Source organism: Corynebacterium sp. HMSC05E07 (assembly GCF_001807225.1).
In the GTDB taxonomy this organism is placed as follows: Bacteria; Actinomycetota; Actinomycetes; order Mycobacteriales; family Mycobacteriaceae; genus Corynebacterium; species Corynebacterium singulare.
This window is the reverse complement of sequence record NZ_KV788215.1, coordinates 57,229-112,840: the sequence shown is the minus strand read 5'-3', so window position 1 is coordinate 112,840 and position 55,612 is coordinate 57,229. Positions and strand designations below refer to the sequence as shown.

52 protein-coding genes (1 of these 52 cut by a window edge) are annotated in these 55,612 nt (G+C 60.2%); 20 read left to right on the top strand and 32 right to left on the bottom strand.

Going from position 1 to position 55,612, the window contains the following annotated elements:
- Positions 1-483 precede the first annotated feature (483 nt).
- Genes HMPREF3149_RS05060 through HMPREF3149_RS05050 form a run of 3 tightly spaced genes read right to left on the bottom strand, consistent with a single transcriptional unit; the run spans position 484 to position 2,641 of the window.
- Positions 484-1,470 carry a hypothetical protein gene (locus HMPREF3149_RS05060; RefSeq protein ID WP_070536981.1) on the bottom strand — a complete coding sequence of 329 codons (987 nt, stop codon included), beginning with the start codon at positions 1,468-1,470 and terminating at the stop codon, positions 484-486.
- Complete coding sequence (locus tag HMPREF3149_RS05055; protein WP_070536980.1) at positions 1,467-2,270, bottom strand: ATP-binding cassette domain-containing protein; 804 nt, start codon at positions 2,268-2,270, stop codon at positions 1,467-1,469. The genes HMPREF3149_RS05060 and HMPREF3149_RS05055 overlap by 4 nt, the downstream gene beginning before the upstream one ends.
- Positions 2,267-2,641 (bottom strand): GntR family transcriptional regulator, encoded by a 375-nt coding sequence (locus HMPREF3149_RS05050; RefSeq protein WP_042532761.1) that lies wholly within the window; start codon positions 2,639-2,641, stop codon positions 2,267-2,269. The genes HMPREF3149_RS05055 and HMPREF3149_RS05050 overlap by 4 nt, the downstream gene beginning before the upstream one ends.
- Before the next feature lie 226 nt (positions 2,642-2,867).
- Here HMPREF3149_RS05050 and HMPREF3149_RS05045 point away from each other — a divergent pair, with 226 nt between their 5' ends.
- Positions 2,868-4,181 (top strand): NYN domain-containing protein, encoded by a 1,314-nt coding sequence (locus tag HMPREF3149_RS05045; protein ID WP_070536979.1) that lies wholly within the window; start codon positions 2,868-2,870, stop codon positions 4,179-4,181.
- A 164-nt stretch (positions 4,182-4,345) separates the two neighbouring features.
- Here HMPREF3149_RS05045 and HMPREF3149_RS05040 read toward each other — a convergent pair whose 3' ends face one another.
- Together HMPREF3149_RS05040 and trxA are read right to left on the bottom strand one after the other, a co-directional pair.
- The gene (locus tag HMPREF3149_RS05040; RefSeq protein ID WP_070536978.1) at positions 4,346-5,176 is read right to left on the bottom strand and encodes a PspA/IM30 family protein; all 831 of its coding nucleotides are present in this window, start codon (positions 5,174-5,176) and stop codon (positions 4,346-4,348) included.
- Positions 5,177-5,331: 155 nt separating this feature from the next.
- A complete protein-coding gene (gene trxA / locus HMPREF3149_RS05035; RefSeq protein WP_070536977.1) occupies positions 5,332-5,706 on the bottom strand; it encodes a thioredoxin in 375 nt (124 codons plus the stop codon).
- Between the two features lie 142 nt (positions 5,707-5,848).
- On the opposite strand from trxA, the gene HMPREF3149_RS05030 reads away from it, so the two are divergent.
- From HMPREF3149_RS05030 to HMPREF3149_RS05015, 4 genes are read left to right on the top strand one after another with little or no spacing between them, the layout of a single operon-like run.
- Positions 5,849-6,049 carry a heavy-metal-associated domain-containing protein gene (locus HMPREF3149_RS05030; RefSeq protein WP_042532774.1) on the top strand — a complete coding sequence of 67 codons (201 nt, stop codon included), beginning with the start codon at positions 5,849-5,851 and terminating at the stop codon, positions 6,047-6,049.
- A 5-nt stretch (positions 6,050-6,054) separates the two neighbouring features.
- Positions 6,055-8,274, top strand: coding sequence for a heavy metal translocating P-type ATPase (locus tag HMPREF3149_RS05025; RefSeq protein ID WP_070536976.1), 2,220 nt, complete (start codon positions 6,055-6,057; stop codon positions 8,272-8,274).
- 11 nt (positions 8,275-8,285) lie between these two features.
- Positions 8,286-9,620, top strand: coding sequence for an MFS transporter (locus HMPREF3149_RS05020; RefSeq protein WP_070536975.1), 1,335 nt, complete (start codon positions 8,286-8,288; stop codon positions 9,618-9,620).
- A complete protein-coding gene (locus HMPREF3149_RS05015) occupies positions 9,610-10,113 on the top strand; it encodes a VanZ family protein (protein ID WP_371440953.1) in 504 nt (167 codons plus the stop codon). The genes HMPREF3149_RS05020 and HMPREF3149_RS05015 overlap by 11 nt, the downstream gene beginning before the upstream one ends.
- Before the next feature lie 27 nt (positions 10,114-10,140).
- Here HMPREF3149_RS05015 and dnaB read toward each other — a convergent pair whose 3' ends face one another.
- The 8 genes from dnaB to HMPREF3149_RS04975 form a co-directional block, all read right to left on the bottom strand.
- Positions 10,141-11,580 carry a replicative DNA helicase gene (dnaB, locus tag HMPREF3149_RS05010; RefSeq protein ID WP_070536973.1) on the bottom strand — a complete coding sequence of 480 codons (1,440 nt, stop codon included), beginning with the start codon at positions 11,578-11,580 and terminating at the stop codon, positions 10,141-10,143.
- Between the two features lie 639 nt (positions 11,581-12,219).
- Positions 12,220-12,672: a 50S ribosomal protein L9 gene (gene rplI / locus HMPREF3149_RS05005; protein ID WP_070536972.1), complete on the bottom strand. Its 453-nt coding sequence runs from the start codon at positions 12,670-12,672 to the stop codon at positions 12,220-12,222.
- A gap of 46 nt (positions 12,673-12,718) precedes the next feature.
- Complete coding sequence (locus tag HMPREF3149_RS05000) at positions 12,719-13,318, bottom strand: single-stranded DNA-binding protein (protein WP_070536971.1); 600 nt, start codon at positions 13,316-13,318, stop codon at positions 12,719-12,721.
- A gap of 62 nt (positions 13,319-13,380) precedes the next feature.
- Positions 13,381-13,671: a 30S ribosomal protein S6 gene (rpsF, locus tag HMPREF3149_RS04995; RefSeq protein WP_210385406.1), complete on the bottom strand. Its 291-nt coding sequence runs from the start codon at positions 13,669-13,671 to the stop codon at positions 13,381-13,383.
- A gap of 138 nt (positions 13,672-13,809) precedes the next feature.
- The gene (locus tag HMPREF3149_RS04990) at positions 13,810-14,001 is read right to left on the bottom strand and encodes a hypothetical protein (RefSeq protein ID WP_070536969.1); all 192 of its coding nucleotides are present in this window, start codon (positions 13,999-14,001) and stop codon (positions 13,810-13,812) included.
- Positions 13,998-15,401, bottom strand: coding sequence for a glycosyltransferase family 87 protein (locus tag HMPREF3149_RS04985; protein WP_070536968.1), 1,404 nt, complete (start codon positions 15,399-15,401; stop codon positions 13,998-14,000). Before HMPREF3149_RS04985 ends, HMPREF3149_RS04990 begins: the two co-directional genes overlap by 4 nt.
- Positions 15,402-15,416: 15 nt before the next feature.
- Complete coding sequence (locus tag HMPREF3149_RS04980) at positions 15,417-17,648, bottom strand: transglycosylase domain-containing protein (RefSeq protein ID WP_070536967.1); 2,232 nt, start codon at positions 17,646-17,648, stop codon at positions 15,417-15,419.
- A gap of 76 nt (positions 17,649-17,724) precedes the next feature.
- Positions 17,725-18,102 carry a DUF5318 family protein gene (locus tag HMPREF3149_RS04975; RefSeq protein WP_236683985.1) on the bottom strand — a complete coding sequence of 126 codons (378 nt, stop codon included), beginning with the start codon at positions 18,100-18,102 and terminating at the stop codon, positions 17,725-17,727.
- 197 nt (positions 18,103-18,299) lie between these two features.
- Here HMPREF3149_RS04975 and HMPREF3149_RS04970 point away from each other — a divergent pair, with 197 nt between their 5' ends.
- The 3 genes from HMPREF3149_RS04970 (at position 18,300) to HMPREF3149_RS04960 (ending at position 20,344) form a co-directional block, all read left to right on the top strand.
- Positions 18,300-18,779 carry a MarR family winged helix-turn-helix transcriptional regulator gene (locus HMPREF3149_RS04970; protein ID WP_042532799.1) on the top strand — a complete coding sequence of 160 codons (480 nt, stop codon included), beginning with the start codon at positions 18,300-18,302 and terminating at the stop codon, positions 18,777-18,779.
- Positions 18,780-18,864: 85 nt separating this feature from the next.
- Entirely contained in the window at positions 18,865-19,845 is a 981-nt protein-coding gene (locus tag HMPREF3149_RS04965) for a universal stress protein (RefSeq protein WP_070536966.1), read from the top strand.
- Positions 19,846-19,867: 22 nt separating this feature from the next.
- Positions 19,868-20,344, top strand: a complete 477-nt coding sequence (locus HMPREF3149_RS04960) for a membrane protein (protein ID WP_042532803.1) — start codon at positions 19,868-19,870, stop codon at positions 20,342-20,344.
- Here the strand turns inward: HMPREF3149_RS04960 and HMPREF3149_RS04955 are convergent.
- Positions 20,307-21,257 (bottom strand): oxygen-dependent tRNA uridine(34) hydroxylase TrhO, encoded by a 951-nt coding sequence (locus HMPREF3149_RS04955; RefSeq protein ID WP_070536965.1) that lies wholly within the window; start codon positions 21,255-21,257, stop codon positions 20,307-20,309. The genes HMPREF3149_RS04960 and HMPREF3149_RS04955 overlap by 38 nt on opposite strands.
- 304 nt (positions 21,258-21,561) lie before the next feature.
- On the bottom strand, positions 21,562-23,058 hold the full coding sequence (locus HMPREF3149_RS04950; RefSeq protein WP_070536964.1) for a DUF1846 domain-containing protein: 1,497 nt from the start codon (positions 23,056-23,058) through the stop codon (positions 21,562-21,564).
- 74 nt (positions 23,059-23,132) lie between these two features.
- On the opposite strand from HMPREF3149_RS04950, the gene HMPREF3149_RS04945 reads away from it, so the two are divergent.
- The 3 genes from HMPREF3149_RS04945 (at position 23,133) to HMPREF3149_RS04935 (ending at position 27,110) form a co-directional block, all read left to right on the top strand.
- Positions 23,133-23,948 (top strand): Fpg/Nei family DNA glycosylase, encoded by an 816-nt coding sequence (locus tag HMPREF3149_RS04945; protein WP_070536963.1) that lies wholly within the window; start codon positions 23,133-23,135, stop codon positions 23,946-23,948.
- 11 nt (positions 23,949-23,959) lie between these two features.
- On the top strand, positions 23,960-25,531 hold the full coding sequence (locus HMPREF3149_RS04940) for a bifunctional ADP-dependent NAD(P)H-hydrate dehydratase/NAD(P)H-hydrate epimerase (protein ID WP_070536962.1): 1,572 nt from the start codon (positions 23,960-23,962) through the stop codon (positions 25,529-25,531).
- Between the two features lie 94 nt (positions 25,532-25,625).
- Positions 25,626-27,110, top strand: a complete 1,485-nt coding sequence (locus HMPREF3149_RS04935; protein WP_070536961.1) for an IS30 family transposase — start codon at positions 25,626-25,628, stop codon at positions 27,108-27,110.
- Between the two features lie 122 nt (positions 27,111-27,232).
- On the opposite strand, the gene HMPREF3149_RS04930 is transcribed toward HMPREF3149_RS04935, so the two are convergent.
- The 3 genes from HMPREF3149_RS04930 to HMPREF3149_RS04920 form a co-directional block, all read right to left on the bottom strand.
- Complete coding sequence (locus HMPREF3149_RS04930) at positions 27,233-28,057, bottom strand: YwaF family protein (protein ID WP_070536960.1); 825 nt, start codon at positions 28,055-28,057, stop codon at positions 27,233-27,235.
- A 79-nt stretch (positions 28,058-28,136) separates the two neighbouring features.
- Positions 28,137-28,784 carry an ABC transporter ATP-binding protein gene (locus HMPREF3149_RS04925; RefSeq protein WP_070536959.1) on the bottom strand — a complete coding sequence of 216 codons (648 nt, stop codon included), beginning with the start codon at positions 28,782-28,784 and terminating at the stop codon, positions 28,137-28,139.
- Positions 28,784-29,779 (bottom strand): ABC transporter permease, encoded by a 996-nt coding sequence (locus tag HMPREF3149_RS04920; RefSeq protein ID WP_070536958.1) that lies wholly within the window; start codon positions 29,777-29,779, stop codon positions 28,784-28,786. Before HMPREF3149_RS04920 ends, HMPREF3149_RS04925 begins: the two co-directional genes overlap by 1 nt.
- Before the next feature lie 115 nt (positions 29,780-29,894).
- Between HMPREF3149_RS04920 and HMPREF3149_RS04915 the strand changes: the two genes are divergently transcribed.
- From HMPREF3149_RS04915 to HMPREF3149_RS04905, 3 genes are read left to right on the top strand one after another with little or no spacing between them, the layout of a single operon-like run.
- On the top strand, positions 29,895-31,043 hold the full coding sequence (locus HMPREF3149_RS04915; protein ID WP_070536983.1) for a sensor histidine kinase: 1,149 nt from the start codon (positions 29,895-29,897) through the stop codon (positions 31,041-31,043).
- On the top strand, positions 31,036-31,653 hold the full coding sequence (locus HMPREF3149_RS04910; protein ID WP_070536957.1) for a response regulator: 618 nt from the start codon (positions 31,036-31,038) through the stop codon (positions 31,651-31,653). The genes HMPREF3149_RS04915 and HMPREF3149_RS04910 overlap by 8 nt, the downstream gene beginning before the upstream one ends.
- 5 nt (positions 31,654-31,658) lie before the next feature.
- A complete protein-coding gene (locus HMPREF3149_RS04905; protein ID WP_070536956.1) occupies positions 31,659-32,678 on the top strand; it encodes an NAD(P)-binding domain-containing protein in 1,020 nt (339 codons plus the stop codon).
- Between the two features lie 4 nt (positions 32,679-32,682).
- Here HMPREF3149_RS04905 and HMPREF3149_RS04900 read toward each other — a convergent pair whose 3' ends face one another.
- Positions 32,683-33,255, bottom strand: a complete 573-nt coding sequence (locus HMPREF3149_RS04900) for a VanZ family protein (protein WP_070536955.1) — start codon at positions 33,253-33,255, stop codon at positions 32,683-32,685.
- 87 nt (positions 33,256-33,342) lie between these two features.
- Here HMPREF3149_RS04900 and HMPREF3149_RS04895 point away from each other — a divergent pair, with 87 nt between their 5' ends.
- Positions 33,343-34,308, top strand: coding sequence for an acrylyl-CoA reductase family protein (locus HMPREF3149_RS04895; RefSeq protein ID WP_042532828.1), 966 nt, complete (start codon positions 33,343-33,345; stop codon positions 34,306-34,308).
- A 6-nt stretch (positions 34,309-34,314) separates the two neighbouring features.
- Here HMPREF3149_RS04895 and metS read toward each other — a convergent pair whose 3' ends face one another.
- The 9 genes from metS to HMPREF3149_RS13545 form a co-directional block, all read right to left on the bottom strand.
- A complete protein-coding gene (gene metS / locus HMPREF3149_RS04890; protein WP_042532830.1) occupies positions 34,315-34,479 on the bottom strand; it encodes a methionine/alanine import NSS transporter subunit MetS in 165 nt (54 codons plus the stop codon).
- 25 nt (positions 34,480-34,504) lie between these two features.
- The gene (locus HMPREF3149_RS04885; RefSeq protein WP_070536954.1) at positions 34,505-36,157 is read right to left on the bottom strand and encodes a sodium-dependent transporter; all 1,653 of its coding nucleotides are present in this window, start codon (positions 36,155-36,157) and stop codon (positions 34,505-34,507) included.
- Positions 36,158-36,311: 154 nt separating this feature from the next.
- Positions 36,312-37,043: a response regulator gene (locus HMPREF3149_RS04880; protein WP_070536953.1), complete on the bottom strand. Its 732-nt coding sequence runs from the start codon at positions 37,041-37,043 to the stop codon at positions 36,312-36,314.
- Positions 37,040-39,637 (bottom strand): ATP-binding protein, encoded by a 2,598-nt coding sequence (locus HMPREF3149_RS04875; RefSeq protein WP_070536952.1) that lies wholly within the window; start codon positions 39,635-39,637, stop codon positions 37,040-37,042. Before HMPREF3149_RS04875 ends, HMPREF3149_RS04880 begins: the two co-directional genes overlap by 4 nt.
- 23 nt (positions 39,638-39,660) lie before the next feature.
- Positions 39,661-40,212, bottom strand: coding sequence for a potassium-transporting ATPase subunit C (locus tag HMPREF3149_RS04870; protein ID WP_070536951.1), 552 nt, complete (start codon positions 40,210-40,212; stop codon positions 39,661-39,663).
- A gap of 30 nt (positions 40,213-40,242) precedes the next feature.
- Positions 40,243-42,312 (bottom strand): potassium-transporting ATPase subunit KdpB, encoded by a 2,070-nt coding sequence (kdpB, locus tag HMPREF3149_RS04865; protein WP_070536950.1) that lies wholly within the window; start codon positions 42,310-42,312, stop codon positions 40,243-40,245.
- The gene (gene kdpA / locus HMPREF3149_RS04860) at positions 42,309-44,021 is read right to left on the bottom strand and encodes a potassium-transporting ATPase subunit KdpA (RefSeq protein ID WP_371440954.1); all 1,713 of its coding nucleotides are present in this window, start codon (positions 44,019-44,021) and stop codon (positions 42,309-42,311) included. Before kdpA ends, kdpB begins: the two co-directional genes overlap by 4 nt.
- Positions 44,021-44,116: a K(+)-transporting ATPase subunit F gene (gene kdpF, locus HMPREF3149_RS04855; protein WP_039672809.1), complete on the bottom strand. Its 96-nt coding sequence runs from the start codon at positions 44,114-44,116 to the stop codon at positions 44,021-44,023. Before kdpF ends, kdpA begins: the two co-directional genes overlap by 1 nt.
- 3 nt (positions 44,117-44,119) lie before the next feature.
- Positions 44,120-44,278, bottom strand: coding sequence for a hypothetical protein (locus HMPREF3149_RS13545; protein WP_168162180.1), 159 nt, complete (start codon positions 44,276-44,278; stop codon positions 44,120-44,122).
- A 221-nt stretch (positions 44,279-44,499) separates the two neighbouring features.
- Here HMPREF3149_RS13545 and HMPREF3149_RS04850 point away from each other — a divergent pair, with 221 nt between their 5' ends.
- Both HMPREF3149_RS04850 and HMPREF3149_RS04845 read left to right on the top strand, forming a co-directional pair.
- Positions 44,500-46,185 (top strand): FAD-binding dehydrogenase, encoded by a 1,686-nt coding sequence (locus tag HMPREF3149_RS04850; protein ID WP_070536948.1) that lies wholly within the window; start codon positions 44,500-44,502, stop codon positions 46,183-46,185.
- A gap of 49 nt (positions 46,186-46,234) precedes the next feature.
- A complete protein-coding gene (locus HMPREF3149_RS04845) occupies positions 46,235-47,539 on the top strand; it encodes a hypothetical protein (protein ID WP_070536947.1) in 1,305 nt (434 codons plus the stop codon).
- On the opposite strand, the gene HMPREF3149_RS04840 is transcribed toward HMPREF3149_RS04845, so the two are convergent.
- Entirely contained in the window at positions 47,536-49,221 is a 1,686-nt protein-coding gene (locus tag HMPREF3149_RS04840; protein WP_168162179.1) for a DUF2339 domain-containing protein, read from the bottom strand. The genes HMPREF3149_RS04845 and HMPREF3149_RS04840 overlap by 4 nt on opposite strands.
- Here HMPREF3149_RS04840 and HMPREF3149_RS13540 point away from each other — a divergent pair, their 5' ends adjacent.
- Positions 49,222-49,494 (top strand): hypothetical protein, encoded by a 273-nt coding sequence (locus HMPREF3149_RS13540; RefSeq protein ID WP_070536945.1) that lies wholly within the window; start codon positions 49,222-49,224, stop codon positions 49,492-49,494.
- A gap of 274 nt (positions 49,495-49,768) precedes the next feature.
- On the opposite strand, the gene leuS is transcribed toward HMPREF3149_RS13540, so the two are convergent.
- From leuS to HMPREF3149_RS04820, 3 genes are all read right to left on the bottom strand, one after another.
- Positions 49,769-52,633: a leucine--tRNA ligase gene (leuS, locus tag HMPREF3149_RS04830; RefSeq protein ID WP_070536944.1), complete on the bottom strand. Its 2,865-nt coding sequence runs from the start codon at positions 52,631-52,633 to the stop codon at positions 49,769-49,771.
- A gap of 484 nt (positions 52,634-53,117) precedes the next feature.
- Positions 53,118-53,465, bottom strand: a complete 348-nt coding sequence (locus tag HMPREF3149_RS04825; RefSeq protein ID WP_083280777.1) for an excisionase family DNA-binding protein — start codon at positions 53,463-53,465, stop codon at positions 53,118-53,120.
- A 40-nt stretch (positions 53,466-53,505) separates the two neighbouring features.
- Positions 53,506-53,886 (bottom strand): zinc ribbon domain-containing protein YjdM, encoded by a 381-nt coding sequence (locus tag HMPREF3149_RS04820; RefSeq protein WP_070536943.1) that lies wholly within the window; start codon positions 53,884-53,886, stop codon positions 53,506-53,508.
- 116 nt (positions 53,887-54,002) lie between these two features.
- On the opposite strand from HMPREF3149_RS04820, the gene HMPREF3149_RS04815 reads away from it, so the two are divergent.
- Entirely contained in the window at positions 54,003-54,611 is a 609-nt protein-coding gene (locus HMPREF3149_RS04815; RefSeq protein ID WP_070536942.1) for a CueP family metal-binding protein, read from the top strand.
- A gap of 70 nt (positions 54,612-54,681) precedes the next feature.
- Positions 54,682-55,612, top strand: the 5' portion of a protein-coding gene (locus tag HMPREF3149_RS04810; protein ID WP_083280776.1) for an alkaline phosphatase. 800 nt of this gene lie beyond the right edge of the window; 931 of the gene's 1,731 nt are visible here — the first part of the coding sequence; it begins with the start codon at positions 54,682-54,684; the stop codon falls past the right edge of the window.

Below are 55,612 nucleotides of genomic sequence, written 5' to 3'. Positions count from 1 at the left end.
AATCAACAACCAACCCCCAACCCGACGGGGATACAGGAGGCTGGCCACGTTAGAAGATTTAAATCAATACGCCCAAACAACTTACTGTTATTTACAATGACGCCGCTTGAAAAAGCGCCATCCGGCATACACCAACCATGCCGCACACACAGCACAACACAGCCAGAACAATAAAAACCAACCAACACAAAAAAGTACATTGGCACACTATTGAGTTCTCACACATCATCACCACACAGCCATACGGAACATCTTTCGATGAAACGCAGTACTGCGAGTAAAGAAAATTTTTGTTTGTCAGGGCCTGTTTTCCTACCGCCACTCTTCAAGAACTTTCGTTCCTGTGGGGCGCTGTCGGTCGCGCTGACTCATATAAAGATACACACGGCCTCAATAAAACACAAACATGCACTTCATTGGAGGTTTTTAACCCCTCAAGAAGTGCACGTCATTGGCTCTATAGTGCTTGTCTACGAGCAGCTTCTAGCTCGCCCCAAACCATCCCATGACACCCGAGCTGAAGACGTTGGCACGCTTTGCCATTCGGGGATAGGTCAGTGCCCACGCAAGGTAGATGATCACCATTCCGGCGACCGCCCACTCCATTGGAATCGTGGAATTGATGAGCAAGGTGAGAAATATGCCCGCAATGAGTGCTGCAAGGACAACCGTGTAGTGCCAGGTCTGTTTATCGGTAATGGCAAGACTCAGGAGGAGTGAGGTTGTCGCGAGAAGCACGACGGTGAATCCTGCAAGATTTCCAGTCACTACAGCGGTTATCAGGTCAGCCACCGCCGCTAAGCCCACTGGAATCACAGTGCAGAGCAGGGTGGTTTTCGCCCAGGCAGCGCGGGGCAGCCCGAAGGTCACTGCATCTTTCAAGGAACTTCGCACTGAGTCCATTAGGATCGGTACGACAATCAAGGTGACGATGGTACCCACGATTCCCACGTTTTTGCCCCACAGTTGGATAATCGCAACAGTCGCCGCAATAGCGAGGAAGGCGCCGAACGCCACCCACATCCATGCGCGGGCTTGCGGGCGCAGAATGATCTGAGAGACCGGGGAAGCGGCAAATAAGCCGGTTGAAGAATCACCATCGCTGCCAGCGATGAGTGATTTCGCCGTCAAACGCGATGGTTCAAACTGCTTCACCATGCAGACTATCCATGCCAACACCGGGGCAATGAGTACCCACCAGGGAAACGCAAAAGGTGCACTGACAAGAATGAGCACAAGCGCTAAAGAAGCATTGATTCTCCGATGCCCATTCCACACGCGTGTACTGAGACCAAAAGTGAGGTAACGCGAGAAGTCAGGTTGGGAAAGGTAAAGCATGAGGGGCATAAAGAGTGAATAGCCGATGGCCCAGCCAGTTCCGCGGTCCTGCCCCAGAAACGGCAAGACGATAATCCATATTGCGTAGATTGCACTGAATGTCGAGAGCGCCATGTGTCTATAGAGCTTCATCGCGTCTCCCCCAATGCCAGTACTGCCTGTTCAAGGGAAACCTCAGAAGCACGCAGGCCCATCTCCTGTGCCATGTCGAAGACGTTGGCGGAGTGGTTGGGTCGGGCGTCGACAAGCGCGCGGTCCGCTACCGCAGAGCTTTCGCGCTCGAGCACCGGGAGTTGCAGGCGCCCCAAGGCGCGATCGAGGTTCTCGGCGGGGCCGGTGAGCTGGACGACGCCCTCGATGAACTCATCAATCGGACCAGACAAAGGGCTCTCCCCCATCAGGGCCACCGTGTCGAGCAGACCGGACAATTCGTTGAGGTGGTGGGTGGAGACAATAATGGTGCGCCCGTGCTCTTCGCGCAGCACGTCGTAGAAGACTTCCCGTTTAGCGGCATCGAGGCCGAGGTAGGGTTCATCAAGAAGCATGATAGGCACCCCCGATGCCACCGCAACGATGAAGCTAGCCGCCGACTTCTGCCCCCGGGACAGGCCCGAGTAGTTCTTCATGGGCAGCTCAAAGCGCTCGACCAGCTCTTCGGCGCGCTCTTTATTCCAGGTGGACCAACGCAGACTGGATACAGTGAAGACCTTCTTCATGTTCCAGCCTTCGGGCAGGGGGTTATCAATGCCCATGAGCACAATGTGGTTGAGCACCTTCTCATTGTCGAAGGGCTTCTCACCGTTAACCGTGATACCGGAACCACCCAGTTGACCGGCAATTTTGCGCAACAGAGTGGTCTTACCAATGCCATTGGGGCCGACAAGCCCGTGGGTGAGGCCGTCGCTGAATGTGAAATCTGGGGTCTTAATCATGAGTAGAGTCCTCGGCTTTCTGCGACTAAGTCGATGAGGTCATGGAGTTGCTGGCGGGTATAGCCCAGGTGCACGGCTTCGTCGATAAGCGGGGCGGCGTATTCGGCCGCAAAGTCCTGGCGGCGGCGTGCACGAATAAGTTCGGCCGCGCCAAAGGTGACGAACATTCCGATGCCTCGGCGTTTTTCGAGGATCCCGAGATCCGCGAGGAGGGTGAGGCCCTTGCGGGCGGTGGCTGGGTTGATGCTGTGGAAAGCGGCGAGCTCATTCGTGGACGGCGCCTGGGCACCTTCAGCGAGAGTGCCGTCAATGATGGCGTCCTCGATAAGCACCGCTATCTGGCGAAAGAGGGGCTGCGCGGAATTGTCCATGCACGCCTCCTAGTTGGTTGGTTACTCATGTAACTAACCATATAACCGACCCTATACCGCCCGCAAGAGTTCCTCTTAACACCCTCTTGACCTGCGAATTTCCTTAAGGTTATCGACGTTTTGTGACCAATGGGGCACACTGGAACCCACTAGCCTTAGGCTGGGGACCACACGAATGTGACCATAGAAAAATTAGTTAGAAACAATAGAACGGAATTTAGGAGCCATGCTTGAACGAACACTTGTTTTCGTTGACACGTCATACCTACTCGCTAGTTTTTATAACTCCTGGGAGACCGGCGCTCGGGCCCAGCTAGAGATTGATTTGCCCGAGGTTGTTAGTTCCCTCGGCTGCATGATTGAAAACCAGGTGGGCAACCGTATTCACCGTCAGTACTGGTACGACGGAATCCCCGATACCGGCCCCCACCGCTACCAGCGCGCGCTACGCGTGTGCGATGGTGTGCAACTGCGCACCGGCCAGCTCATCGAATGGGGTGAGCGCCGCACGCAGAAGGCCGTGGATACCCGCCTCGTCGCGGATATGATTGTCTCCGCAATGAAGGGCCAGGTCACCGACTTTGTGCTGGTCTCCGGTGACGCTGACATGATTCCCGGCGTCCAGGAAGCCGTCAACAACGGAGTGCGCGTGCACCTCTACGGCTTCGGATGGGATTCCATGTCCTCGGCCCTTCGCCACGCCTGTGACTCCACGACCATCCTCGACCCGCGCGAGGACTTCGCCGACGCCATGGAACTCGAAGTCCTCGAGGGGCCACTGCCGCCGACAATCCGTGAGCCGCGCGAGTCCGATGAGGAGTCCGATTCTGACGCAGCGCTTGGCGACGTCCCCGCCGACCAACCCTCCGCCCCTACCGACACCACCGCGGATAGTGAGGACCTCGAACCCGAAGAGCCGACGGAAGCCCAAGCCGCCTTCCCTTCGGCGCCGAAGCCTGGTCCCTCCACTCCTTCCGCTGCGGCCCCCGCCGCACCAGACGCTGCGACCGCCGAGGCGCCCATCGACGAGGATGAGCCCATTCTTTCCGGCCGTCGCTTGCCCGCCGCCGCGGCGTCCACGGAGGACTCCAGCGACGCGGACGACGTCACCAACAAGGATTCTTCCGAGGCCAAGTCCGCGAACGCGCAGGCCTCAGATATGAATACGGCGCCGAAGCCGGGGCCGAAGCCCTCTGCGCCAAAGCCCTCCATGATGGCCCCGCGCCGTAAGCTGCGCTCAAAGTATGTCCCGCTACCTGAAGAGGTCTGGAGCTCCGCCGGCTTCCAATCGCCCTTCGACGTTGGTCAGCAGTACGCCTCCTGGTGGTTCGATAACGCGGCCAGCGCCGATCAGCGCGACCAAGCCCACCTCCTCTCCGGCGGCGGCCTGCCCCCAGAGATCGACCGCCCACTGTTGCAGTTCGCCTGCGAAACGCTTCATGAGTACACCCTGACCGAGACCCAGCGCGTGAATCTTCGTGATGGTTTCCACTCCGGCATCCGTGGCGTGCTCATTAACATCCGCCGCCAAGACGGCTAACGCGCGCCAGTACCCGCAGCGTGCCGAGAAGCCACACCGGCACGCTGCTGCCTGACACCTCACGAGGAGCACACTAAAGGGACCTTCTAAGGCTTGTCGCTATCCGCGACCTGGGATTATCTTAATCCCGCGCCCTGGAAGGTCCCTGTAGTGTGGTCCCTCTGCTACTTCCTGTCGGGACCCTCTGCCCCTTCTACGTCCTCGGTGGCGTCGGTTTCGCCATCGGAACCAGCTTCAATAGCGTCCGCGGGCTTATCGCCAGCACCGGACTCTAGCTCCTTGTCCTTGGCCATCTCGGCACGAATCTCATCGAGGCGAGAGGTCGCGGCCATATCGTGGCCTGCGGCAGTAATCTCCTGAATGCGATCCCCGCCTGAGGCTTGGTGCAGCTCCTGGGCGCCGAGAGCGTCAGCGTAGCGCTTTTCAATCTTGGCGCGCACGCCATCCAACGTCGGCGTGGAATCGTCAGGCTTCAACTCATTCATGGAGTCGAGAGCCTCAGCGTTTTTCTCCTGCATCGCAGCCTGGTCAGCCTGAGCCAGCAGTTGGTCTACCTGTGCCAGCTGCTCCTTGAGGCGTGCCTCTGACTGCTGCTGCTGAGCCTTGGCCTGCTCGGCCGCCTGGGTGGCAGCCTCGTGCTGGGCCTTCACGCCCTCGAGCTCCTGCTCCACGGCGACGAGCTGGCTCGCAACAACCTCGGCTGCCTGGTTGTACTCGGACGCGACTTGCGGGTCCTCGGCCTTCTCCGCCAGCTCCAATGCCCGGCGCGTCTGATCCTGGTAGTCCTTCTGGCTCTTCACCAGGCGGTTGAGCTGCATCTCCAGCTGGGACTTACGGCCGATGATCTCCGCAGCATGCTCGGAGATCTGGCGGTGCTGCTCCTTGGCACCTTCCACCGCCTGCTGGATTTGGACCTTCGGGTCGGCATTCTCATCAATCTTCTGATCGAAAGATGCCATCACATACTTCCAGCCCTTGCTGAATGGATTAGCCATCGCGCTTACTCCTTCATGCTTGCTGCGGCCAGGTGTGCTGCCGCGGTTGTTGAATGCAGTCTTCTTAATCTTTGATGTCACGCTCAATAAAAAAAGGCGCTTTCCTGCGAGTGTAGCGATACTCACAGAAAAGCGCGCGTGATGCGGGCTAGGGCTTATTCAGCCTGCTCGCCCTGCTGGTTTTCCACCTGGGCGCGAACCTCATCCATATCGAGGGCCTTGACCTGGGTGATGAGGTCCTCCAGTGCTGCCGGCGGCAGTGCGCCTGCCTCACGGAAGACCATGATGCCATCGCGGAAGACCATCAGGGTCGGGATGGACTGGATCTGCAGCTTAGCGGCGAATTCCTGGTTGGCCTCAGTATCGAGCTTGGCAAAGGTGGCGTCCGGGTGCTCTTCGGAGGCCTTCTCAAAGATCGGGCCGAAGCGCTTGCAGGGACCGCACCATTCAGCCCACGCATCAACAAGCGTGATGCCTTCGCCTTCAATGAGCTCCTTGAACTTGTCCTCAGTAATGTCGATCGTTGCCATTGGTCAATCTCCCTATCAGTTCGGATTCATTCTTAGGTTCTTCTCCCCACAACGGTACACAACACCGTTCTATTCCTTGCGGACATACCCTAGGGGGGTATATCCTCGGCTTAAGAACATCCGCAACAGAAAGGAAAACATCATGGCCACCAAGAACTACACCGTTACCGGCATGACTTGCGGTCACTGCGAAATGTCCGTCAAGGAAGAAGTCGGCGAGATTGCCGGCGTCACCGAGGTCACCGCTGACCACGCTACCGGCGCTGTCAGCGTCAGTGGCGAGGGCTTCACTGACGAGCAGGTCGCTGCCGCTATCGCCGAAGCAGGCTACGAGCTGGCCTAAGCATCATGACTAACGTCCTCCAGCCCGCCGGCCCCCTAGCCCACCTCGACCTCGGCGTTACCGGGATGACATGCACTTCATGCTCCTCCCGCGTCGAGCGCAAGCTCAACAAGGTCGAGGGCGTTGAGGCCACCGTCAATTTCGCCACGGAGTCCGCCTCCGTGAGCTATGACCCCGCCACAACCACGCCCGGCGACCTCATCGAGGTTGTCGAAGGCGCAGGCTATGGTGCCTTCACCATGGGTGGTGAGGACGAGGAGGATTCGGCGCCCACTACGACGGAATCCGCGCGTGATGCCGAAGCCGCCGACCTGCTGCACCGCACACTCGTCTCCGGTGCGCTGTCACTGCCACTCATGGTGCTGTCTATGGTCCCTGCCTTGCAGTTCCAACACTGGCAGTGGGCTAGCTTGGTCTTGGCCACCATTGTGTTTATCTTCGGTGGCGCACCTTTCCACCGCGCCACCTGGGCCAACCTCAAACACGGTGCGGCCACAATGGACACGCTCATCACCTTGGGCACCGGTGCGGCCTACGCTTGGTCGCTCTACGCCCTTTTCCTAGGCAATGCCGGCATGCCCGGCATGACCATGCACATGACGCTGCGCTCTAACGACGCCCAGATGGACTACATCTATCTGGAATCCGTCGGCATGGTGATCACGTTCCTGCTGTTGGGGCGCTGGTTTGAAGTCAAGGCCAAGGGCCGCTCCTCGGAAGCGCTCACGACTCTGCTCACCATGGGCGCGAAGGACGCGACCGTTCTGCGAGGCGAGACAGAACAGCGTATTTCCGTCTCCGACTTGCGCGTAGGAGACACCATCGTTGTCCGGCCCGGCGAAAAGATCGCCACCGATGGCGTCGTCACCGCTGGGCACTCCGCCGTTGATGAGTCACTCCTGACGGGAGAATCTCTCCCCGTTGAGGTCTCCCCCGGCAGTAACGTCACCGGTGCCACCATCAACACGTCAGGCCGCTTGGAAGTGCGCGCCACCCGTGTGGGGTCCGATACGGTGCTGTCCCAGATGGGCAAGCTCGTCACCGACGCCCAGGCCTCAAAGGCCCCTATCCAGCGCCTTGCTGACCGCATCGCCGGTGTCTTCGTCCCCATCGTCATTGGCATCGCGCTGCTGACCCTCATTGCGCACCTCGTCGTCGGTGGCGTGGCCCCAGCATTCGTCGCCGCCGTTGCCGTGCTCATTATTGCCTGCCCCTGCGCCATGGGCTTGGCGACGCCCACCGCAATCCTCGTCGGCACCGGCCGCGGCGCCGAGATGGGCATCCTCATCAAGGGTCCAGAAATCCTGGAATCGACCCGGCAGATCGACACCATCGTGCTAGACAAGACCGGCACCATCACCGAAGGCCGTATGTCTGTCACGGAGGTAACCCCTTCTTCAGTATCGACCGCCACGCCCCGCACCGAAGAGGAACTCCTGCGCCTCGCCGCAGCCGTAGAGAAGGGCTCCAAGCACCCCATCGCCCGCGCCATCGTCGGCGCCTACGAGGGCGAGCTGCCCGCCACGGACGCTTTTGAAGAACTGCCCGGCCAAGGCATCGAGGCGACTATCGACGGCTCCCGGATTCGCGTCGGCCGCCCGCCTGCGGGTTACCAGGGCACGGGAACACAGGTCGGTGTGTACGTCGACGGTGACCTAGCCGGCACCATCGAGCTCCACGACCGCATCAAGGACTCCTCCACCACGGCCATTGCGCGCCTGAAGGAACTGGGACTCGAGCCCTACCTGCTCACCGGAGATAATGCTGGCGCAGCGCGTGCCGTAGCCAGCGAGGTTGGTATCGACCCGTCAGACGTACAGGCAGAGGTCATGCCAGAGGACAAGGTGGCTGCCGTCAAGCGCCTTCAATCCGAGGGCAAAGTCGTGGCGATGGTCGGCGACGGCGTCAACGACGCCGCAGCACTTGCCCAGGCGGACCTCGGCATCGCCATGGGAGCGGGCGCGGACGTGGCCATCGAGGCCTCCGATATCACCGTGATGAATAATGACCTGCGCTCGGTGGCCGATTCCGTACGGCTCGCTCGCCGCACGTTGCGCATCATCAAGGGCAACCTTTTCTGGGCCTTTGCCTACAATATTATTCTTATCCCCGTTGCCGCGTTCGGCCTGCTCAACCCGCTTCTCGCCGGCCTGGCCATGGCCCTCAGCTCTGTTTTCGTCGTCACTAACTCTCTTCGCCTGAGAAACTTTCGATCCGCGGAGTAAGCTCACAGTGCATGAATCGCCTTGATCATCGCGCTGTCTCGCGCACGGAACGCCTTGACCGGCTTCCGGTCACCGCTAAGCACAAACGTCTCCTCTTCGGTTCCGGCATTGGCTGGGCACTCGACGCCATGGATGTGGGCCTTATCTCCTTCATCATGGCGGCCCTCGCCGTGCACTGGGGTATCACGCCCACCGAGTCCTCGTGGCTTGCCTCCGTCGGCTTCATCGGCATGGCACTGGGAGCGACCTTCGGCGGACTCTTAGCCGATAAATTTGGCCGCCGCCACATCTTTGCCCTGACGTTGCTGGTGTACGGCCTCGCCACGGGTGCGTCTGCCCTAGCGACGAGCCTGACCCTCCTCATTATCCTGCGTTTCTTCATCGGGCTGGGCCTCGGCGCCGAGCTCCCTGTAGCCTCCACCCTCATCTCCGAGTTTGCGCCTCTGAAGGTGCGCGGCCGCATGGTGGTCCTACTCGAAGCCTTCTGGGCCTTGGGCTGGATTCTTGCGGCTGTTCTCGGAACGTTTGTCGTGGGGGCGTCGGAAAGCGGCTGGCGCTGGGCTCTCGCCTTCGGCATGGTGCCCGCAGTCTACGCCCTCTTCGTGCGCTTGAAGCTACCTGAGTCCGTGCGCTTCCTCGAGTCACAAGGCCGCCACGAGGAGGCCGAGGAGATCGTCGCCTCCTTTGAAGCCGAGGTAGATGACGCCGACATCGACCGCGCAACGCCTGCGCCGACCTACTCGGAGGAAGACGTCACCTCCACCAGCATCTGGTCTAGAAGCCTGCGCGGACGCACCCTGGCGCTATGGACCATCTGGTTCTGCGTCAACTTGTCCTACTACGGTGCCTTCATTTGGATTCCGTCCCTGCTTGTTGCCGATGGCTTCTCCCTCGTGAAGTCCTTCAGCTTCACGCTCATCATCACCCTGGCCCAGCTGCCCGGCTACGCCGCGGCTGCCTGGCTCATTGAGGTATGGGGGCGCCGCAGCACCTTGGCTACCTTCCTCGTGGGCTCCGCCTTGTCCGCGGGTCTCTACGGCTTTGCCGGCAGCGAGGCCATGATCATTCTGGCCGGCTGCCTGCTGTCCTTCTTCAACTTGGGCGCATGGGGCGCGCTCTATGCCATCGGCCCGGAGCTCTACCCCACGGCACTTCGCGGACGCGGCACCGGTGCGGCCGCCGGTTTCGGCCGGCTCGCCTCCATCCTCGCGCCACTCATTGTCCCTCCTCTTATTGCTGCGGCAGGCGCGGGCTGGCTCTTCGTACTCTTCGCCGCGGCCTTCGCCATAGCGGCAATCGCAGCGCTCAGCCTCCCCGAACTTCGAGGCAAGGCCCTTGCTCAATAGAGTATCCCTCGCCGCATGGATAGCGGTGATGGTCGCTCTCACCACGCTCAAGCCCTTCTATCAGATCGGCTACCTGTGGAAGCCGGAAAACCAGCGTGTAAGGGACCTGCGGCTGGTACCGCTCGACGAGTTTTCAGGCGGCACCTGGTTTGGCCCGCTCTTTGAGTACGCGGGCAATACCGCCTTCTTCATTCCCTTCGGCATGCTGGTCTTTGCCCTGTGCCGGTCGTTGCCTAAGACGGCCGCGTGGGGCTTCGCTCTGAGCCTAGCGCTCGAAACTACGCAGTATGCCTTCGCGCTCGGGCGCACGGATATTGATGATCTCATCTTCAATACCCTGGGCGCACTCATCGGAGCAGTCTTTGCGCGCCTTAGTGGCGAGCGTTTCTTCCCGCTGTGGCGATGGCTGGCGCTGGCCGCAGCTGCGGTTTTCTTGGTGCTGGTGATTCTTGGCCCACGGTTGGGTGACCCCAACGCGGTGGTGGACCTCTAAACCGGAGCCGGTTTTCCCGTTCTCTCCCTAGCCGTGCGCCATGTTGACGAACTTGGAGTAATGCAGCTGGTGGGCCACCTTGACCGTGTCGATCGGACCACCACGGTGCTTGGCCAAAATAATGTCCGCTTCGCCAGCGCGGGGATCATCGCGGTCCTGTGAGTCTGGGCGGTAGAGCAGCATAACCATATCGGCGTCCTGCTCCAGCGAACCAGACTCACGTAGATCCGCCAGCTGCGGTTTCTTATCTGTACGAGATTCCGGACCACGGTTCAGCTGCGAGATAGCAATCAGCGGAACTTCCAGCTCCTTGGCCAGCAGCTTAAGCTGGCGCGAAAATTCCGAAACCTCCTGCTGACGGGACTCCACCTTCTTGCCCGAGGACATCAGCTGCATATAGTCCAAAACGATGAGGTCGAGGCCATGCTGCTGCTTCAGGCGGCGCGCCTTGGAACGAATCTCCATCATGGTGAGGTTCGGGGAATCATCAATGAACAGAGGCGCGTCTTGGATGCGGTTGAGGGTGTCATCAATCTTGGCCCAATCCTCCGTAGAGACACGCCCACCACGCATATCGGAAAGTTTGACCTCCGCCTCCGCCGAGAGCAGGCGCATAACGATCTCCGAGGCGGACATCTCAAGGGAGAACACGACGGAGGTTTTGTTATGTTGCAAGGACGCCGAACGCATAAAGTCCATGGCTAGGGTGGACTTACCCACACCCGGACGCGCCGCCACAATGATCATCTGGCCCGCGCGCAGACCGTTAGTGAGGTTATCCAAGTCAATGAACCCGGTGGGAACGCCGGCTTCTACGCCATTTTGTTGGAGGGCAGCAAGCTCATCGATCGTGGGGTCAATAAGATCAGTCAGCGAGCGATAGTCCTCAGTAGTCTTCTTCTGCGCTACCGCGAAGACTTCCTGCTGAGCGCGGTCCAGCACTGATTCAATCTCGAGGTCTTCAGAGCCCTCGAAGCCCAACTGGACCACTCGCGTACCGGCGTCAACCAGCTTGCGCAACACAGCCTTCTCCGCGACGATCTCAGCGTAGTAGCGCGCATTAGCCGCCGTGGGAACTGTGGCCAGCAGAGTATGAAGATAGGGCGCGCCGCCGACGCGCTCCAAGTTGTTGTAGCGGTCCAGGCGGGAGGCCACGATAACCGCGTCAATATCCGTACCGCCGGCATACAGGTCAATCATCGCCTGATAGATGAGCGTGTGGGCTGGGTAGTAGAAGTCCTCGGGCTCAAGCTCCTCAATAACCTCCATCACCGTATTCGGGCTGAGCAGCATCGCGCCCAAGACGCCCTGCTCTGCCTCACGGTCTGCTGGTGGCTGGCGGAATTCTCCATAGCGCTTCGGTTCCTCGGGACGTGAGTGGCCGCCGCGATAGGAGCGGCGCGATTCATCCTCGGAGGGCTCCGGCGGCAGTGGTACAGAGTCATCGTCGAAACTGGCGTTAGTCATTTCTCATCAACCCCCGGGGTGCTCGTATTTGCCTACACGTGTCCCGCCCGCTATCTCCCTCCCGAAACCTTGTGGCACGTTGGCTGGATCCGGAGAGAAGGCGTAGCAGCGAAGTACACAACAGTCTAGCCGAGGCCTCGGACACTCCCCCTTGGGCATAACTTCCAGATTTATCCACAGGAGGTTGTGGAATTACCAGCTCAGGCGACTTGGGTCTCCGGAAGGCCAAGGTCAGGGCTGTGGATAACTTATACCCGCCGTGACCTGCATAGATAATAACCGCAGGTCAAAGCTAGTTTCTTGCGGTGTGAAAAAGTGCACAGATTCGGTGGAAAAGTACGACTATTCGCGCTAAATCGCAGCTACCAGCAGGTTAACAACGACCCGTGTGAGTAAACTCATCGTAAACTAGCCGAAGAGTTATCCACAGAATTTCACAGTTATCCACATCTCTGCACAGTACCGGTGGCTCGGCTGCTGGACTGGGAAAACAGCGAAAGGCCGTGCCCTCTCCACCACCTCACATAGTGGGAGAAACACGGCCTTTACGCCTTGCTGTTGTCAGTGGGTCATGCCTGCGTCCTACTGCCACGCCTCACACGTGGGAAGGACGGAGTTGACCGTCGTGCGCCTTAGTTCTTAGGCAGCAACGACCGAGAAGTTCACCTTGCCGAGAACGTCAGCGTGCAGCTTGAGCTCGACTTGGTAGTTGCCGGTCTTCTTGACCAGGCCCTTGGGCAGCACAACGATGCGCTTGTCCAGCTTCGGGCCGCCAGCGGCGGCAACGGCGTTGACGATGTCCTCAGCGGACACGGAGCCGAAGAGCTTGCCGGACTCGGAGGTCTTCACGGGGACGTTAACGTCCTTGAGTTCCTCCAGCTGGGTGCGGATCTCGCGTGCGTGGTCGAGGTCGCGGATTTCGCGAGCTTCCTGAGCACGCTTGATGCCCTCGATCTGCTTCTCAGCGCCGCGGGTGGCAACAATAGCCAGGCCGCGCGGAAGCAGGTAGTTACGTCCGTAGCCGTCCTTAACCTCAACAATTTCGCCGGGGGCGCCGAGGTTCTCAACGGCAGCGGTGAGGATCAGCTTCATGATCCCTGCCTTTCAATTGAGTTAAATGAATACTTGCGTGACAGTCTTAGAACGGGGGTTCTGCATCCGCACCGCCATAGCTTCCTGCTTGGGGTGCCGAATTCCACGGATCGTTGCTCGGAGCCGACTGCTGCTGGGACTGCTGCGAGGCAGAAGACTGGGATTGGTTTCCGGAGAAACCGCCCTGGTTGCTGCCGCCGCCGTAGTTGTTGCCGCCGCCGAAATTACCGCCACCTTGCTGCTGACCGCCGCCGTAGTTGCCACCATTGCCGCCGTTGCCGGACTTGCGGGTGACCTGTGCGGAAGCGTAGCGCAGGGACGGACCTACCTCATCAACCTCAATCTCAAAGACAGTGCGGTTCTCGCCCTCACGGGTCTGATACGACCGCTGGCGCAAACGGCCAGTGACGATAACGCGCATGCCCTTGGTCAGGGTTTCCGCAACGTTCTCTGCGGCTTGACGCCACACGTTGCAGGTGAGGAACATGGCCTCGCCGTCCTCCCACTGAGAAGTCTGCTGGTTATAGCGACGCGGGGTGGAGGCAACGCGGAAGTTTGCTACTGCGGCACCCGACGGGGTGAAGCGCAGTTCCGGGTCAGCAACGATGTTGCCGACAACCGTAATGTTGGTATCTCCCTGAGCCATGTCTTTACTCCTTAATATCGGTTACGTGGATTCGTGTAGAAATGCTCGAAACCCAGTATCCGTTATTTGCTGTCGGTGCGCAGAACCTTGGTACGCAGAATGGAGTCGTTCAGGTTCAGACGACGATCGAGCTCGAGAACCGAGTGGGACTCGCACTCCAGGTCTACGACGACGTAGATGCCCTCTTCCTTCTTGTTGATCGGGTAGGCAAGACGGCGCTTGCCCCACACGTCAACCTTGTCGACTTTGCCGCCATCCTTGCGGATTGCTTCGAGGAACTTATCCAGGGACGGGGTTACGGTGCGCTCATCCTGATTCGGATCCAGAATGATCATGACTTCGTAGTGACGCACGGACCTCATCACCTCCTATGGTCTAGTAATTGGTATCGGCCATATCACCTTTGCGGATATGGCAGGAGGGTCTGTTGCGTCAAGCAACCCCCACACAGTACCGCACTGACCGGCGGAAAAGAAATCACTCCCCGGCTGTCACATGCCGTTGGTCGTCGCCGCGAAGAAAATAGCGGTGCTCGCCGGAATGACTGTGAGAAAAAGGAGAGCCAGCAATCCAAGCACGAGAGGCCAGGTGCGGTTCTCAGATCGCTGGAAAAGATAGTAGGCCGTGCTCACGCACACGAATCCCAGAGCGATGGACACAATGCCGACAATCGTGATGATCATCGTGTGAACCCTCCAGCAAGCGGATCACGGCCGCCGTGCGCCTCACGCACCTTGTCCTCAGCCTTGCCCCACATCTGACGGATGATGAGAACGCCCATGGCGATGATGAAAGCATCACGCGTTATGACGGCAATGTCGAGCATCTCATGCGGCAGGGCCTTATTCTCGGATCCGAGCATGTGCCACATGAGGATGGGCCAGACGAGGGCGTCGGCAAGCGCCCAGCTCAGGATGAGACGCCAACGAGGCAGGGCCAGCACCGCCGGCACCACCAGCCACAGCGAGTACTGCGGCGACCACACCTTATTGAAGATAAGGAAGGCCATGATGATGAGGTACACCAGCTCCGCCACGCGAGGAGTGCGCGGCGCCTTCAGCCCCAGAATCGCGATGGCTGCACAGGACGACAGGAATGCCACCAACGAGAACGTGTTGAGGAATTCGGGAGAGAAGTCCACACCCGTGATTCGGTTGATGACCGCATAAATCGTGGTCCACTCCGCACCGCGTTCCTGATTGAGGCGGAAGAACTCGCGCCACGCCTCCGGGTACGTGAGCGCCACCGGAAGGTTGACGACGACCCACGTGACAATCGTGGAGATAAACATCGTGACAAACGGTGCCCACCGCTTGTTCCGCATGGCAAGGACCAAGAAAGCCCCGAGAATGAAGAGGGGCCACAGCTTGAACGCCGTACCCAAACCAATGAGGACGCCGGCAAGAAGATTCTTGCGCTTGGTCACCGCAAGAAGCGCACCCACCATGAACGCCACGGAAGGAATGTCCCAGTTGGTGAACGCATGGATAACAACGAGGGGGCTCGCAGCCACGAGGATGGTATCCCACGCGCGGTTGCCGGTGAGCTGAAAGACCATGACGACGACGCCGACCCACATGAGGGCCATGAAGAACGCGGTCAATCCGAAGTACCAGCTGACATCCGCTATGCCAATCCACTCAACAGCAGCATAGGTGTTGCGCGCTAGCCACCCCATGGCCCCCTGGAACAGGCCCGCGAGCACGGGATACTCCATGTAGCGCGTCAGATCACCTTCCACCCATGAGTAGGCATAGGGAAAGCCCGGCTCATCCAAGCCACGCCCACCGTAGAGCGGCACAATGTCGTTGTAGCAAAAGGAAGTGTACTGGCGGTTGCCGTCCCAGTTGAGGCTGATGACGCCGTCGTCACCACGACGACTTCCCGCACAGGTGGCCTTGCTCATGAAACCGAAGGCCAAGAATGTCCATGCCAAGGTGATGATGACGCGCAGCGGCGTCCACCAGCCAGCGTTTCCGGACCGGGCAAAACGGCCCGTACGGCCGCCCAGAGCGTTGACCGCGCCGCGCGTCACCGACTCGGAGGAGAGGGGAACAAGCTGTTGAGTTGTCTGCTGACTCACTGGGGAATCTGTCTCCTATTGGCCGAGAAGTTGGTTAAGGCCATCATCAATCAACTGATCGATCGACGGGGAATTCGGCTGCTCCGGCTGTGCCGGCATCTCGGGTTGGTCCGGCTGCTCCGGCTGCGCCGGAACATTATCGGGGCCGCCGTCCTGCCCCTCGCCCTCATGGACTTCGCCCTCGTTGCCCTCGCCGCCTTCCGCAGTCTCCCCTCCCGGAGTGACCGGAGTCTGCTGCCAGGTCTGAGTCTGGCTCGGGTCGTAGCTGTAGCCGGAACCCCAGCTGCCCACGCCGTAATTAATGGGGTACGCCTGCGGGAAGGCCTGCTGCTCGACGTCAGCAAGCGAGGTGTCCAAGATGGACTTCCAGATCTTCGTCGGCGAGTTGGAGCCGTACATGATGCCGCCCCACTGATTAAAGATTGCGGAGGTGTTGTCGGCCGTGCCTACCCACACTGCTGTAGCCAGCTGCGGCGTGGAACCGACCATCCACGCATCCTTGTTCTGGCCCGTATCGCCCAGCTGCGTCGTACCAGTCTTGGAGGCAGACGGGCGTCCGCCAGCTAGCGCACCATTGGACCATGCGGCAATTGGCTGCATCGCGGAGATCACGTTGTTGGCCACGTTGGCGGAGACACGGCGTTCACCGCCGTCGGTCGGGTTCTCGTAGAGGACTTCGCCGGCATCGTTTTCTACCTTTTCCACGAAGTGCGGCTGATGCCATATGCCTTGGTTGGTCAAGGTGGCCATTGCCGTCGCCATATCGAGCGGACGCGACTGGTACTGGCCCAGCACGATGCCCTCGTACGGCGTTCCACCATTTTCAGTGAGGGTCTTTTCAATCCCCGGAAGACTGCGCGGCACGCCCAACGCATGCGCCATATCCGCGGTGTCCTGCGTCTTGTTTTCCAAGTCATCCTGGAGGCGCAGGAAGGACGTGTTATAAGAATTCTTCATTGCCTCAGCGATGGAGCAGCTACCGCAGCCGGCACCCACGTCGTTGGTCACGAGCTGCGATCCAGGCAGCTGGTAGGGCGCCGAGGAGTAGTAAGTATCGAGGCTAATGCCCTGCTGGAGAGCTGCGGCCAAGGTCATGATCTTGAAGGTAGAACCGGTCTGCAGTGGGGAGTTGGCATAATCCCAACCGCTGGAGTCATCACCGCCGTAGTAGCCGCGCACCGCACCCGTTGCTGGATCAATTGTGACGGCAGCCGCGCGGGCATCATCCTGCAGCTGAGCCAGTTCTGCGTGGGCAGCATCCGTCGATGCATTCTGAACGGTCATGTCGATGGTGGTCGTCACCTTGAGACCGCCGGTAGCCAGCTGATCCTCGGTGATGCCGACACGGGACAGCTCATCAATCACTTGGTTCTTGATGTGGCCGTAAGCACCCGGCGCTTCGGTGTAGGCGGAGTACTCGGACGGGTCACGGGTCTCCGGGAAACTTAGCTGCTCACGCTCTGCTGCGTCCAGATCCCCCATCTCAACCAGGCCATCCATGACATAATCCCACCGTGCCTGGGAGCGGCCCTCATCCACCCATGGATCGAGAACAGACGGCGACTGGATGACTCCGGCCAGCAGGGCGCCTTCCTCCATGGTGAGATCCTTGGCGTCCTTATTGAAGTACGCGTTGGAGGCTGCTTCAATGCCATAAGCGTTACGGCCAAAGTAAACGGTGTTGAGGTAGGCGTTGAGGATTTCCTCCTTGGACCATTCATTTGTCATCTTGATCGAGTAGATGAGCTCGCGAATCTTACGAACATAGGAGTACTCGTCACCCACCAGGGTGTTCTTCACATACTGCTGAGTGATGGTGGAACCACCGCCAGCGCTGGCATCACCGGTGAGCTTGCCCAATACAGCGCGGCCGAGACCCGTGAAGGAGAAGCCGGAGTTCGTCCAGAACTCACGATCCTCCGCAGCCAGAACCGAATCCTCGACATAGTCGGGGATCTCCTCCAAGGTGACCTGACGGCGGTTACCCTCCGGCGGCACGAGCTTGGCCAGCTGTGATTCACCATCGCGGGCGACGATGGTGGAAATCTGGCTGGGCTGCAACTCCTCGGAGTCGGGGACGTCATACTGCGTATAGGCATAGCCAAAAAGTGCGGCGGGGATAACCACGACAATAAGCAGAACAACCAGCACAATCCATGGCCAGCGGCGCTTAGTATGCTTTTTCCTCGCCGGCTTGCGTGTCTTTTGACTGCCGTGCTTGCTCCGAGACGTTTCCTTTTCGGTCACTGATCCGTGTCCTCATCAATCCTGTACAGAAACTGTAAATACATGCAGCTTACCGGCGTGAACTGGGAAGCCAAAACTACTCTAAAGCATAGACCGTGGCTGCTCGTAGAAGATGATTCCAGCGGCACGCCGGGCACACTTCCACCGTATGGACGGTAAATTCCAACCCCTCGCCCGCGAGTTCAGCTATCTCCGACTCGCTTCGCGCGCTCCCGGCGCGGCGGCCCAAGGACTCCCCGTATACCCAGCGAGTAAGCCGCATCTGGCTCTCGCAGATGGGGCAGGGCTTGTGCATATCGACGCCGTGATGCTCTGCAGCGGCGCGGAGGAGGAAATCGGCGTCGCACAACTCCTCACGGCTCATCCGTCCCGCGCGGAGGTCACGCAGATGCTGCGCGCGCTCCCATTCATAGGAGACCTCGTTGCGATACGCCACCGGTGAATTCGCTGCCACCTGTCCTGCCTCCTTTGCTGTTATCGACGCAGAATGTACCCGACCTACTTTAGTAGGGGCTGTGACAACGATCTATGCCCCTCGATCTCACTGTTCTACGGGCTCCATCCCCACGGTGGGCAGTTCACGCTGCAAAAACTAAATTTTTCAGCAAGCTAACTACCATTGTGACGCGCAACTCGCTAAACTTATTTTCCATGAGTGAAGAAAATAGTGAGTCCCCCGTTTCTTACGAGGATGCCCTTGAGGTCGCCCGCCAAATTCAGCCCGCGCTCAACAAGCTCATGCTGATTTTCCAGCGCACCACTGAGGGCACATCCCTAACCACGTCCCAAGTGTCCATCATGAACCAGCTCCGCATGCGCGGCCCCTCCCGTGTGAGCACCATCGCGCAAGCTGAGTTGATTCGCATGCCCACCGCCTCCAATGCTCTGTACCAATTGGAGCGACACGGTTTTGTGGAGCGCCACCGCGATGAAAAGGACCGCCGTGGTGTCCTCGTTGCTCTGACGCAACTCGGTGAGGCCGAGTTGACCATAGTCTCCCGCCAGCGTGCAGCCGCTTTGGCGGAGATTCTGCGCTGGCTCGAACCCGAGGACATCCAGGACGCTGACTCCCTGGTGAATCTCATATCCAAACTGGCCGATGTGTACCGCCCTATCATGGAAGGCAAATAGACCATAGATTATGGCCATATTCAGATTTTCTTTTTATGGCCGCCGGGGTCGATAATGGATAAAACTACCCCGAAACTTGTACTGAATGGCTAAGAAATCTTCACGCCCCGCGGAGGGGCAGACAACCTCAGAGGATCCTCTCGATCCGATCCGCATCCTCGTGTCGTGGAGCCCTAGCTCTGCAGGCACCGAGGCTATCGATTTTGCCGCGTGGATCGCACGGTCCACACCGGTACAGATTCGCGTTGTCTCAACCATTTCGCAGCCGCTGACCGTCACCTCCTTGAGCAAACTCAACGGCTCCTACAAGAAGTGGTTTAAAAAGGAGCGCGCCGTCTGCGAGGAAGCTGTCCGCGACGTACTGGTTGCCGCGGGCGTCCACAAATCTCAATTGGATAAGAACATCTCCGTTCTCGTAGCTGGGCCCTCCCGCCCGCAGCTTCTGGAGGAGATGGCGCAAGATTTTGGTGCCCATGTCATCTTGCTCGGCGCGAATCAGTCCGCACCGAAGGGCCGTTTCTTCTCCGGCTCCACTGCGGATGCCCTCCTCCATTACTCTCCGCTTCCCCTGGGGTTGAGCCCCCGCAGCGTCAAACTGTCCAAGCATGGCGTGACCCGCATCAACTTTGCCTTTACAGACCGCGGCTGCCACGAAGACTCCGCACTCCTCCACGCCGCCTGCATGGCGCAGCGCGGCGGCTTGCCTCTGCGCGTGCTGGCGTTTTCACCCGAGGGGCTTCTCGACGTCCCCCTGGACTACTCCCCTACCTTCCCCACCGACGCCCCCAATTGGCACGAGCATTCCTTGTCCTTGTTGGACCGCGCCCATGACCTCGTTGCGAAGCACTACCCCGACCTTGAGGTCACCACAGCGATTGGCAACGGCAATGGCTGGGCCGGCGCAGTGGATTCACTCAAGTGGAAGAAGGGCGATCTCCTCTGCCTAGGTTCTGCCCCGATGGGCCCCATCGCCCGCGTCTTCATCGGCAGCACCGCCACCGAACTTCTTCCCCATGTGCGCGTGCCGGTTCTCGTGTGCCCCACGGATCCGGAGACTGCCGCCTGATCCACGCGTTAGACTGCACACCATGGCAGCTGAGCATCCTGAAAACGATCTGACCTCGGACGCGGACTACGCTAACCTGCGCCGCCCCGAACCCCAGAGCTTCGACGAGCTTGCCGACGCCCCCGATCCCCTCGCCGTTGCCGAAGCCAACCGCCGCTCCACCCGCCAAGCCGTGTGGTTCATGGTGGTCATCCTCGCCGGTTCCGCGCTTTATGCGTTGATCCTTGCCGGCATCTTTAAGTTCACCGGCAGCACTACTGACTGCCATCCCGCGGTCTATGCCACGTGGCTGTGCACGAAGACTCAGCGCACCATCTTCGCCACCACCACAATGATCATCCCCTTCGCGGGCTTAATCGGCTGCGCGCTCATTATGGTGCGCAAGCTCAAGTCTTATGTGCGCTGGCGCGGCTGGATGGCCATCTTCTGGGTGATGGCCGGCAACTTCATGCTGTGGGGCATCAACGATATTCAGATCCTTCTGGCTCCTGAGCTCTAGCCCGCGCTACCTCGGCGCAGTCCTCGCGCCCGCAGTGCTGGGTTTCTACGTGCTGGATGCAGTCATCACAGATGAGCACCTGCTGCCGGCAGGTGTCCTCGTTGATGCAGTTGTGGAAGGTGTTCGTCCCCTTCCCGCAGTGCACGCAGTGACCCAGCTGAATGAAGCCCGGATCCTCCAGGCCCTGGCCAAACTCGTGGTGCATGCGCTTGTCAAAGACGTACATGGAGCCTTCCCACAGCCCGTCGTTGCCGTACTTCTCGCCGTAGCGCACGATGCCACCATCAATCTGGTAGACCTCACTAAAGCCGCGGTTCTTCATCAACGAAGACAGGATCTCGCAGCGAATACCGCCGGTGCAGTAGGACACCACCGGCTTGTCCTTCATCCAGTCGTACTTGCCGGACTCCAGCTCCGCGATGAAATCGTGCGTGGTCTTCACGTCTGGGACGACGGCATTTTTGAACTTGCCGATTTCCGCCTCCATGGCGTTGCGTCCGTCGAAGAAGACGACCTCACCGCCGCGTTCCTCGACGAGCTTGTTGACCTCTTCGGGCTTCAGGTGCACCCCGCCCCCGACGACACCGTTCTCATCCACCTTGAGCTCGCCCGGCGCGCCGAAGGCCACGATCTCCTCGCGCACCTTGACCGAGAGGCGCGGGAAGTCCTCCGCCCCACCCTCGGACCACTTGAACTCCATCTTCTTAAAGCCCGGGTACTCGCGGGTCTCGCGCACGTAGCGCTTGCAGGCGTCCATGTCGCCGCCCACAGTGCCGTTGATGCCGTGCTCCGAGATGAGGATGCGGCCTTTAAGCCCCAACTTCTCGCACAGGGAGCGCTGCCACAGCATGATCGCGGTGGGGTCCTCGATGGGAGTGAAGCAGTAATAGAGGAGAATCTTGCCAATAGTCACGCCCGCAAGTTTAGGCCCCGCTAAGAGCAAAGCCACAATCTTCCGGGCTTGACGCGGCGGCTGAGCGGCAGTTCTCGGAGCCACTTCCACGCCGATTCAACCCAGATCCCCAGACCTGGGACCCGCAACTCCCTGGTGGGCGGTGGGGCGTCGGCAAGCGCTTGGCGACGCCCACCTGCAAGTATGGGGCTCCAGGTCTGGGGAAATGCGCAGCATAGCCTCGCGGGGCAAGGCTATGCGGGGCAGGGCTGTGTGCAGCAGAGCTGGGAGCGGCAGAGCCTCGCGGGGCTGGGCCCCAAGGGGCTTAGCGCTTCTGGTACAGCGCGCTCTTGCGGGCGAAGACCGGGTCGGAGGTTACGAGCACGCCGAGGTTGCGGAAGATGCCCTCATCCACCGAGCCCAGGATGGTGGTGGTGTGCACGTCGCAGCCCTCAAGCTCCTTGAGCGCATCGAGGGCCCGGCGCGCATTCTCGTCCTTGGCTGCGGACACCGACAGCGCGATGAGCACCTCGTCGGTGTGCAGGCGCGGGTTCTTCGAGCCCAGGTGCTTGGTCTTGAGCGTCTGAATCGGTTCGATGGACTCCGGCGAGAGCAGGTGCAGCTCATCGTCGATGCCGGCCAGGTGCTTCAGCGCGTTGAGCAAGGTCGCAGCCGAGCAGCCCAGCAGAGGTGAGGTGCGGCCGGTGATGATGGTGCCGTCGTGAAGCTGCAGAGCTGAGGCCGGCCCCTCAGTCTCCTCAGCCTTGGCACGCGCCGGTTCCACGACCGGACGGTCGGTGGCCTTGATGCCGGCCTTTGCCATGATCACTGCCGCGCGCTCGGACTGCGTGTTGTCCAGGCCATTGCGCGCCTCCTCCACCAATGTCTTGAAGTAGCGGCGGATGATCTCCTGGCGGGAGGCCTCGCGGCAGACCTCGTCATCGGTGATGCAGAAGCCCGCCATATTGACGCCCATGTCCGTCGGGGACTGGTACGGCACCGTGCCGGTGAGGCGCTCCAACAGGGACTTGAGCAGCGGGAAAGCCTCGACGTCGCGGTTGTAATTCACCGTGGACTCGTCATGGGCGGAGAGGTGGAAGTGGTCGATGACATTCGCATCATTGAGGTCCACCGTGGCGGCCTCGTAGGCCAGATTGACCGGGTGGTTCAGCGGCAAATTCCAAATGGGGAAGGTCTCAAACTTGGCGTAGCCCGCCTGCACACCACGCAGGTTTTCGTGGTAGACCTGCGACAATGCCGTGGCCAGCTTGCCCGAGCCCGGCCCCGGAGCGGTGACCACAACGAGATCACGGGAGGTCTCCACGTAGTCGTTCTTGCCCAGTCCGTCCTCGGAGACGATGAGGTCAATGTTGGAGGGGTAGCCAGGAATGATGCGGTGGCGAGCTACTGTGAGGCCGAGGCGCTCCAGGCGCTCAATGAAGGCCTCCGCTTGGCTGTTACCGTCCTCCAGCTGGGTCATGACGATGTTGTTGACAAGGAAGCCGCGGTCCCGGAAGACATCGACAAGCCTGAGCACGTCGTCTTCATAGAGAATTCCCAGGTCACCGCGGATCTTTTGGCGCTCGATGTCCTTCGCGTTGATGCACACGAGGATTTCCACGTCATCCTTGATGCGCTCCAGCATCGCAATCTTGTTATCCGGGGTGAAGCCGGGGAGCACGCGGGAGGCATGCATATCATCAAAAAGCTTGCCACCCATTTCCAGGTAGAGCTTCCCGCCGATGTCCTTGCGTCGAGCGTTAATGTGCTCCGACTGCAGCTCAATGTATTTTTCACGGTCAAAACCGAGTGCGCGCCCCATAATTAGGCCCTTCCGTTCAACGGGTAGTACCCGGAAAGTCTACAGCAGCACGGCCTCCGCGTAGACTTCGAGACATGCCTGAGGGACATGTCATTCACCGCCTTGCTCGGACACTCAACGCCGACTTCCGCGGCGCACCACTCACCGTCAGCAGCCCCCAGGGCAGGTTTGCTACGGAAGCAGCGCTTGTCAACGACTCCCCTCTCGCCCTCGCCGAAGCCTTTGGCAAGCACCTCTTTCTCCACTTCGATGCCGAAGATCCCCGCCACGTCATCTACATCCACTTGGGCCTCATTGGCTCGCTGCGCTTCGAACCCTCGGCGGATGTGTGGGGCCAGATTCGGCTTCGCCTGGATAACGGGAGCACCGCTGCCAACCTGCGCGGCCCGCAGTTCTGCACGCTCATCACGGAAGAGGAGTACCAGGCCAAGGTGGCGAAAGTGGGGCAGGATCCTCTGCGTGAGGATGCCGACTCGAATGCTCTGTGGGCGCGTGTCCATGCCTCACGACGCAGCATCGGCGCTCAGCTTATGGACCAAGGACTGTTCGCCGGTGTGGGAAATATCTATCGCGCGGAGGCGCTCTTCCGTCAGGAGCTCTCTCCCTTTATCCCCGGCAACCAGCTGGACCGCGCGGAGTTCGACGCCATCTGGTCTGACTTGGTGGGACTCATGGAGTACGGCGTGGAGCACGGACGCATCGACACCGTCCGGGATGCCCACACCCCGGAGGCCATGGGCCGCGAGCCGCGCAAGGATGATCACGGCGGCGAGGTCTACGTCTACCGCCGCGCCGGGCAGCCCTGCCACGTGTGCGGTACGGAAATCCAGGAGAAGGTCATGCAGGGCCGCAACCTCTTCTGGTGCCCCACCTGCCAACCCGCGCGCTAGGGTGGTCAGTTATGCGCCCTGCCTACACCGTTGCCACTGTTCGTGCCGCTGAAGAGCGGCTTCTAGCCCAGCAATCGGAGTCGGATCAGCTCATGCGGCTCGCCGCCGCAGCCGTGGCGGAGGCAGCCGACACCATGCTGGCCGCCCGCCCCGGCGCGGTGCTTATCCTGGCCGGCTCGGGCGGCAACGGCGGCGATGGGCTCTACGCCGGCGCACTCTTGGCTGAGCGCGGCGTGGACGTTCACGCCCTAGTCCCCCAAGAGCACCACGACGCTGCACTGGATGCGTTCCTCACTGCGGGTGGCACGGTCCTTCCTTCCGATGCCGCTCTGCCGACAGGCACCGCACTGCTTATCGACGCCATCGCCGGCCTCGGCTCCGCCCGCGGCCTCTCTGGTGCAGCCTTGTCCTTCTACCACCAGGCCACCGCTTCTGGAGCCGCGGTCTTGGCCATTGACATGCCCACCGGCATCGACGCCGAAAGCGGCGTTGCTGCCACGGATGCCGTCGAGACAGATGTCACCGTCACCTTCGGTTTTCCCCGCCTGGGCCACGCGCTGGCCACTGAGTGCGGACAGGTCGTGGTCTCCGATCTCTTCCTGCCCGGCGCGCCTTCCTTCGCAGAAACCCTCGCGGAACTCGACGAACCCGCAGGCTACATCGCCCACGAGCCCACCCTTTCCTCCCCCTGGGAGTGGCAACCGGGTGAACTCGATCTTCCTGGTGGGCGTGCTACCCGCCCCTGGCCGGTCGGCTGCACCGGTCCCATTACAGATCCCACGCCCGGCGCGCGCTCCGATAAGTATTCCGGCGGAGTCGTCGCCCTGGCCGCCGGCAGCGACACCTATCCCGGCGCGGGCGTCCTCTGCGCCACCGCGGCGGTGCGTGCCACGCCGTCGATGGTGCGCTTCATCGGTGACAACACCATTACCTCGCTTCTCCCCGAGCTGGTCTGCCACCCAGACGTCCCCTCCTCCGGGCGCGCCCAGGCGTGGGTCGTGGGTCCCGGCCGCGGCACCGATTCGGCGGCGGCCACCGAACTGCGAAAGGTACTGGCACAAGGCCTGCCCACCGTTATCGATGCCGACGCCCTCACGCTCCTGGCCACAAACACCTCACTGCGCCAGCTCGTGGCCGCGCACCCGCTCACCATCCTCACCCCGCATGAAGGCGAGTTCACCCGCCTGTACGAGGCCGCCTTCTCAGCTGCGCCGTCCGCCGCGTGGGGTGACGCCCTGCACCGGCTTGCTGAGGAATTGAACAGCATCATCCTGCTCAAAGGCCGCCTGACCCGCGTCACCGCTCCGGGCCAGCCGATCTATTCCTGCAACGCCGGCCATTCTTTTGCCGCGACCCCTGGCTCCGGCGACGTGCTCTCCGGCATCCTCGGCGCGGTCATCGCCCAGCTGTCTGCCGACACTCCTGTCGAGGTCATCACCGAGGTCCTCCACGCCGGGGCCATCCACGCACACGCGGCGGCCATCGCGGCTGAGACCCCCGACGGCCTCGCCCCCTGTTCGGCCTCCCAGATCGCCGCAGCCATCCCGCAAGCCATTGCGCGGCTCCTCAATGCGGAACGCTAGCGACACGGGAAGGTACGTTTCGATCAAATAGAGTCCGAAAAACTTAGGCGGGCTCAGGTGGTGAATGCATCTATACAGCTAGGAGGTTGTGTAGATGTCAGGTGATGAGAAGCTACGTGAGCGGTTTGTGGAGGCGTATCTGCATGATGCGCGTCCGGTGCCAGTGATACTGAAGGAGTTGGGCGTCTCGAAGGTTCAGGCGAGGGTATGGCGTCAAAGCGAGGGGCTTAACCGTGCTCGGCGTCAGCGGAGTTTGGTTGACCAGCAGTATCAACAAGTTGTCGCTCTGGTTGAAAGTGGCCGATCTGTGCTCAGCGCAATTGAAGAGGTCGGGTTTCCTCAAAGGCTGGCTTATCGCTACCTTGCTCAGGACGGGTTGGAGCTCGTCCGAGGAAATCGCGGTGGAACGGCACAACATGACCGGGATCGCATCGCCCAAGCTCTAAAGCTGGTTGAAGCTGGCAAAAGCTATAAGCAGGCCGGCCAGGTAGTTGATCGCAGCGCTGACACGGTCAAAGCGTGGCATCATGATCACATGTCTGGGCGTTTGATACTCAATGATCATCCCACTGAATCCGAATCGAAGGTAGGACGCGGAAAGCGTCTTATCCGCCATGACCGAATAGCGATAGCCTACCTGCTGAAACAGCGCCATACTCACCGTGAGATTGCAGCCCAGCTGGGCCGGAATCAGTCGACGATTAGCAGGGAAATCGCCCGTGGGATGACTGAGCATGGCTACGATGCCCTCGTGGCGCAAAAGCGGGCTGTGGACCGTTTAGCCAGGCCTAAACCCCGCAAACTCGATACCAACCCGCAGTTGCGTGCCTTGGTCATTGAAGGGTTGAACAAGAAGTGGTCGCCGGAGCAGATTTCGAACTATCTTGCCCGCTGCTTCGGTAAAGGTGGGGATATGTCGATTAGCCATGAAACCATCTACCAAGCTCTCTACATCCAAGCTAAAGGTGCTTTGCGCCAGGAGTTGAAGGTAGAAAAAGCCCTGCGTTCTGGGCGTACCGGCCGAAAACCACAATCACGCCTGCCAGCCCGCGGTAATCGAAGCTGGATTGGTGAAGACTACCGCATCAGCAAGCGCCCTGCCAGCGTTGAAGACCGCGCTGTTCCAGGACACTGGGAAGGCGATCTCATCATCGGACAAGGAGGAACCACTGCACTCGTAACCTGTGTAGAGCGCAGTACCCGCTACACCATGATCCGCAAACTTGATGTGCATGATTCCGCCACGACTGTCGATAAGTTAATCGAGATGTTTACCGGCAAAATACGCAACATCACCAAAACGCTGACCTGGGACCAAGGCGTTGAATTAGCCCAAGTAGACAAGCTGAGCATCGCACGTGGACTAGCAGTCTACTTCTGCGATCCACACTCACCGTGGCAGCGCCCTACCAACGAAAACACCAACGGGCTAGTCCGAGACTTTCTCCCCAAAGGAAGCGAGTTTAGTACCCTGACAGACAAGGGCGTTCAGCAGATTCAAGACCTACTCAACGGGCGCCCCAGAAAAGTCCTTAACTGGTACACACCAGAAGAGAAAATCCAAGAACTATTCAAGTGATGCATCCACCACTTGAAACCGCCTTAGAGATCTAAGCCCCTATTTGATCGATCCGTAGTCCGAAGCCTTCACGGCGGTACGTTCTCGCACACAAGGGCTAAAAATTCGCGGTTTTTGGGAGACTATTTACGAAAACGTACCGTTACTCGGCGCAGAATCCCGGACGCGGTGCCGACGGACTTGCGCAGCAGTCCCCGAGTGCCCACGGCCGTGGTGCCGCGGCGCAGCGAGGTGTTTTCCCACGGCCATGTCATTGCGGCCCAAGCAGCCATGACGGCGAAGGTTTCCACCGCGATGTATCCGGGCCAGGGCCCGAACAGGTTGATGATGGAGGGGCTTCCCGGCGCGTGGTTGAGGAAGCCGTAGTTGCCGTCGGTCTTCGCGTTGACCGCCATCGCGATGGCCATCCACACGGGCGTGACCTTGACGGCGAAGCGGTATCCCTTCCAGGTGGGGCGATAACCCAGGCCAAAGGTAAGGCCTAGCGGCACGGCCAGGGCCACGATGTGGAAGAACCAATAGGTGGCAAAGCGCAGCCAGCGCGGAGAGAAGTAGTAGATGACGTCCGGGGTGATGATGGCCTGCGGGTTAAGGATGATGCCCCAGAAGTACGTCAGGGTCAGCGCGTGCTCGTTGCCGGTGATAAGTCCCAGCGCCAAGATGGGGCGCAGCACGTCGCACAGGTGCAGCGGGAGGGATTCACGGATGTCGAATTGCTGAGGGTCCAGGGATATAACGGTCCAGGCAGTACCGAGGACCAGCAGGGCCCAGCCCACCATCTGCCGGACAAACTTTTCGCGGCTTGTGCCTTTGACGCGGCGAGCGCCAACGATAAAGACGCCGCAGGCAGCGACGGTTATCGTCAGCATGAGCGCATGCAGCGGGGTCCATTGCTGCATGCGCTCATAATCGGTGGGGGTTACCCGGGGGCGGCGAGGTCGAAGCATATCGAAGTATTAATGTACTCCGCATTCGCCTATTTCGTGCGCCAAGGAGGAAAATTAGTTCCTTGAATTAATGACGGAGCTAGGCCGCAACCTCCGAGTAGGCGGAAACCTTGCCGTCTTTGACCTCGACGACGCGGTCGGCGTAGTCCAGCAAGCTGCGGTCATGGGTGATGAAGAGTGTTGCGGTGTCAAAGTCCTCGGTGACTCCGCGCAGCAGCTTGGCGATGTCCCGCGAGAGCTTGGAGTCCAGGGCGGAGGTGGGCTCGTCAGCCAGCAACACGGAAGGCTGGCCCATCAGAGCGCGGGCGATGTTGACGCGCTGGCGCTGACCACCAGACAGTTGGTTCATGCGGCGGTTACCAAAGTCCTTCAAACCCACGAAGCTGAGCAGCTCATCAGCACGGTCCTGGCGGGGCTTGCGGCCTTCCATGTGGTCGATGATGAGCAGCTGCTCACGTGCGGTGAGGGAAGCCAGAAGGTTGGCCTGCTGGAAAATGAGGCCGCGGGAACCGGTGTGCTCCACGGTGCCGGAATCCGGCTCGATAAGGCCGGCGGCTACGGAAAGTAGCGTGGACTTGCCGGAACCGGACTCGCCGATGACGGCGCATAGCTCACCGGGTTTCACGTCGAGGCTCACGCCATCGAGGGCGGTGACGCGGGACTCGCCGTCGGGGTAGGTGACCACGACATCACGAAGGGACAGTGCGGGAGTAGCGGTGGTAGTCATTAGGCGTTGCCTCCTAGGGCGTCGAGCGGGTTGATCTTGGCCACGCGGCGGGTGGCGAGGAAGGCACCGGCGATACCGAGCAGCCAGATGCCGAGGGCCGGAACGATAACGGTCATGACGGAGACCTCGAAGGGCACGGTGCCCTGGGCGGCCAGGCCGAGTAGCCAGCCGACGAGAGCGCCCGCGCCGACACCGGCGGCCAGAATGATGGCGGCCTGTGCAATAGCGTCCTTGAGCAGGTACGTCACGCTGGCGCCGAGAGCGCGGAGAATGGACAGATCACGGGTGCGCTGGATGGTCCAGATGCTGAGGAAGGCGATGGTCACCAGGGCGGAGATTCCGTAGAGGAAGGCCTGCATGGTCAACAGGGAGCCGCGCTCCGATTGGTAGGCCGGCAGACCTGCCAGAGCCTTCTTCATGGGGACGGATGTATCAGTTGGCTCAGTAGTGAGTAGGGCTACGCCCACCATGTCCTCCGGCATATGGGAGACCTTCTGCCAAGTGGCGGTGTCGACCCATACGACCGGGGAGTGGGAGTAGTACTCATCCGGCACCGCTCCGCGCACCTCTAGGTCGACTCCGCCGAGGGTGGCCTGGGACGGAGCATTCATCTCCTCATCGATGGATTCGCTGAGGACCATGCCGCGGTCCGGGATGAGGGTGTCCGTACCGGGGATCTCAGTGCCAGCCGGCAGGCCGAAGACAGCTACGCCGCCCTGTCCATCAAGCTTGGTCTGGGTAGCGCCCAGCGGGATAGCACCAGCGGTGACATCCTCGGCGTAGATTTCCGATTCAGTAAAGGACGGGTCCTCCGTGGAGAAGGTCACGTTCGGAGTGGATTCTCCGAGCGCCTCCAAGGCGGAAGTATTTTGCTTAGACAGGCCTTGGGTGAGGCCGGACAACATAACGAGCAACAACGTAATTAGAGCCACGACGCCGCCGATCAGGAAGAAACGACCGCGGGCGGTGACTATCTCTCTCAATGCAAGGAACATAGTATTCATACTGCTCATGCGCTCAGTGAAAGTAATCGGGCACCTAGTTGAACCTCCAATCAACCAGTTGGTTGATTCGGCCTCAACCGCTGAGGCGATAGGCTGGATCGGCGTGATGATGCGAAACAGCTTGTGGACCTTTGGCCTCCATGCCATGTTCGGATTCCTGCTGGTCTTCGGCGTGCTCCGCGCCTGGGCCGATGATCGCCTCGATGCCCGGGTTTTCGGCCTCGCGATTGCCCTCGCGGTGGTCTACGCCGGTTTCGTGCTCTACGCCGCCCGCAAGCCCGCCAAGCCCGTGCCCACCACGCTGTGGCTCGCCGCACTGTGCCTGCTGTGGATAGGTCTCATGGTGCATGCCCAAGACTTCATGTGGATGGAATTCCCACTGGTCTTCGTCTTTGTCCATGCTCTTCCGTTCTGGCCCGGTATCCTCGCCAGCGCCATTTTGTGGGCTATCGCCGCTTTCATCCCCGCCTGGCTACATCCCCAAGCATGGACGGCGGCTGCCGCCATCGGCCCCTTCATCGGCACGTGTTTCGCCGTGCTCGTCTACCATGCCGCCCGCAAGATTCAAGCGGAGGCGGTGCACCACGCGGCCGTCGCCAAGCAGCTGCGCGAAACCCAGGAGGAACTCGCCGCCACCGAGCATCAGGCCGGCCGCCTGGAGGAACGCGAGCGCCTCTCCCGCGAGATTCACGACACCGTAGCTCAGGGCCTCTCCTCCATCGTGCTGCTCAGCCGCGCCGCCAAGAACACCCCGGATGCAGAAGAAAAGACGGAGCAGCTGCGCCTCATTGAGAAGGTGGCCCAGGACAACCTCGCGGAAGCCCGCCGTTTTGTTAAAGAGCTCGCCTCCCCCGCCTCCTCCATCGATGAAGGCCTGCGCGCCCTCGTGGACGAACTCCAAGCACAAGCGAAGGGACTGGGGCTGCGCACGCAGTTCAGCCTCAAACTCACCGGCCGCGGTGAGGTTCCCACCGAGCTTCACCATGTCATTCTGCGCTGTGCGCGCGAGGGCCTGACCAATGTGATGAAACATGCCGACGCCGACCGTGCGGTGGTCACGCTGGGTGCATTTGCGGATGAGGTCACCTTAGATGTCGTCGACGATGGCCACGGCATCGACGGCCCCCGGGGCTTTGGGCTTACCGGCCTAGAGCAGCGTGTTCGCAGCGTTGGCGGCACCGTCCAGGTAGAATCCTCACCTGCCGGCACCGCGCTCGCGGTGCGAATCCCAACAGGAAGCAAGCGCAATGGTTAACGTGATGCTCATCGATGATCACCCCGTGGTCCGCGCCGGGCTGCGCTCAATCCTCAACACCTTTCACGACATCGAGGTGGTGCTGGAAGGCTCGGATGGCTCAGCGGTGGAGCAGCTGGCGCTTGACGACGTCCCCCCGGTCGACGTCGTCGTCTGCGATATTCAGATGCCGGATGTCGATGGCATCGCCGCTACCCGGCGCGTGCGTGAGCTCGATGGACCACCGGTGCTCATCCTGACGACGTATGACACCCAGGCCGATATCCTCGCCGCCGTAGAAGCCGGCGCGATGGGCTACCTCCTTAAGGATGCTCCTGAGGAAGCCCTTCACAATGCCGTGCTCGATACCGCTGCGGGCAAGCGCACCCTAGCGCCCGAGGTGACCAACCTCCTGGCAGAGCGTCTTGCCCAGCCGGAGACCGCCCTGTCCGCCCGTGAACTGGAGATTCTTCAATCCCTGGCGACGGGCCGTTCCAATAAACAGATTGCGCAGCAGCTCTTCATTTCTGAGGCCACCGTCAAGACTCACCTCATTCACGTCTATCAGAAGCTCGGGGTGGACACCCGCACTGGGGCCGTCTCCGCCGCCCGCGAGCGCAAACTCATTTAAGTAAAATGCACATCTACGATTGCGTGGTCGTCGGTGGTGGCCAATCCGGCCTGGCCACCGGCTATTACCTGCGCCGCAAGAAGCTCGACTTCCTCATCCTCGATGCTAACGACTCCCCCGGCGGCGCCTGGCAGCACGCGTGGGACTCTCTCACGCTCTTCAGCGATTCCGAGTCCTCCACCTTGCCCGGCTGGCCCATGCCGCACTATGACGGTTTCCCGCCGGCTACCCATGTGGTGGACTACCTCACGCGCTACGAAGAGCGCTACGGACTGCCCGTTCAGCATGGCGTTGAGGTCACCGCTGTGTTTCATGACACCGCCTCCTTCCGCCTCACCACGAACCGCGGGGAGTTTCTCGCCCGCACCGTTGTCGCCGCCACGGGCACGTGGTCCGCACCGTTTATCCCCTTCTACCCCGGCGCGTTTGCTGGCCGCCAGTGGCACACCACGAACTACCCCGGCCCCGCACCGTTTCTCCCTGGCGCACAGCCCGATGCGAAGCGCGTCGCCGTCGTCGGTGCGGGTAACTCGGGCGCCCAAATCGCCGCCGAGCTTGCCTTGAAGGGCGTAGACACCACGTGGTTTACCACGCATCCGCCGCGGTGGATGCCGGATGACGTCGATGGCCGCGTGCTCTTTAGCCGCAACCGCCAGCGCATGCTTGCGCTGGCCAAGGGCGAACCCGATCCCGGACCGGAATCAGAGCTGGGGGACATCGTCATGGTCCCGCCGGTGCTCAAGGCTCGGGATAGCGGCCTGCTGAGCTCCACGCCGATGTTTACCTCGCTCGATGAGCTCACCGAGCAGGGATTTAGCGATCTCATCTGGGCCACCGGTTTCCGCCCCGCTCTGCGCCCCTTCACCGGGCTGCTGGCAGAAGGAAAGCCCACGGTGGAAGGATTCTTCCCCGTGGGCTATGGAACGTGGACCGGACCGGGCTCAGCCACCATTGCCGGTGTCTCGCCGTATGCGCGGCAGGTCGCGGCCGATATCGCAGAACTCGTTCGAGACCAGTCTGCCTAGCGGCTTAGAGCAGTATCGCTCCGATGAGTCCCACCACCGCCAGCGCAAGGACAAAACCTAAGCGGTGCAGAATCTGCTTCTGTTTCTCACGGCTCAGCCGCGCCATAAGCAGCGCGCCAAGAACACTTCCCACCGTGTTGTAGAGGAGATCATCGATATCGCTAAAACCTAGGCGGAAGACGTACTGGGCGCTCTCGATTCCCACGCTCACTGCCACACCGAGGAGCAGGGCACCACCTAGGCCCCAGCGCACCCGACGAAGGGAACGCCCCATGACGTACACGGCCGCGCCGAAAGGCATGAAGAGAAGGATGTTGCCAAAGAGGTCGCTCCAGGCGCCGTACCACACCGAGGAGGTAGTGAAACCGCCGAAGAGGTGCAGGTTCACCCTGCGCACGGCATGGGCAGAACCGTTCACGACACCGGGGATATCCATGAAGGGTTTGCCGAGGGTGGCGAGGCCCACGGTGAGGAGGGCAAGGAGGGTGATGAGGAGGGCGTCGCGAAGCATGTGCCGGTTCAGATCCGGCACGGGCGCGAGCCGGTTACGGGGATGACGAAGCTCTGTCGTGCTCATGGTGCTCACTGTAAAGGCACTTGCTGCCAAGTTCCTGGATCATTTTCTGCCAAAATGCTGCTTCACAGCACAGGTAGGATAGTGCGCATGAGCACACTGATTGTCACACGCACTGATTCCGGAGTATCCCACTCCTTCCAAGACGAACCGCTACTGGCAGAGGGCGATACGCTCGTTACCGTGCAGTACTCGTCCCTCAACTACAAGGACGCCATGGCCTTGGAGGGCAATAAGGGCGTTATGCGCATTGACCCGCTGGTTCCCGGCATTGACGTCGTGGGCACCGTGGAAGAGACCACGGATGAGCGTCTGAAGCAAGGCCAACTCGTCGCCGCGTTTGGTGACGGCTTGGGGGAATTCCGCCACGGCGGCTACACCACCCAGCAGCGCGTCAACGGTGAGGCCACCATCCCCGTGCCGGAGCGTTTCAGCGCTAGCGACGCCGCCGCGATTGGCACGGCCGGTTACACCGCGGCCATCTGCGTGAATCAGCTGCGCACCCACGGCACGACCGAGGGCCACATCCTCGTCACGGGCGCCACGGGTGGCGTGGGCTCCATCGCGGTGCAACTTCTCAAATCCGCAGGCTACGAGGTAACCGCGGTGACTGGCCGCGTTGATTCCCAGTCGGAGTACCTCACCACGCTGGGCGCGGACCACGTCCTCGACCGCGCAGCGCTCTCCGAGACCGGCCGTCCGCTGCAGAAGGCGCTGTACGACGGCGCCGTGGACACCGCCGGGTCCACCGTCCTGGCCAACGTTCTTGCGCAGGTGCGGTGGGGCGGCGTGGTTGCCGCCACCGGCATGGCTGCAGGCCCGGACCTGCCGGCTTCGGTGCTGCCCTTTATCTTGCGCGGAATCGTCCTGGCCGGTGGCAATTCCGTGGATGCGCCGCGTGCGGTACGTGAGGCCGCGTGGCAGCTTCTCGACGATCACCTAGACCTCGACCTGCTGCGCTCCATCACGGAAACGGTGCAGCTGAAGGATGTTGCTGCAGCCGCCGAAGAGCTGCGCGCCGGATCCCGTCACGGGCGCACTGTCGTTGAGATCTAGTCCGCTTTAGTGGACGCGGTGGGACAAGGCCTCGTCATCAGTACCGGGAGCTGTGCCGAGCTCGCCCGTCGTGTCATCGTCGCTGCGGGCCAGCCAGATGGAGGAGACCACCAACCCGCCCCAGATGACGACGACGAAGAGGATGAAGAGCAGGATTGCGCTTGTAGTCATTGTCGTTGTCCTTTCTTAGTAGTGGTTATTTCTCGCCCGAGACAGGCACAGCATTGTGGCTGACACGTGCAGTGGCGGTGTCTGCCGTCTGACCTGCAGAAAGCGGGTTCGGGGTGCCGGCCGGGCGGCCGCCGACCGGCACACCGTAGTCCGAGGTCTCCATGCCGTCTAGGTACTTGTTGCCGCGGAAGGCCACGAGCGGCATGAGGAAGCTGCCCAGGAGGATGATGCCCAGCACAGCCCACCCAAAGAGCCCAATCTGGCTGGAGGAGTATCCCTCGTATCCTTCCCTCGCGATGGTGATGATCTCGTTGACCAGGAAGTAGACCAGCAATAGCGGGGTAGCGATGAAGGCCAGGACCTGCCAGAATCCGCCGACCTTAAGGTGAGAGACTGCATTGAGGTGCTGCTGGATCTCGTTGCGGCGGCCGGTAATCCAGCCCACGACCACCAGTGCGCAGATGGAGCCGAAGACGATACCCAGGTTGTTGGTGAACTTATCCATGATGTCCAGCGTGACTAGGCCGGACGATGTGGAAAAGAGGAAGCAGGACACGACTGCCATGATGCTGCCGACGCTGATGGCAGACACTCGACGGGACACATCGAACTTATCAGCCACTGCGGAGACCACAACCTCCATGATGGAAATCAGCGAGGTCACGCCAGCGAGGAAGAGTGAGCCGAAGAAGAGGATGCCGAAGAGACCGCCAAGCGGCATGAGATTGATGATGGTCGGGAAGGCGATAAACGCCAGGCCGATACCGGAGGAAGCCACCTCATCCACGGCCACGCCCTGCTGGGCAGCCATGTAGCCCAGGGTGGCAAAGACTCCAATACCTGCGAGAACCTCAAAGGAGGAGTTCGCGAACGCGGTCACCAGGCCAGTGTTAGTCAGGTTAGTGCGCGGTTTCAGATAGGACGCGTAGGTGATCATGATGCCGAAGCCGATGGACAGGGAGAAGAAGATCTGACCGTAGGCCGCAATCCACACGGAGGGGTTACTCAACACCGACCAATCCGGGGTGAAGAAAGCGTTGAGACCCTCAGCCGCGCCGTCGAGGAAGAAGGCGCGGACGACCAAGACAATGAACATGACCGCCAGCACAGGTAGGAAGATGGAGGTCAGCTTGCCGATACCCTCGTTGATGCTCGTGGCGAGGGTCGCGATACAAATGATCCACACGACGATCATGACGCCGAGAATGGACGGGACCACGTTGCCCGAGTACGTCTTCTCCGGGTCCGACTGGAGGAAGTCACTCATGAAGTAGGTCGCCGTGTCCTCTCCCCACGCCTGGTTCACCGACTTGACGGTGTACAGGGCGGCCCAGGCGATGATCGCCGCGTAGTAGATGGCAATGAAGAAGTTCACGCCCACCTTGAACCACCCCACGCCTTCCCACGCTTTGCTGATTCGGCGGAAAGCCAGCGGCGCCGAGCCACGGAAGCGGTGGCCGATGGCCAGGTCGAACCAGAGAATCGGGATACCCGCAGTGAGCAGTGCCACCATGTACGGGATGAGGAAGGCGCCACCGCCGTTGTCATAGGCAACGTACGGAAAGCGCCAAATATTACCGAGGCCGACGGCGGAACCGATGGCGGCCATGAGGAAGACAAAACGCGTGTTGAATGTATCGCGCGTCGACTTGGTCTTTGTCGTGGTTGTTGAAGACATGAGAGCACCTTCTTGTAGAGCACATCCCGTCCGCATGAACCTGAAAGAGGAACCTTCAGCATCCACATGCGGACGAGTATTAGCGAGGAGTTTATACTACCTGCCGACCAATAGGTACCCTTTTTTGAGAATTGTGTCTCATTTTTCGCCACCTTTAAGTTAGGTCGCTCTCCTGTCCCGTCTCTGGGATTACGAAACGATAACCCAACCCAGATTCTGTGAGCAGGTACCGTGGGTGGGCGGGGTCATCCTCCAGCTTGCGCCTCAACTGGGAGGTGTAAATGCGGAGATAGTGCCCCTGCCCCTCGAAGCCAGGACCCCAGATCTCAGAAAGCAGGTCCTCCTTGCGCACCAAACCGCCGTGTGCGCGAAGTAATGTGGTCAACACGCCCCACTCGGTGGGTGTCAGATGCAGCGGCTCGCCGCCTTTGGTGATGGAATGGCGTGGAACGTCAATCACGACGTCCCCGGCGCGGACCACAGCGGTCTCGGCGCGCCTCACGGGACTCTGCGGGCTGCCATGCCGCAGCGCCACTCGCACACGGGCCAAAAGCTCCTCCATAGAGAAGGGCTTGGTCACATAGTCGTCCGCGCCGCGATCTAGAGCTGCGGCGCTAAACAGCGGATCGGAGCGCGCCGTCAGGATGATGACCGGTACCGCCGACCACCCGCGGATTCCTTCCAACACGACGGTGCCATCCATATCCGGCAACCCCATGTCCAAAATCACAACGTCTGGCTGCTGCTTCGAAACCACTTGCAGTCCCTCTGCACCTGTACGCGCCTGGTAAACCTCGTAGCCACGAGCCTTGAAGTTTATGCTTAGAGTGTTAAGCAGGCGGGGGTCATCGTCCACTATGGCGATGCTGGTTTTCTTCGTCGTCATTTCTGTTCTCCTCCCGCGACGGGAAACCGCAAAATAAAGGTTGCGCCCGGGGTGGCAGCCAGCTCGATGCTACCGCCCATGGCCTCTACAAAACCTTGAACAACTGAAAGGCCAAGGCCTACACCGTTGTCGTTGCTGGTATCACCCAAACGCTGAAACGCTTGGAACAGTTCCTTCTGCTTCTCCGGTGGGATGCCCGGGCCTTCATCGACAACGATCAGTTCTACCTGTTCGGTGGTGGTGTGGGCGCTCAAGGTAACGTCGCCGGTTGGCGCATAGCGCAAGGAGTTATCGAAGAGATTGGCCAAGACGCGCTCCATGAGCGCCGTATCCGCGCAGCACGTAACTCCGCGCACGCTAGGGTCTAGGTGAATGCGCCCAATTTGCTCTCGGGAATGCCCAAAGGCACAGGAAGCAATGGCGCGATTAGCCACGTCGGCCACCTCGACGATGTCTCGACGGGCGGTTATGGCGCCGGCTGTAAGCCGGGAGTAATCCAGCAAATTGGTTACCAACCCGGTAAGTTCCTCAATGCTCGCCGCAGTTTCTGCCAACAGCATGTCCTGGTCTTCGGGAGTGAATTCAATGTCAGCATTGCGTAACGAGGATACCGCCAACTTGGCCGTCGCCAGCGGGGTACGCAGGTCGTGGCTGACACTCGACAACAGCGCTCGGCGCAACTCATCAGCAGCGGCTATCGCATCTGCGCGCGCGGCTTCAGCAGAGAGCTTTTCGCGGCGAACAATACCTGCCAGATAGCCCGCTACCACGGTGACCAGCCCTCGGTCACGAGCAGACAATGTGGGGCCTTCGAGACGCAGCTGAACCGTGCCATCTGCGCTCGCAACAACGGTGTCCACCGCCCGTTCATGGCGCACCTTTTCGGGAATATGAAGGTGTTTCGAGGTGCGTTCGGGGCTCGCTGCACGCCAGGTGGCAAGAACGTCACCGTTTTCATCAAGTAGCTCTGCTCTACGGCAACCAAATGCCTCCCCCACCTTGCGCATCACGGCATCTTTCGGGGAAGAATCCGCGCGGCGATTCAAGGCGGCACGAGAAAACACTGTGAGCAACTCGGCATCGCGCGCAGCAATAGCTGCGTTCGCACGCTCAATTTTGGCGCGGCGCACGAGGATGCCGACCGCCAGTGCAATAGCCACCATAACCACGGCGATGACGGCGTTAGCGGGATCAGCTATATCGAAGGTGTGGATCGGCTCGGTGAAGAACCAGTTGACCGCTAGGCCGGAAGCCACCGCTACCACGACGGCCGGCCACAGGCCTGCCACCAAACTGACAAGCAGGATGAGCGCAAAGTAGAACGCGGAACAGGTGCCTGTTCCTAAATCCTGGCCGTCCGCCTGCACCAACAGTGCAGTGAGCCCCACGAAAGCCAACGCTGAGCTGAGCCACGCAATGGCGCGCTGCGGGAAGGGACGGAAAGGATGCAGCATCCGTGTGAGCGGAAGTGGTTTTTCCGGGGGAAGGTTGACGATGTGACAGTCAATCGAGCCGGATTCACGCAGCACCGTTTCCGCCACCGTACCGTGCCAGTGCACGCCGAAGCGACGCCGCGGCGAGACTCCCACTACGAGCTGGGTGGCGTTGACACTCCGGGCAAAATTGAGCAGAGCTTCCGGGACGGTGTCCCCGGTAACTTGGTGCAACCGCGCGCCCACATCCTGGGCTAGGGTCTGCAGCCGGGCGAGCTGTTGCGCTGATCCCCCCACCGAGGAGGAACGAGAGGTGAAGGAATCACCGAAAACAACGTGAACTACGTGCAATTCCGCCGAGGATTTTGTCGCGATGCGCCGCCCGCGGCGGATGAGGGTCTCTGCGTGCGCCACGTTTTGAATCGCCACAACCACCCGCTCACGTGCTTCCCACGTATCTGTGATTTTCTGGTCTAAGCGGTAAGTGATGAGGGCCTCATCAACCTGATCCGCTAACCACAACAAAGCTAGTTCGCGCAGCGCAGTAAGATTTCCCACACGGAAGTAGTTGTTGAGGGCAGGCTCGATGCGTGCCTCGCGGTACACGTGGCCGTTGCTCAGACGGGTGCGCAGAAGCTGCGGGGAGACGTCGATAAGCTCAATCTCATCGGCGGCACGTACTACCTCGTCCGGCACCGTTTCCTGCGGCGCGATGCCCGTGATCTGCTTGATAACGTCGTTAAGACTCTCCAGATGCTGGATATTGAGAGTCGACATGACGTCAATTCCGGCGTCCAGAATCTGCTCAATGTCTTCCCACCGCTTCTCGTGAACCTCGTCTCGCGGATTAGAGTGAGCAAACTCATCGACGAGAACGGTCTCCGGATGGCGCTGGATAACCGCCGCAGTGTCCATTTCACCTGAGGAAATGCCCTCAACAGCGCGTCTCGGAACAATCTCCAGCCCCTCGCACAGGGCCTTGGTGTACGCGCGCCCGTGGTCTTCCACGACCCCCACGACAACGTCGCGGCCTTGGTCGAGCAGCGTGTGCGCTTCGCTGAGCATGGCGCAGGTTTTGCCCGCGCCGGGAGCGGCGCCCAACAGAATCTTTAGGGTGCCGCGCTTGACTCGCGTCGGGGGTGTTGTCGGTTCGGTCAACATTGCTTCATCTTATGAGCTGATCTTTATGGGCAGGGGGTAGGCGTGGGCAATGCAATGTTGAGTGTGGTCACATTTACTGTGTCCTCGCCCAGGAAACCCAGGCTGGCATGTTCAGTATTGTCCGTGATCAGCTTCTTCACGTCGTCGACGCTCATCCCCTGTTCCCGGGCCACGCGCGGAGCCTGCAGCTCCGCGTACTCGGGGCTGATGCCGGAATCCACGCCGGAACCGGATCCGGTAACGGCATCGGCAGGCACCTGCTCCACGGATACGCCTTCACGCTGAGCAATTTCCTCTCGGCGTTCCCGGATGGCCCTTTCTAGCTCAGTACTTGATGTGCCGTAGTTACTCATACCTTCCGCGCGGGTGAAGAAGTAGGGCCCATCGTCCACGCCATCCTGAATCTGACTGGAACCGACCAGGCATTCACCCTGGTAAACAAGGTTGCCCTCGGCAGATTTCGGGGTGATGCGAGATATTCCCCACACTGCGGCCGGGTAGATCATGCCGAGTGCGACGACACATAAGAGTACGGCGACGAATCCGGCGATGAGATTACGCAGATAAACACGCATTATTGCTTCCTTTTTCTTTACAGGTTTTCTTTATAGGCCTGGAAGGAGGGAGACGACTTGGTCGATAACCCAGATGCCGATGAAGGGGGTAATGACACCGCCGAGACCCCAGATGCCGAGGTTTCGACGCAGCAGTGAGGACGCAGAGGCCGGTTTGTAGGACACGCCCTTGAGCGCCAATGGGATGAGCGCGACGATGATGAGCGCGTTGAAGACAACTGCGGAAACAATGGCGGACTCAGGAGAATGCAGGTGCATGACGTTGAGACGCTCCAAGTGCGGCAACTGCGTGGAGAAGAGCGCCGGCAGGATGGCAAAGTATTTCGCCAAGTCATTGGCCAAGGAGAAGGTGGTTAACGCGCCGCGGGTGATAAGCAGCTGCTTACCAATTCGAACGACATCGATGAGCTTTGTCGGGTCGGAATCCAGGTCCACCATGTTCGCAGCTTCCTTCGCCGCGGAGGTGCCAGTGTTCATGGCCACGCCTACGTCCGCCTGGGCTAGCGCTGGGGCGTCGTTAGTACCGTCACCGGTCATGGCCACCATGCGGCCTTGTGCCTGCTCCTCACGGATGCGGGCGAGCTTGTCCTCCGGCGTGGCTTCGGCGATGTAATCATCGACGCCGGCTTCCTTGGCAATAGCTGCTGCGGTCAGCGGGTTGTCACCGGTAACCATGATGGTCTTGATGCCCATCTGACGCAGTTCAGCGAAACGCTCGGCCATGCCGGGCTTGACGACGTCACTCAGTTGCACAACCGCAATTACCGTGCGGCTGCCATCGGATTCTTCCACGGCGACAGGCAGCGGGGTGCCACCGTCTTGTGCAATCTGGGTTACTGAGTCCTCGATCTCTTGCGGCCAGGTGCCGCCTACTTCAGTAACCCACTTACGTACGGCATCGCCAGCGCCCTTGCGCAGCTTGCGGTGAGCCAGGTCTAGACCGGACATCCTCGTCGACGCGCTGAATGGAACGACCTCCGCACTCCGCGCTTCTGCATCTCCTTCGCTGGAAAGAGAGTAGTTTTCAGTCAGCCAGGCCACAATGGAGCGGCCCTCTGGGGTTTCATCCGCTAGGGAGGAAATACGAGCAATCGCTGCAGCCTCGCGCTCGTCAACGCCCGAAGCCACAATCAGGCCGGTGGCCTGGCGGTTTCCGTAAGTGATGGTGCCCGTCTTGTCCATGAGGAGCGTGGCGACGTCACCAGCCGCCTCCACCGCACGGCCGGAGGTGGCCAGAACGTTGTGACGAACGAGGCGGTTCATACCGGCGATACCAACTGCCGAAAGTAGGGCGGCAATGGTGGTAGGGATTAGGCAGACCAACAGAGCGATAAGGGATAGTGGCGAAAGCTCCGCGCCGGTGAACAGACCCATCGGGGCAAGCGCAGTGACGGCAACAAGGAAGAGAATGGTCAGCGTGGAGAGCAAAATGCTCAGCGCAATCTCGTTCGGAGTTTTGCGGCGCTCGGCGCCCTCCACCAGGGCAATCATGGTGTCCACGAAGGTGGAGCCCGGCTCAGAGGTGATTTTGACCTTGATGGAATCAGAGAGCACCACGGTGCCGCCGGTCACGGCACAGCGGTCACCGCCGGCTTCGCGGACCACAGGGGCCGACTCACCAGTAATAGCCGATTCATCCACGCTGGCAGCGCCTTCGATGACGTCACCGTCACCAGGGATGGTCTCCCCTGCTTCCACACGCACGATGGCACCCTTGGTCAGCTCGGACGCGGGAACCACTACAATGCCAGAATCAGTAATGAGATTGGCAGTGGCATCATCGCGCACAGAACGCAGACTGTCTGCCTGGGCCTTACCACGGCCTTCGGCATAGGCCTCGGCGAAGGCGGCAAAAGCAATGGTGAACCACAGCCATACCGTCACGACCCATCCGTAAAAGCTGGGGTTGATGATGGACCACACAGTGGTCAGTGCCGCGCCCACCCACACGACGAACATCACGGGGTTGCGTGCTTGGGCGAGCGGGGACATTTTGCTCGGAAGCGTTTTCAGCGCCGCAGCCGCGAGGCCACTGCTCTTCCCCGGAGCTTTGCTGCGAGGAGTCTTATCCGGCTCAGCGGTGATGGTTTGGGTTGTCATGATAGTGCCTCCGAAATGGGACCCAGAGTGAGGACAGGGAAGAATGTGAGCGCTGCGACCAGCAGGATTACTCCGATAGTCAACAGCGAGAAGGTAATGCCGGAGGTAGGTAAGCTGCCTGCGGTGGTGGCCTGGCGCTTCTGTCCTGCCAGGCTTCCAGCTAGGTAAAGGGTGAAGACAATGGGCAGGAACCGGCCTAACAGCATGGCCAAGCCCAAGGTGATCTGCCACCAGGGCTCGGTCACCGTCAATCCAGCAAAAGCAGAACCGTTGTTATTCGCTGCCGAGGTAAAGGCGTAAAGAACTTCCGACAGACTATGGGCATTATCCGCCGTTCCCGGTGCACCGAAGTTGGTCGCTGAGGCTTCCACGAGCTTGCGCTGCGCCACGGATGCACCAACGCCCACGAGAACCAGAACCGGCATGGTGAGGATGTACAGGCTGACCGCTGAAATTTCCTTGCGGCCAATCTTATTGCCCATAAACTCCGGTGTGCGGCCCACTAGGAGGCCACCGATGAACACCGCGAGGATGGCCACTACCAACAGGCCATAGAGGCCAGTACCCACACCGCCCGGCGCGATTTCACCCAGCAGCATGTTGAGGATGAGCAGACCACCGCCCAGTGGCGAATAGCTATCGTGCATCGAATCCACCGCACCCGTCGAGGTACCAGTGGTAGACACCGCAAACAAGGCTGAGGCATCAATGCCTAGTCGCTGTTCGATACCTTCCATGTTGGCGCCTGCCAACTGAGACGCACCGCCGACAAGGGTGTGCTGTGCCCAAGTCACCAGAACAACCATCACGGTCCACAAACCACCAGCCACGCTGAGCAGCGTCCACGCGTGCTTCTGCGACTTGAGCATCACACCATACATGCGGATCATGCAGAAAGAGATGACAAGCAGGGAGAAGATCTCCACGAGGTTAGTAAAACCGGTCGGGTTCTCAAACGGGTGCGCCGAGTTGGCACCGAATATGCCACCGCCGTTGGTTCCCAGGAGCTTAATGGCTTCCTGGCTGGCCACGGGAGCACGGGAAATATCTACACCGGACTCCGTAACCAGGTTCGAGCCAAAGGTCTGCATGGTGCCGCCGAGAATGAGCACGGTGGAGATGATGAGTGACAGGGGAAGCAGAATTCGGACGAGACCACGGGTGAGGTCTACCCAAAAGTTGCCGATGAGGTGCTGACCATTCTCGGTTGCCAACTTATCGCGGCTGTAACCCAAGTGACCGATGCCGCGGATCAGGGCTACGGCAACACACATGCCTACGGCGGCTGAGGCGAAGTTTTGGACGGTCAAACCAAGCATCTGTGAAGCGTTGGTCAGAGTATCTTCACCAGAATACGACTGCCAGTTGGTGTTGGAGGTAAAGGAAGCCGCGGTGTTGAAGGCCATCCACGGCTCCACGGCCTCCTCGCGGGCGTTTCCAAAACTTGGCAACACCGCTTGGAGTCGCTGCACTGCATAAAGGACGAGGACTGAGGCCAGACTGAAGCCCAACAGAGCGCGAGTGTAGTTCTTAGCGTTATGCCCCCGGTCAGGGTCAATGCGCAAAATTCTGTACACAAGGCGCTCCACGGCCCAGTCTTTGTCAGAGGTATATGTACGGGCCATCCAATTGCCCAGCGGCATGTAAGCCGCCGCTAGAAGTGCAAGTAGGGCAAGGTACTGCGGCGCCACCGCCGCAATGCTAGCGATCATGCGAAACGCTCCGGGTCAATAAGGGAAATGATGAGATAGGCCACGAGCGCGACAACAATGATGAGCCCGATGACTGCTGTGATGGTGTTCATGTTCTACGCGTCTCCGTCCATCAACTCGTTGATGGAGGAAGGACCGCTGAACGCAAGGACCACGATCACGATGACCAGAATGTCCAACATGTGGGAGAGACCCCCTTGTGCGCGTGCAAAGTTCTGCACTAATCCGTGCTCAGTGAGGGTGTCACCGAGCATCAGTGCCTCCTAATCGGCATCTGACATCTAGTGACGTTAGGAGCACACCCCGCTGTACTTATCTTTTCTTTGCGGCATCTTTACACCTTTAGCCTCGAATCTTTACGTCCTCTTTACGCCCCCATTTACCCCCAACGAACAGATCCCGGAACTTCATTGTTTCTGCACATCTTCCTGAATACTCCCCCTAACTGTTCTTTCATCACGTAAAGTTTCTTTCCATGAACGAAACCTCAGTCATCATCGTAGGCACCGGCCTCGCCGGCATGGTCGCCGGCTATGAGGCCATCAAAGGTGGCAAGCACGTCATCTTCCTTGAACAAGAAAACCGCAACAACCTCGGTGGCCAGGCCTTCTGGTCTCTCGGCGGACTGTTTTACGTCAACTCCCCCGAGCAATCCTTGATGCGGGTCAAAGACTCCGAGGAGCTGGCCTGGCGGGATTGGGCCAACTCCGCCGATTATGACCCGGTGACCGAGGAGGACCGCCACGATTATTGGGGGGAGAAATGGGGACGCGAGTACGTGCGCTTCGCGGCCACCGAGAAACGCGATTATCTCAAGAGCGTAGGCCTTAATGTTCTGCCCACCATTGGATGGGCAGAACGCGGCTCTGGTGACGCGTCCGGACACGGCAATTCCGTGCCGCGCTTCCACCTCACCTGGGGAACAGGTCCCGAGGTCGTCCGCGTTTTCCGTGAGCCACTCCTCCGTGCTGAGGAGCAAGGCCAGGTGGAATTCCATTTCCGCCATCGCGTGGATGAGCTCGTCATCGAGAGCGACGAGGCGGGCAGTCCGCGTGTCGTGGGCGTGCGCGGCAGCGTCCTCTCCCCCACCAATCAGGTGCGTGGAGAGGCGAGCACGAGGGACGTCGTCAAGCACTTCGAGCTGCGTGGCTCTGCTGTGGTGATTGCCACCGGCGGCATCGGCGGCAACCTGGAGAAAGTACGCCAGATGTGGCCCACTGAGCGCTGGGGTGAGTGCCCGAAAGAGCTGGTCACGGGCGTGCCCGCGCATGTCGACGGCCGTGGTATCGACATCGCCCAGCAGGCTGGCGCCTCCGTGGTCAATACCGACCGTATGTGGGCTTACACCGAAGGCATGACCAACTGGGATCCCATCTGGCCTGGCCACGGCATTCGCATCATCCCGGGCCCTTCAGCGCTCTGGCTCGATGCGGAAGGCAATCGCCTGCCCACCAACCTCTTTCCCGGCACCGATAACCTGGCGGCACTAGCCCACATCGGCCAGACCGGCCACGGCTATTCCTGGTTCGTGCTCAACAAGGCCATCGTGGACAAGGAATTCATCTTCTCCGGCTCCGAGCAAAATCCGGACCTCACAGATAAGGAGCTCAAGAAACTCGCCAGCAAGGTGGGCCCGGGCACACACGTGGCGGTGAAAGCCTTCATGGAGAACGGAATCGACTGGGTCGTTGCAGACAATCTCAGCGATCTCGTCGCCGGAATGAACCGCCTGGCACCGGAGGGTTCCCCCACCATTGAGGAGGCCCATCTAAGAAAAGTCCTGGAAGACCGCGATTCCCAGCTGGACAATCCCTTCAGTAAGGATGCCCAAGTCAACTACATTCGCGTTGCGCGCGGCTTCTTAGGTGACAAGCTCATTCGCGTTGCTCCCCCACACCGCATCCTCGATGAATCCAAGGGTCCGCTCATTGCTGTGCGTCTCAGCTTCCTCACCCGCAAGACACTCGGCGGGTTGGAGACCAACCTCGACGGCCAGTGCCTCAACGCGGACGGCACAGTGCTCCCCGGACTGTATGCCTGCGGCGAGGCCTCCGGTTTCGGTGGTGGCGGCATGCACGGCAAGAATGCGCTGGAAGGAACCTTCTTGGGCGGCTGCATTCACTCGGGCAAACGCGTGGGCGAGGCGCTCGCGCGAACTTAGTCTTGCTGATGCCCAGCACGATCCCCTCTCCTGCCCTACCGTGTAAAACATGAACCTCGCTAGAAATGTCCGCATCGTGGTGGAGAATCCGTACTTCACGGTGACGCGCTTCGTCGCAACACCCGCTGAACTTACTGTGGGTGAGATGATCATCATCGTTCATGCAGCCCTTGGCCTGGAACCGTCTAAACCCGGCCAGCTCATGGTGCGTGACGATGACGAGCCCATCGACATCTTCCCCATCATTGACTCGGACTTCTACGATTCCTTCGGCGAGGACATCCACTACCACCCGTCCGAGGGCGATTGGTGCATCACCATCAGCATCGCGGACACCTCGCGAGTCGTCATGGGCCTGCCTGCCCTGATCTCCGGGGAAGGCCCGGACTTGGTCACGGAGTTGGGCTCCACGCAAGCAATGTTCAGCGTGATGCTCGATGTGCAGGCGTCCATGGCCTACATGGGCGTTGCACCGAACGACATGGAGCGCATATTCCAGCTCTTCCCCAATTACACCCTTGAGCAGATCAATCAGCGTCTGACCACGTGCTATCACCCGGCTATCGCGGAGCGCTTGGCAGCGATGGGCACAGAAGCCGCAAACCTCGACGGAGGAACCCAATCCTCACTGGCCTCCGACCTTCCCTTCGATCCCTTCAACGCCCAGCCCTGGGATGACTTCACAGACGATGCTGACTCCCTGGGGTTTCCCACTGAGCTTCTCGAACAATGGCGCGAGGAGATCCATGAGGCCTACCCAGAACTCAGTCCAGGCTTCGCACTACCGGAGCTTTCCCAGGACACTGTCCAGATGATCGGCCAGCGCGTGCGCGGCTACCTCGACATCATTGCGGACTACCCGCGGCTTACTGGCGCTGGGTTCCTCAAGCAAGCCGCGGTGCAGCGCTTGAAAGACTGGCTGCCTAGGCCCAATTCCTATGAACACGTTAAGCGCGAGGACTACCACGAAACGCTGTTGAACTTGCGTGAGTTCTTCATTGACCTGGATTGGCTCAAGTGCACCACTTCAACCATCCGCGTCACTGAGCTTGGTGAAAAAGCGGCCCACGATCCGCAGTTCGCCACAGAACTGATTCTTAGGGCGATTCCTTTTGCCTACTGCCTTTCGGACACCGCGCCGCAGCTGGGTTTCGATCTTGTTCATCTTCTGCGTGGTGACACGGCCACCCAGCTGGACTGGGACCCTATTCTCGCCATCACCCGTGACCTGTTCTTTGCGCTGGGAATTCTCACCAGCGACAACCACCTAGCAACCATTACTCCTGGTCATGAAGGTTTTGTGGCCGCCGTGCTCTCCCCTCTGCGCGACGACCTCAACCAAGAACTGGACTAGCTCCGTGGCTGTTGTGGCTGTTGCGGTCCAGCCGCATTCTGCTGCTGCTCCTGCTGTGCAGGCTGTTTCATGGGCTCCACCGTTGGCGTGGAGCGCACGCGATACACGGCGATGACCAGCAGCACAATACCGCTAAACAGGAAGGCGAGGGCGCGGAAAATGCCCGGCAGCGCAGCCAAATCGAAGAAAGTGAGCTTCAACGTCGCCACGACGGCAAGCAGAATACCCAGCCCAGTGAAGCCTTCCTGGCGCTTAATAAGGAGGAATGCGGCGAGCATCATCCACGCCACTGACACCACGGCGTGACCGGTGTACCACGCGGGCTGCACGAGATCGTAGCCTCCAATGACGAGACCGAGCCCGCTGACTACACCGACCACGGCAATCATGCTGAGGACAAGCGCGAACAGCGCGACAACAGCCGCGTAGAACTTGTTTCCTGCCACACCGTAAATCGTCTTCCGGCGTACCCATGCGGCCCCTAGAGCAGCACCCAGCAGTGCCGCTTCAATTGGCAGACGTGGCACCTCATAGAATCCACCGGCAGAGAACAGTGTGGCTGCCCAGGGAACGTAAGCGACAATCATAATGCTCACTGCCCATGTGAGGTGGAGGACGAGGTGGCGGAGGTAGGGCAGGAGGGCGATGAGTGCAGCATAGAAAAGCGCCGTCAGGAGAAGATTTCCCCAAACCCGGACCGGATCATCGGAGGGGTTCATCATGCTGTCACTGTAGAAATCAAACCGCGTCGCCATCAATGAACATGCGTAGAAGAGCGGAACCGCCCCGAGAGCAATCCAGCCCTGTGTGTGTCCCCACGCCACAACAACGACTCCTGCTAAACAGGCCACAGTAATCCACGTAGCTGGCTCATAGTTGAACTGCGACATACCCAATATCAACATCAATACCGGCACGACGAAACCAGCGACTATGTTGCCAAAAGTTTTTACGCCTGTGCGGAAATGGACAGAAAGCCCCACGAGCGCAACTAGGGACAGCCCAGCAGCCGTGGCCTTGATGGCTGCAGGAGTAGGTTCATCACACAGGTGCAGACCGGCGACAACTAAGAACAGGGCAACGGCGCCGACACCGCGGAGCACATCATTCTTGCGCAGAGCTGAAGCCACCAAAGCCACGAGAGGCATGAGCACTGCCGGCCAGGCGCTGCCACCGTAGGTGAACGTCAACACCGCTGCTGTAAATCCCATACCGATGGCTAACCACATCTGCGTCAACGAATGGAAGCCCTCGGGTTTGATGTGCACAAAAGCCACATACGCAGCGTAAATCATGGTCATGATGATGGCGCCGAACCATGCCGGCCACCAGCCCAACCACGTCACCACGAGCAACGTTGTCACCAGCGCAGAATAGAGCGAGGTAGCTAGTAGGGCAGTGGTTCCTGCCTCCGGTGCTTTGCCACGGAACTTCAACGAGGCACCTGCGAGAGCAATGGACACCATGTAGGCCAGAACCACGCGGCCAAGCGGTCCCAGCAACCCAGCCTGGATTGCCATACCGACCAGAAAAGCGATACCCACCAACGTGATGAGAGTACCGGCGATAGCAACGACGCCGATGAGCGTCTTTTCCTTCTCTTCCGGCGACTTTGGTGGCGTTGGTGGTCGCTGTTGCCACTGCGGCAGGGGTTGCCCGTGCTGTGTCTGAAGGTGCTGCATGTGCTGCTGGCGCTGCATCTGCTGCTGGTACGGCATTTGTTGCTGCTGCGGCTGCTGCGGCTGCTGCAGTTGCTGGGGGCGAGCCTGCGGTTGCTGGGGGCGAGCCTGCGGTTGCGGCTGCTGGCGGAAAGCCTGCTGGTGGCGGTGTGCCTCCTGCTGACCCTGAGGAGGAGATTGAGGAGAAGATTGGGGTTGGCGCTGAAGCTGTGGCGCACCCTGGGGGAGAGGCTGCTGCGTCTGGGCCACGTGCGGTGGCCGAGGCTGCTGACCTAGGTGAGGCGTCTGAGACGCGCGTGGGGGCCCCGACGGCCTCGACGCGTCCCCACGGGCGCGGGATTGCTCATGCTCAGCAAGCCACCGGCGGGCATCACGAAGCTCCCGTTCCGCAGCTTCTAAGTGGCGCCGGTATTCCTCAAGGGAAGGGTCGTTGTGCATGATTTATGTTTACCGTGCTTACTACCCGGCGGCCATACGTTCAGCCGCATCGTTACCCAGTTGGAACCTGGCCCGTCACCCCTAGGTACACCACAGGATGAAGAAGAGGGGCCTACTTCACCACCAGGTTGACCATGCGGCCTGGGACGTAAATCTCCTTCACCACAGTCTTACCCTCCGTGAGCTGCGCAATGCGCTCGTCGCTCTGTGCAATGCCCACAACAGTGGCCTGGTCAGCGTCGGCAGGCACCATGACGCGGGCCTTGACCTTGCCGTTGATCTGGACCGGTACCTCTACCTCATCGTCAACGAGGTACTTCTCGTCGAACTCAGGGAAAGACTCGTAGGTAATAGTGTCCTCGTGGCCAAAGCGCTTCCACATTTCCTCCGCGATGTGCGGGGCAATGGGGGAGACCAACTGTGCCAGAGGCTCAACGGCCGCCCGCGGAGCACCCTTCGGGTACGCCTTGGTCAGGTAGTTGACGTACTCGATGAGCTTGGCCACCACGGTGTTCAGACGCAGATTCTCGTAATCATCGCGCACGCCCGCAATGGTGCGGTGAAGGTGCTTGAGGTCATCGTCGGAAAGCTCTGCGTCCGTCGTGGACAGCTCGCCCGAATTCTCATCGATAGCTAGGCGCCACAGGCGCTGGAGGAAGCGCTGAGAACCAACGACGTCCTTGGTAGCCCACGGGCGCGAGGTATCCAGCGGACCCATGGACATCTCATAAACGCGCAGCGTATCCGCACCGTAGTCGCGGCAAATGTCATCCGGGGCCACGGCGTTCTTCAGGGACTTACCCATCTTGCCGTACTCCTGGTTGACCTTTTCATCCCCGTAGTAGAACGCGCCATCGCGTTCTACTACCTCGGCGGCCGGGACGTAGACGCCACGGGAATCCGTGTAGGCATAGGCCTGGATGTAGCCCTGGTTGTAGAGGCGACGGTAGGGCTCCTTCGAGGTCACGTGGCCGAGATCGTAGAGAACCTTGTGCCAGAAACGGGCGTAAAGAAGGTGCAGAACAGCGTGCTCCACACCGCCGACGTAGAGGTCCACGCCGCCGGGATCATTGGCCCCATGTTCCTCCGGACGCGGGCCAGTCCAGTAGCGCTCGTTCTCCAGATCGCAGAACTTCTCGTCATTCGTGGGATCAATGTAGCGCAGCTGGTACCAGGAGGAACCTGCCCACTGCGGCATGACGTTCGTATCGCGGTAGTAGGTCTGCGGGCCATCACCCAGGCCCAAGTCCAACTCCACCTCGACCCACTCGCGGGCCTTTGCCAGCGGCGGCTGCGGGGAGGAGTCAGCGTCATCCGGGTCGAAGGATACCGGCTTGTAATCCTCTACCTCCGGCAGCTCGATGGGCAGCATCGACTCCGGAAGCGGGTAGGCCTGGCCGGCCTCGTCGTAGACGATGGGGAAGGGCTCACCCCAGTAACGCTGGCGGGCAAACAGCCAGTCACGCAGCTTGTACTGGATCTTCTCACGGCCAGTACCCTGGTCTTCCAACCACGGGATGATGGCGGCGATGGCCTCATCCTTGGACATGCCGTTGAGGTCAATGGAATCGTTGGCGGAGTTCACGGCCTTACCGGACTCGGTATAAGCGCCGGACTGCGCTGCGCTTTCGTCCGACGAATCAAGCGGAGCGACGACCTCAGTGATCGGCAGACCAAAAACCGTGGCGAACTCATAGTCACGGGTATCGTGCGCCGGAACCGCCATGATGGCGCCGGTGCCGTAGCCGGTCAGGACGTAGTCCGCGATGAAGATCGGAACCTGCTTGCCGTTAACCGGGTTGGTGGCGTAAGTACCCAGGAAGACACCGGTCTTGTCCTTATTTTCTTGGCGCTCTAGGTCAGACTTCGCCGCAATCGACGCACGGTAGGCCTCCACGGCTTCCTTCGGATCATCGTGTCCGAAGGTCCAGCGCTCATCCACGTCATCGTCATAAGGAATGGGGGAGAGGAGGGCATCGACAAGCTCATGCTCGGGGGCCAGCACCACGTACTCCGCACCAAAGAGGGTATCCGGGCGCGTGGTGAAAACATCAATGTTGTAGCCCTCCGCATGGAAGGTGACCTCCGCACCACGGGAGCGGCCAATCCAGTTACGCTGCATGGACTTGACCTTGTCCGGCCAATCCAACAGGTCCAAGTCATCGAGCAGGCGATCCGAGTAAGCGGTAATGCGCATCATCCACTGCTTCAGGTTCCTGCGGAAGACCGGGAAGTTACCGCGCTCCGACTTACCCTCCGCGGTGACCTCCTCATTCGCCAGCACCGTACCCAAGCCCGGGCACCAGTTCACAGTGGAATTGGACAGGTAAACAAGACGGAACTCATCAAGCGCGTGGCGTTGCTCCTCCTGAGTAAGGTCTGCGTAATAGCGGCCATCCTTGGTCGTGCGCTTGCCCACCTCGAGCTCCTTGATGAGCTCAGACATCGGGCGCGCCTTCTGCTGATCCTCATCGAACCAGGAGTTGTAAATCTGCAGGAAGATCCACTGCGTCCACTTGAAGTAGGCCGGATCCGTGGACTCGACGGAACGGCGCGAATCGTGGCCCAGACCAAGCAAACCCAGCTGGCGGCGCATGTTCTGAATATTTGCTTCCGTGGTGGTGCGCGGGTGCGTACCAGTCTGGATAGCGTACTGCTCCGCCGGCAGACCGAAGGCGTCATAACCCAGCGTGTGCAGGACATTCTTGCCCAGCATGCGGTTAAAGCGGGCATAAGTATCCGTAGCGATATAACCCAGCGGGTGACCCACGTGCAGACCCGCACCAGACGGGTAGGGGAACATGTCCTGGACGTTGAGCTTCTCAGCGGGGAGGTCTCCTCCCTCCGCGAGCGGGCCGACAGGGTTCGGTGCGTGGAAAGTTCCGTTATCCTTCCAGTACTGCTGCCAGGCCTTTTCGATCTGCGCGGCGAGCTCCGGCGTGTAACGGTGGGCGGTGGTATCGCTCGGGTTAGTCATGCTTTGACAGTGTAGTCACCGAATGGACATCTCCCCAGTTAGACCCAGCTGAGCCGCATTCTGCTCCGCTGCGCGGCGGCGCCACTGTCGACGCCCCCTTGTTCTCCCTAGGCATCGCCACTAAAATCACCATTGTTCTACTGTTCTACATTTGGCTATCCAAGGAATCACTAGCCAATAAGCAAGGACGCAGAGCACCGGTCTACCGGACGTTCAGGCAAGGCGGTTGAAGCGATGACCAGCATTTCGTTGCACAAACTTAATCAACGTTCTTGCCGCATAGTGCAAGCAGTGGCTGCCGGAATCTTGAGCCACAACCCGGAGCCGTTCTCACCGCCAACCGCCACAGCCCCACAACTAGGCAACACAGACTATCTACCTTCTGGGACCGACGTTGTTTCGTTGCTGGACCGAGAAGACCGCTTGTGACGATTTATGCGGCTACTTCGGCACAAGCATGCACGCATCCAAAAGCGCCGAGGATTTAGCCACGCCGCGCCTTCTCTGTCACTTCCTTACGGGCGTCCTTGAGGATCTGAGCAATGTCAGCCGCACCAACAGTATCCGCGCCATATGCACCAGCACTTTGCGCCTCCGAGACTAACTCTCGCAGCGCTTTACGGCGTTCAGTCCGCTGCTCCTCTCGGTAGTGCAATAAGTCAACAAGCTTGACTCTCCTATGCCTGCCACCTGTGGTGCGCTCGAACGGTATCGCTCCATCCTCGAGCTTCTTCACCAAAGTTGGCCTACTAATACTCAGGAAGTCTGCTGCTTCCTGCGTTGTGAGCAACTGTTCCACCGGTGCCACAGTAATAGCCTTTCCTTGACGCATCGCACTAACAACCTTCGAAAGGGTGCCCCGGAAGGGCGCTCTAGGCCTTCTTCACCACAGCCGGCTTGAGCTTCATCGCGCCGAAGCCGTCAATCTTGCAGTCAATGTTGTGGTCTTCCTGGCCGGTGCCCGCATCAAGGTTGAGGCGAATGCCGCGCACCTTGGTGCCGGCCTTGAGCTGCTTCGGGGCACCTTTGACCTTGAGGGTAGTGGTGATGGTGACGGTGTCGCCGTCGGCAAGCGCATTGCCCACCGAGTCCACGATGACGGGGGCAGCCCCCTCCACCGCCGAGTCACTGGCAGCGTCGGCGGAGAACTCATGCGCGCACTCGGGGCACACGATGAGAGTTGGCATTTCGTAGGTGTATTCGGAGGAACATTCGGGGCAGGGCGGCAGCGTTGGGGATGAAGTATCAGTCATAAAAGACAGTTTATCCTGGTGAGAGCAGAATGATGATATTGATCTCATCCTTTTGATTGATACCCCGGTGGGGTATAGGCTTGAACCACACCCAATCGGACTGATTCGAAAGAACTATGAAACGCTTTATCTCTCTCGCTGCCGCCTCTGCCGCAGCCGTCACCCTGTCCGCCTGCTCCACCGAGAGCCCTGTCCCCACCGAGGCCTCCAAGAGCGAGGCTGCCACCACTGAAGTCCAGCAGGTCTCCGCTGAGGAGATCCAGGCCGAGTTCGACCTTGAGGGACTGGATGGCCAGGAAATCGTGGACAAGCTGGATCGCCAGTCCAAGGACGAGCGCGATAGCGATCTCATCGCATCTGTGCGCCCGAACGAGCTCATTCTCGCTACTGAACAGGGCGAGGCCTCCCTGCCGCTGCCGGAGGACAAGTTCTACCTCTCTGTTGCGCCGTACCTCTCCCGTACGCACGACTGCTTCAACCACTCCCTGACCACCTGCACCGGTGAGCTCAGCCAGGAAGACATCCACGTCACCATCACGGATGACGAAGGAAACGAACTGGTCAACGAGGACACCACGACGTTCGACAACGGCTTCATCGGCTACTGGCTGTCTGCTGACAAGAAGGGCACCATCACCATCGAGAAGGACGGCAAGACCGGCGAGGTCCCCTTGGACACCTCCGACGAGGGCGGTACCTGCGTGACCACGCTGCAGATGGCATAAGCTGCCGTCACCCCACACAACGGTGGGCCCCAGCAGGGGGCTCGCCGTTTTTGCGTACCCGCAGCGCGCCATGCGCTTGCCGACGCCGCCCCAAAGTGTGATATCCAGCACCCTAGTCTTAAATTTCCCTTACGCTAACCTGCCAGCCGCCTGTCAGTCCTGCGCCGCTGTCACCATCGCCTCCGTCGCCACCGCTGGTGTCGTCGCCCCCGCTCAGGCAACAACCGCTGGCCCGAAGAACGTCATCTACATGATCGGTGACGGCATGGGCTACAACCACATCGCCTCCACCAACCTCTACGAGTCCGGCCAGTCCAAGTACCTGGTTGAGGGCAAGTTCGACGGCGAGGTCAAGGAGATCGACGGTGAGTCCGTTCAGGCTTTCGAGGACTTCAACCGCGTGTCCATGACCACTTTCCCGGAGGGCGGCTCCTATGACCCGGCCAAGGCTTGGACCGACCACGATTACGTGAAGCAGGACAAGGTCACCGACTCTGCTGCCGCCGGTACCGCTATGGCCACCGGCCAGAAGGTGGACAACGGTGTCTTGGGCAAGTCCTCCTACGGCCACTCCCTGAAGAACATTTCCGAGCAGGCCATCTCCCACGGCAAGTCCGCTGGTGTTGTCAGCTCCGTTCCGTTCAGCCACGCCACCCCGGCTGCCTTCGCTGCGCACAACAAGAACCGCAACAACTACAAAGAGATTGCTGCTGAGATGGTCGGCTCCGACCTCTCCGTCATCATGGGCGCTGGCCACCCGGAGTTCGATGACAACGCTCAGAAGGTTGACGCTCCGAACTACAAGTACATCTCCGAGGAGTCCTTCAAGTCCCTGCGTGATGGCTCCGCTGGTTGGGAGTTCGCCGAGAACACCGCTGACTTCGAGAAGTGGGCTGAAGGCAACGTTGAGGCCGACAAGAAGTACTTCGGTCTCGCACCGGTAGCCTCTACCCTGCAGCAGGGCCGTGATGGTAACCCGGAGGCTGCTGAGCCGGGCACCG

What these genes read in the sequence shown, in the direction of transcription:
- HMPREF3149_RS05060 (WP_070536981.1), bottom strand. Translation starts at nt 1,470, where the DNA reads ATGAAGCTCTATAGACACATGGCGCTCTCGACATTCAGTGCAATCTAC.
- HMPREF3149_RS05055 (WP_070536980.1), bottom strand. Translation starts at nt 2,270, where the DNA reads ATGATTAAGACCCCAGATTTCACATTCAGCGACGGCCTCACCCACGGG.
- HMPREF3149_RS05050 (WP_042532761.1), bottom strand. Translation starts at nt 2,641, where the DNA reads ATGGACAATTCCGCGCAGCCCCTCTTTCGCCAGATAGCGGTGCTTATC.
- HMPREF3149_RS05045 (WP_070536979.1), top strand. Translation starts at nt 2,868, where the DNA reads ATGCTTGAACGAACACTTGTTTTCGTTGACACGTCATACCTACTCGCT.
- HMPREF3149_RS05040 (WP_070536978.1), bottom strand. Translation starts at nt 5,176, where the DNA reads ATGGCTAATCCATTCAGCAAGGGCTGGAAGTATGTGATGGCATCTTTC.
- trxA (WP_070536977.1), bottom strand. Translation starts at nt 5,706, where the DNA reads ATGGCAACGATCGACATTACTGAGGACAAGTTCAAGGAGCTCATTGAA.
- HMPREF3149_RS05030 (WP_042532774.1), top strand. Translation starts at nt 5,849, where the DNA reads ATGGCCACCAAGAACTACACCGTTACCGGCATGACTTGCGGTCACTGC.
- HMPREF3149_RS05025 (WP_070536976.1), top strand. Translation starts at nt 6,055, where the DNA reads ATGACTAACGTCCTCCAGCCCGCCGGCCCCCTAGCCCACCTCGACCTC.
- HMPREF3149_RS05020 (WP_070536975.1), top strand. Translation starts at nt 8,286, where the DNA reads ATGAATCGCCTTGATCATCGCGCTGTCTCGCGCACGGAACGCCTTGAC.
- dnaB (WP_070536973.1), bottom strand. Translation starts at nt 11,580, where the DNA reads ATGACTAACGCCAGTTTCGACGATGACTCTGTACCACTGCCGCCGGAG.
- rplI (WP_070536972.1), bottom strand. Translation starts at nt 12,672, where the DNA reads ATGAAGCTGATCCTCACCGCTGCCGTTGAGAACCTCGGCGCCCCCGGC.
- HMPREF3149_RS05000 (WP_070536971.1), bottom strand. Translation starts at nt 13,318, where the DNA reads ATGGCTCAGGGAGATACCAACATTACGGTTGTCGGCAACATCGTTGCT.
- HMPREF3149_RS04990 (WP_070536969.1), bottom strand. Translation starts at nt 14,001, where the DNA reads ATGATCATCACGATTGTCGGCATTGTGTCCATCGCTCTGGGATTCGTG.
- HMPREF3149_RS04970 (WP_042532799.1), top strand. Translation starts at nt 18,300, where the DNA reads ATGAGTGAAGAAAATAGTGAGTCCCCCGTTTCTTACGAGGATGCCCTT.
- HMPREF3149_RS04965 (WP_070536966.1), top strand. Translation starts at nt 18,865, where the DNA reads ATGGCTAAGAAATCTTCACGCCCCGCGGAGGGGCAGACAACCTCAGAG.
- HMPREF3149_RS04960 (WP_042532803.1), top strand. Translation starts at nt 19,868, where the DNA reads ATGGCAGCTGAGCATCCTGAAAACGATCTGACCTCGGACGCGGACTAC.
- HMPREF3149_RS04950 (WP_070536964.1), bottom strand. Translation starts at nt 23,058, where the DNA reads ATGGGGCGCGCACTCGGTTTTGACCGTGAAAAATACATTGAGCTGCAG.
- HMPREF3149_RS04945 (WP_070536963.1), top strand. Translation starts at nt 23,133, where the DNA reads ATGCCTGAGGGACATGTCATTCACCGCCTTGCTCGGACACTCAACGCC.
- HMPREF3149_RS04940 (WP_070536962.1), top strand. Translation starts at nt 23,960, where the DNA reads ATGCGCCCTGCCTACACCGTTGCCACTGTTCGTGCCGCTGAAGAGCGG.
- HMPREF3149_RS04935 (WP_070536961.1), top strand. Translation starts at nt 25,626, where the DNA reads ATGTCAGGTGATGAGAAGCTACGTGAGCGGTTTGTGGAGGCGTATCTG.
- HMPREF3149_RS04930 (WP_070536960.1), bottom strand. Translation starts at nt 28,057, where the DNA reads ATGCTTCGACCTCGCCGCCCCCGGGTAACCCCCACCGATTATGAGCGC.
- HMPREF3149_RS04925 (WP_070536959.1), bottom strand. Translation starts at nt 28,784, where the DNA reads ATGACTACCACCGCTACTCCCGCACTGTCCCTTCGTGATGTCGTGGTC.
- HMPREF3149_RS04920 (WP_070536958.1), bottom strand. Translation starts at nt 29,779, where the DNA reads ATGTTCCTTGCATTGAGAGAGATAGTCACCGCCCGCGGTCGTTTCTTC.
- HMPREF3149_RS04915 (WP_070536983.1), top strand. Translation starts at nt 29,895, where the DNA reads ATGATGCGAAACAGCTTGTGGACCTTTGGCCTCCATGCCATGTTCGGA.
- HMPREF3149_RS04910 (WP_070536957.1), top strand. Translation starts at nt 31,036, where the DNA reads ATGGTTAACGTGATGCTCATCGATGATCACCCCGTGGTCCGCGCCGGG.
- HMPREF3149_RS04905 (WP_070536956.1), top strand. Translation starts at nt 31,659, where the DNA reads ATGCACATCTACGATTGCGTGGTCGTCGGTGGTGGCCAATCCGGCCTG.
- HMPREF3149_RS04900 (WP_070536955.1), bottom strand. Translation starts at nt 33,255, where the DNA reads ATGAGCACGACAGAGCTTCGTCATCCCCGTAACCGGCTCGCGCCCGTG.
- HMPREF3149_RS04895 (WP_042532828.1), top strand. Translation starts at nt 33,343, where the DNA reads ATGAGCACACTGATTGTCACACGCACTGATTCCGGAGTATCCCACTCC.
- metS (WP_042532830.1), bottom strand. Translation starts at nt 34,479, where the DNA reads ATGACTACAAGCGCAATCCTGCTCTTCATCCTCTTCGTCGTCGTCATC.
- HMPREF3149_RS04885 (WP_070536954.1), bottom strand. Translation starts at nt 36,157, where the DNA reads ATGTCTTCAACAACCACGACAAAGACCAAGTCGACGCGCGATACATTC.
- HMPREF3149_RS04880 (WP_070536953.1), bottom strand. Translation starts at nt 37,043, where the DNA reads ATGACGACGAAGAAAACCAGCATCGCCATAGTGGACGATGACCCCCGC.
- HMPREF3149_RS04875 (WP_070536952.1), bottom strand. Translation starts at nt 39,637, where the DNA reads ATGTTGACCGAACCGACAACACCCCCGACGCGAGTCAAGCGCGGCACC.
- HMPREF3149_RS04870 (WP_070536951.1), bottom strand. Translation starts at nt 40,212, where the DNA reads ATGCGTGTTTATCTGCGTAATCTCATCGCCGGATTCGTCGCCGTACTC.
- kdpB (WP_070536950.1), bottom strand. Translation starts at nt 42,312, where the DNA reads ATGACAACCCAAACCATCACCGCTGAGCCGGATAAGACTCCTCGCAGC.
- kdpF (WP_039672809.1), bottom strand. Translation starts at nt 44,116, where the DNA reads ATGAACACCATCACAGCAGTCATCGGGCTCATCATTGTTGTCGCGCTC.
- HMPREF3149_RS13545 (WP_168162180.1), bottom strand. Translation starts at nt 44,278, where the DNA reads ATGCTCGGTGACACCCTCACTGAGCACGGATTAGTGCAGAACTTTGCA.
- HMPREF3149_RS04850 (WP_070536948.1), top strand. Translation starts at nt 44,500, where the DNA reads ATGAACGAAACCTCAGTCATCATCGTAGGCACCGGCCTCGCCGGCATG.
- HMPREF3149_RS04845 (WP_070536947.1), top strand. Translation starts at nt 46,235, where the DNA reads ATGAACCTCGCTAGAAATGTCCGCATCGTGGTGGAGAATCCGTACTTC.
- HMPREF3149_RS04840 (WP_168162179.1), bottom strand. Translation starts at nt 49,221, where the DNA reads ATGCAGCACCTTCAGACACAGCACGGGCAACCCCTGCCGCAGTGGCAA.
- leuS (WP_070536944.1), bottom strand. Translation starts at nt 52,633, where the DNA reads ATGACTAACCCGAGCGATACCACCGCCCACCGTTACACGCCGGAGCTC.
- HMPREF3149_RS04825 (WP_083280777.1), bottom strand. Translation starts at nt 53,465, where the DNA reads ATGCGTCAAGGAAAGGCTATTACTGTGGCACCGGTGGAACAGTTGCTC.
- HMPREF3149_RS04820 (WP_070536943.1), bottom strand. Translation starts at nt 53,886, where the DNA reads ATGACTGATACTTCATCCCCAACGCTGCCGCCCTGCCCCGAATGTTCC.
- HMPREF3149_RS04815 (WP_070536942.1), top strand. Translation starts at nt 54,003, where the DNA reads ATGAAACGCTTTATCTCTCTCGCTGCCGCCTCTGCCGCAGCCGTCACC.